This is a genomic window from Thalassococcus profundi (genome assembly GCF_003344785.1).
GTDB classification, from domain to species: Bacteria; Pseudomonadota; Alphaproteobacteria; order Rhodobacterales; family Rhodobacteraceae; genus Puniceibacterium; species Puniceibacterium profundi.
In genome coordinates this window covers 259,853-317,523 of record NZ_QPMK01000001.1, presented here as the reverse complement: position 1 = coordinate 317,523, position 57,671 = coordinate 259,853, and the positions used below count along the sequence as shown (strand labels likewise).

Here is a 57,671-nt window from a genome sequence, read left to right as displayed (position 1 = left end):
TTGGGGTAATAACGCCCGCCCGCGTTTTCCAGCGCATGGGCCCAGTTGTGGTCGAAGATGTACTCGCCCTGGCTGTGGCTCTTGCCGTAAAGCGGTGCGCAGGCGATGGTCTCGCCGCCGATTTCAGCGATCAGGTAGCGCGGATCCCAACCGCTGCGCCCGCCGACCGAGCCGGACTCTTCCAGCGCGCTCAGGAAACGGTGAGTGGTGAACGGATCGTGCGGACGCCCACCATCGGCGGTTTCGGGACAGGCGCAGGCATCCCAGGCCGCCGCAGGGATCTGCGACAGCGAGGTCAGAACGGTGATGGCTATGGTCTGGTCCGGGCTTTGGTCGGTCATCTGCGCCCCCTTACCCTGCCCTATCTGTGGCCCGCGCGGGTGGGTTCAAGCGTCGTAGCCTTCGAAGGTGACGTTCTGCGCGATCCGCCTTGCCTGCGCCTCTGCCGCGGCGCTGCGGATGGTCCAGCACAGGATCGCGGCACCGGCATTCTTCAGCTCCGTGACGCGGGGATTGTCCAGGTCGTCGGCGGCATGGCTGATGAAGCTGGCGCCGACGTGGTGGTAATCGGGAAAATCGCGCAGCCGGTCGCGGGTGGCCGCGGGGATGGTCGGCCAGTCTTCGGCGGTGAAGGCGTCGGTGGTCAGGCCGCGGGCGATCTGCGGCGCGGCCCCGGCAAAATGCGCGACGCTGTGCGGATTGAAGGACATGACCGCCACCGGCCCGGAATAGCTTTCGAGATCGGCGGCGACGGCGTCTTCCAGCGGGCCGACGCGCGGGCCCAGCGTGCCGTCCTGATCCTTGACCTCGATCAGCAGCGGCACGGCGCCCGCCACCTGCGCCAGGACCTCGCGCAGGGTCGGGATGGCTGCCTCGGTGCCCAGCAGGCGCAGGTCCGCCAGAGCGGCGGCACTACGTTGCTGGACGGCTCCCTTGGTGCCGGTAAGCCGTTGCAGGTCGTAGTCGTGAAAGACCATCGCGCGCCCATCGGACGAGAGCTGCACATCAATTTCGATGCCGTAACCCGCCGCGATGGCGCGGGCGATGGCCGGGCCGGAGTTTTCCGGCGCGCCAGGACCGTGCAGGGCGCGGTGCGCGATCGGGCGGCCCAGGAAAGCCTCGGGCAGGGCGGGCATGTCAGGAAATCTCGAAAATGCCTTCGATCTCGACCGCGACGCCCATCGGCAGGGATGCGGCGGAGACGGCGGACCGGGCATGCCGCCCGGCATCGCCCGCGACCTCGACGAGGAAGTCAGAGGCACCGTTGACGACCTTGGGCTGGTCGGTGAATTCGGCGGTGGAATTGACGAAGGCGGTCAGCTTGACGACGCGCGTCAGGCGGCTGAGATCACCGCCGCAGGCCGCCTTGACCTGCGCGAGCAGGCTGATGGCGCAGCTTTTCGCGGCTTCGGCGCCGGCTTCGACCGACATGTCGTCACCGAGCTTGCCCTTGATGAGCCCGTCCGGGCCGTTGGAGATCTGGCCGGAGACATAGACCGTGTTGCCGGTGATGACGTAGGGCACGTAGTTCGCCGCCGGCGCGGGGGCGTCCGGGAGCGTGATGCCAAGCTCTGTCAGGCGGGTTTCGATGTCATGGGTCATGGCGCAGCCTTTCTGGATGACGGGTTTGCCGCCACGCTAGGCGCAGCGAAGAGGCCCCGCAAGGGGCCGACGCGATGCTCCTCCGCCCTTTTCGGGCGTCCTCGCCTCAGCTTTCGCGAAACGCCTTGGAGAAATAATCCGACAGCGGCTTGACCAGATAGGCCAGCGGCGTGCGGTCGGCGGTGCGGATGAAGGCCTCCACCGGCATACCGGGGATCAGGGTGCTGCCCTCGGGCAGGCGGTTGACTTCGCCCTCCGACAACACGATCTCGGCACGGTAATAGCTCACTTGAGAGCTTTCGTCCTGGAAGGCATCCGCCGAGATCTGCACCACCTGTCCGAAAAGCTCGGGCGTCTGCCGCTGGTCCAGCGCCGGAAAGCGCAGCGACACGCTCTGGTCGAGGAACAGCTGGTCGATGTGGATCGGCAGCACCTGTGCCGCGATGATCAGCGGCCGGTCCTGCGGCACCAGGTACATCACCGGGTCCGCCGCGCGGATCACCGACCGCGGCGTGTAGACCGAGAGGCCGTAGACCACGCCCGACACCGGCGCGGTGATCTCCATCCGGCCCAGCCGTTCGGTCAGGGCGCGGCGCTGTTCCGCCAGCTCGCGCTCGCGGTACTGCAGGTCGCGCAGGGTGGTGATCGCTTCTTCGCGGCGCCGGGTTTCCAGCTTGAGGATCTCGATCTCGATCTCGGTGATCCGGCCCTCGGCCTGCGCCTTCTGCGCGGTGAGATCGCCGACGCTGCCCAGAAGCCGCGCCTGTTCGCGCTGCAACGCCGAGACTCGGCTCGCCTGCGCCAGCCCGCGGTCGAGCAGCGACTGCTGATCGGCCAGTTCATCCTCGATCAGCGCCAGCTGCTGGCGCAGCGCGGTCTGCTGCGCCTCGATGCCGGAAATCTGGTCGGCGATCTGGTCAGACCGTTTGCCCAGCTGGTCGATTTCTCGGCCCACGCTTTCCTTGCGTGCCTCGAAAAGATTGCGCTGACCCTCGACCAGCTCGTCCACCTCGGCATCGGTTTCGGCGCGTTCCAGCAGGTCGTCGTCGAAGCGGATCGTGTCGGTCCCGTCGCGTTCCGCTGCCAGCCGGGCGCGCCGGGCGCGCAGTTCGAAATACTGGCCCTCGACGATGGTCAGTTCGGACTGCACCAGATTCGGATCGAGCCGCAGCAGAGGCTGGCCCGCGCTGACCAGGTCGCCCTCGTCGATGAGGATCTCGGCGACCACGCCGCCGTCTGGATGCTGGACGACCTGGCGGTTCTGATCGACCTCGATCTGCCCCGAGGCGATGATCGCGCCCGAGATGTTCGTGGTCGCCGCCCAGGTCCCGAACCCGCCGACCAGCAGGCCCAGCGTCAGCAGCCCGAGCACCATCGGGCCGCGCAGGGGAAATTCGGGTTTGCCGCTCATCGCACACCTCCTTGGCCGACGGCCGTCTGGATCTGCTGGTGGTTCTGCGTCACCTGGCGCAGCACCTCGTCCTTGGGTCCGAACGCCGTGCGGCTGCCGCCGTCGAGCATCAGCAGCATGTCGCATTCCTTGATGGCCGCGGGGCGGTGGGCCATGATCAGCACCGACCGGCCTTCGGATTTCATCGTCCGGATCGCGGCATTGACCGCCTCGGAGCCCTCGTTGTCGAGGTTCGAATTGGGTTCGTCCAGCACCAGGATCATCGGATCGTCGTACATGGCGCGGGCCAGTCCGATGCGTTGCATCTGTCCACCCGACAGGCGACCGCCGGCGGCTGTGACGCGGGTGTCGTAGCCGTCGGGCAGTTTCAGGATCATCTCGTGCGCCGCGGCCTTTTTCGCCGCCGCCACGATCTTGGCATCGTCCGGCGCGGCGGACAGCCGCGCGATGTTCTCGGCAATCGTTCCGTCGAACAGGGTGACACGCTGCGGCAGATAGCCGATGTACTTGCCCAGGACGTCCGGCGCGTATTGGTCCAGCGACGCCCCGTCGAGCCGGATCTTGCCCCCCGCGGGTGCCCAGACACCGGTGAGCGCACGCGCCAAGGTCGACTTGCCGGCGCCCGACGGGCCGATCACGCCGATGGCCTGGCCGGGCTGCACGGCAAAGCTCACCAGACGCAGCGCCGCCTGCTGTTCGCCGGGCGGCACCACGGTCAGTTGCATGACATCGAGCTTGGCGCGCGGTTTCGGCAGGTCGGTGCGCGGCGACTCGGGCGGGGTTTCGGACAGGAGTTGTGCGAGGTTGCTCCAGCCCTTGCGCGCGCGCTGCACCAGTGCCCACTGGCCGATGGCCAGTTCGATCGGCGCCAGCGCCCGGCCCATCAAAATCGACCCGGCGATCATCGCCCCGGGCGTCAGTTCGCCCTGCAGGACCAGATAGGCCCCGAGGCCCAGCATCGCCGATTGCAGCAGCAGCCGCAGGGTTTTGGTCAGCGTGGTGAAACTGCCCAGCAGGTCCGAGCTGGAAATCTGACCGCGCAGCGCGTCGCGCCGGGCGCCTTCCCACCGGCGGAAGGCATCGCCGCGCATGCCCATGGCCGACACCATCTCGGCCTCGCCCCGGATCTGGTCCGAGATCTTCTCGGCCTTGAAGGTGGCGATGTTGGAGTTCAGCCCAGGATTGCGGGTCACGACCTGGTTGATCAGGGCGATCACGATCAGCACCGCGCCGCCCGTCACGGCAAGATACCCCAGCCAGGGGTGGAACAACGCGATTCCGACCAGGAACACCGGCGTCCACGGGATGTCGAAGAACGCCATCAGCACCGGCGAGGCCATCAGCCGCTGCACCGATTCGAGGTCGCGCAACCCGGTGGCCGACAGCTCGTCCGGGCGGGTGGTCGACCGGCGCACCACGGCGTCGAACACGCGGAGATCCAGCCGCGACTGGAACCGCGCGGCGACCCGGCCCATGACCCGGCCGCGGACATAGTCCAGTAGGCCCATCATCCCGTAGAGGAACACCACGATCGCCGAGAGCGCGATCAGCGTGGCGACGGACCGCGACCCCAGCACCCGGTCGTAGACCTGAAGCATGTAAAGCGGCCCTGTCAGCATCAGCAGGTTCACGAAAAAACTGAAGATGCCGACGAACCAGAAATAGGGGCGGCTTTCTCGGCGGGCGGCTTTCAGTTCTTCGAGGCCGGTCTTGGGGCGCTGCTGGGTCATGTGGCTCGGCTATCAGTTTGCGTGTGAAATACGGGGTTCAAATGAGAGGTCGGTGGAGTGATAGCGCACCGTGGGGCGTGGCGCCAAACCTTTTCCACGCCCTCTGGTCCGCCGCGTCGTGTCATGGCTCAATTGCCCCCGAGAAGGTCGCGCAGAAGCTGGTTCACCAGACCTTCGATCGGGTCTTCGCGGCGCTGCTGGCGTTGCTGTGGCTGCGGCGCCGGTTGCGGGGCCGGCTGCACGACCGGCTGCGGCGGCTGTGGCACCACCATCGGCAAGGGATTTGCCGGGAGGCCGTCGTGCACCCGCGCCATGACCTGCTGCCACATCTCGGCCGGAAGCCCGCCGCCGGCCACGCCCGACAGCGGCGTGTTGTCGTCGTAGCCCATCCAGATGCCGGTGACGTAATCGGCGGTGAAGCCGATGAACCAAGCGTCGCGCGCCTCCTGGCTGGTGCCGGTCTTGCCGGCGGCCTGACGGTCGGGCAGGCGGGCACGGGTGCCGGTGCCTTCGGAGACGACCTTTTCCAGCATGAAAACCAGTTGCCCGGCGGCGTCGGGCTGGATGACCAGTTCGCGCACGCCGGTGCCTTCGGTTCCGGTGATGCCGTAGGGTTCGATCCGGTGCCCCTGCGCCAGGAACCCGGCATAGGCGGCGGTCATTTCCAGAAGCGACGCCTCGGAGGCGCCCAGAGCCAGGGACGGCGTGTCGATCAGAGAACTTTCCACGCCGAATTGCGTCGCCACCTGTTGCACGACCGGGCGGCCGACACCTTCGGAGATCTTCACCGCCGGGATGTTCAGGCTGCGCTTGAGTGCGTCGATCAGGGTCACCCGGCCGCTGAAGTTCTTGGTGTAGTTCTCGGGGCACCACTGGCCCGAACCGGGAATGTTCATGCAGAACGGCTCGTCCACCACCGTGTCATAGGGCGAATAGCCGAAATCCATCGCCGCGGCGTAGATGAACGGCTTGAATGCCGATCCGGTCTGCCGCCGCGCCTGGGTGGCGCGGTTGAACCCGCCCGAGGCGGTGGCGTCGCGGCCGCCGACCATGCCGCGCACGGCGCCGTCGGCGGACATCACGACGATGGCCGCCTGCGCCTTGGACCCTTCCTTGAGACCGGCGATGGTCTCTTCCATCACGTCTTCGGCGATGGACTGGATGCGCGGGTCCAGCGTGGTCTGGATCACCTTGTCGCGTTCGGCCTGCTCCAGCGCGCGCATGATGTCGTCGGCCATGCTGGTGCGGCTGTCGTTGTCGGGGCTGTCGCCGTCCTGCGTCGGGTCGCCCGGCAGCAGGCTGCGGATCACCCAGTCTGCGAAATAGCCGCCCGACGGGCTTTCGGCATCGCGGCCCAGCGTTGCAGGGTTGTCCTGGTAGCGCTGCGTTTCCGCGTCCGACAGCATGCCCTGTTCGTTCATCAGCCGCAGGGCCGTCGCCGCGCGCGCTTGCGACCGACCCAGGTTCGACGTGGGTGCCAGCGACGACGGTGCGGTCAGCAGGCCCGCGATCATCGCGGATTCCGCCGGGTTCAGCTCGACCGCAGACTTGGAGAAATAGCGCTGCGCCGCCGCCTCGGCCCCGTAGGCGCCGCCGCCCATGTAGGCGCGGTTGAGATAGATCGAGAGGATCTCGTCCTTGGTGTACTTGACCTCCATCGCCAGCGCATAGATCGCCTCCTTGAGCTTGCGCGTCAGCGATCCGCGGCGACAGTCGGAGACGTAATCGCTTTCGCTCTCCCATTCGCCGGGATCGTATTCGACGCCGAGGCAAAGCAGTTTCGCGGTCTGCTGGGTGATCGTCGACCCGCCGTGACCCGAGAGCGGCCCGCGGCCCTCGCTCAGGTTGATGCGGATGGCCGAGGCGATGCCGCGCGGGCTCACGCCCAGGTGGTAGTAGAAGCGCTTGTCCTCGGTGGCGACAATGGCGTCGACCAGATGCGGCGACACGCTGTCGGCGGTCACCGCACCGCCGAACTGGTCGCCGCGCCGGGCAAAGACCGCTCCCGATTGGTCGAGCAGGGTCACGGACCCCCGGGCGCGCCCGTCGAGCAGCGCCGTCGCCTCGGGCAACTTGGTGTATTCGTACCCCACCGCCAGGGCCAGGAGCAGAAGCGCCACGGCGGTGATCCGCCAGGTCAGGCGCCAGATCAGGCGGAAAATCCAGGAGAACATCCCGAGGATGAAGCCGGTGATGCCGCCGCGCCGGGGCTTGCGTGCCTTGGCCTTGCGGCGGGTGGATTTCGCCGGCGTCCGTTTCGGTTTCGCGGTCTGCGCGGTGGATTTTTTGGGATAGCGTCGATCGGCGACGAGCCGACCTTTTCCACGACCTGAATCACTCATGTTCTCTGCCCGGCTTTCTGCCCATTGCGCCCAGAATAGACTGTCCGAACGGGGAAGTAGACCGCTTGCAGCAGTTTTTCCGTTTTTTTATTGCGCCTAATTTTTAGACACAAACATCAAATTGTGCAAAATTTGTGCATTTTGCCGCAATCAATGGACTGTACCTCTGGCCTTTGCCCTTTCCCGAACGCCGCGCGGCGGCTCTTTCTGCATTTGCAGAACGCAGGCCCCGACCTGCCAAACCGAAAGGGACCAAGGTGAAACTCATCATTGCGACGATCAAGCCGTTCAAGCTGGAGGAGGTCCGCGAGGCGCTGACCTCCATCGGCGTCCGCGGCATGATGGTGACAGAAATCAAGGGCTTCGGCTCGCAATCGGGTCACACGGAAATCTATCGCGGTGCCGAATACGCCGTGAATTTCGTGCCCAAGATCAAGCTTGAAATCGTGGTTGCCGCGTCGATGGCCGACCAGGTGGTCGAAACCATTTCGAAGACGGCCCAGACCGGCAAGATCGGCGACGGCAAGATTTTCGTTCTGGACGTGTTGCAGGCGGTGCGGGTGCGCACCGGCGAAACCGACGCAGACGCGCTTTGAACGCAGCAATAAGAGTTAGGGAAACGGAACCAATGAAACTTTTCAAGACACTCGCTCCGGCTGTTGCGCTCGTCGCGCTGCCCAGCCTTGGCTTCGCGCAGGACGCGACCGAGGCGGCGCCGGACATCAACCCGTACATCTTTACGACGCTGCTGTTCCTGATCGGCGGCTTCCTCGTGTTCTGGATGGCCGCGGGCTTTGCCATGCTCGAGGCCGGCCTGGTGCGCTCCAAGAACGTGACCATGCAGCTGACCAAGAACATCGCGCTCTTCTCGATCGCTGCGATCATGTACTGGTTCGTCGGCTTCAACCTGATGTACCCGGGCGACGGCTGGACCGTGGCGGGCTACGTCGGCATCCTGTTCTCGCCGACCGTGCTCGAGCCCGTGGGCCTCGATGCCTCTGCCGCGGCGCTTGATTACGCCTCGGTCGGATCGGACTTCTTCTTCCAGCTGATGTTCTGCGCCACCACAGCGTCGATCGTGTCGGGCACCCTGGCCGAGCGTATCAAGCTCTGGCCGTTCCTGATCTTCGTCGTCGTTCTGACCGGCTTCATCTACCCGATCGAAGCCTCCTGGCAGTGGGGTGGCGGCTGGCTCTCCGAGGCGGGCTTCTCCGACTTCGCCGGTTCGACCCTCGTGCATGCCGCAGGCGGTTTCGCAGCCCTCGCCGGTGCGCTCATTCTCGGTCCGCGGATCGGCAAGTACAAGGATGGCCGCACCGTGCCGATGCCGGGTTCCAACCTCGCCCTCGCCACCCTGGGCACGTTCATCCTGTGGCTCGGCTGGTTCGGCTTCAATGGCGGTTCGCAGCTCGCAGCCGGCACCGTGGGTGACGTGACCGACGTGTCCCGCATCTTTGCCAACACCAACATGGCCGCCGCGGCCGGTGCGGTTGCCGCGCTGATCCTCACGCAGGTGATGTACAAGAAGCCCGACCTCACGATGACGCTCAACGGTGCGCTGGCGGGCCTGGTGTCGATCACCGCAGGTCCGCTCGATCCCACGCTCTTCGGCGCGCTCTGGATCGGCGCCATCGGCGGCATCATCGTGGTCTTCACCGTGCCGATGCTGGACAAGATGAAGATCGACGACGTCGTCGGCGCCATCCCGGTCCACCTGATCGCCGGTATCTGGGGCACCATGGCCGTGCCGTTCTACACCGACGGCACCTCCTTCGCGGTGCAGGCGCTCGGTGTGATCTCGATCGGCATTTTCGTCTTCGTGGTCTCCGCCGTGGTGTGGTTCATCCTCAAGGCGGTCATGGGAATCCGCGTCAGCGAAGAGGCCGAGATCAACGGTCTCGACATGTCCGAGCTGGGCATGGAAGCCTATCCCGATTTCTCCAAGGGCTGATCTTCTCCTTCCTGTCAGTCCAAGGAAAACCTGCCCGGGCGTTCGCGCCCGGGCTTTTTCGTTCGTCGGCAATCCGCGCGGGGCGCGGATACGAGAGACGCTGTCTCTCGTGCTCTCTGGAGTTTATTGGCAAGATGAAGGGGCGCGCGGGTTCAGGGCGTGACGCGTTTGGGGGCGCCGCTGGCCATGTTGGTGCCGATGTAGGGCAGCCTGGCCTCCTTCCATTTCGCGAAGCCGCCGCCGAGATGCGCGAGGCGGTCGAAGCCCGCTTCGAAAGCCATGCGCGCCATCTTTTCCGAGCGCAGGCCGGAACCGCAGTGCAGAACGATGCGCTTGTCGCTTTGTCCCGGCAGGTTGGCCGGGTCGAAGAAGGCCATCGGCATCAGCAGCGCGCCGGGGATGTGTTCGAACATGTATTCCTGCGGGGTGCGCACGTCGATCAGGACGACCTCATGCGCGTCGAGCGCCTTGGCGACCTCTTCCGGGGTCCAGGTCTCGAGCGTGGCGGTGCCGATGGTTTCGGTCTGCATCAGGTGTCCTTTCCGAAGTGGTTTGCGGGGATCTTGAAGTAGCTGCGGCCGTCGGCCTCCGGATCCGGCAGGCGTCCGCCGCGCAAGTTGACCTGCAACGCATGCAGCATCCTGTCGGGCAGCGACAGGGTTGCGTCACGGTCGTCGCGCAGCTTGCAGTATGCGGCTTCGGACACGCCGCCGCCCACGTGCGGATTGTGCGCGCGGTGATCGGCGACCGAGGCTTCCCACGCCGGATCGGCGCGGTCGCCGACTGGCGGGTAGTCGTGGCCGACGAAGAGCCGCGTGTCGTCCGGCAGGCTCAGGAGCCGTTGCAGGGAGGCGTAGAGCTGTTTCGACGATCCGCCGGGGAAGTCGGCGCGGGTGGTGCCGGCGTCGACATGCATGAAGGTGTCATGAACGAAGGCCGCGTCGCCGATGACGTAGGTGACCGAGCCCAGCGTGTGGCCGGGGGACAGGATCACCTGCACCTCGAGCGATCCGAGCGCGAAGCGGTCGCCATCGGCAAAGAGCCGGTCGAAGTCGCGGTCGGGGTCGAAGGTGTCCGGCAGGTGGTAGATGTCTGCCCACAGCGCCGCGATCTCCCGGACCTTTTCTCCGATGCCGGTCGTGGCGCCGGTCCGCTCCTTGAGCCAGGCCTGCGCCATCAGGTGATCCGCGTGGGGGTGGGTGTCGAGGATCCACTGAACGCTCAGCCCCTCGTGGACGACGAAGTCCAGCGCCGTCTGCGCGCTGTGCGTGGAGGTCGTGGCGCTGCGCGGGTCGAAATCCAGCACCGTGTCGATCAGCGCCGCCTGGCCGGTAGCGGGATCGCTGGCGACGTACTGGACCGATCCGGTGGCCGGATCGTGGAACCCGTCGACCCGGGGCGAGCCGGGGCCGCGGGACGGGCTGGTGCGGGTGAACATGGCGGCCTCCGTTTCCGTTTCAGTCAAATTCAGATAATGGAATATAATGAGAGGTCAAGGGTCCGCCGCGGCGATGGCCTCGCGGCAGCGCGCGACCATGAAATCCGAGAAGACCTGGACCTTGGGATCGCGCAGCCGCCGCGACGGGGTCAGGCAGGCCAGTTGCGCAGGGTAGGGCGGGGTCGCCGCGGCCACCGGCACCAGCGCGCCGCTGCGCAGGTGCTCGGCCACTTCGAAACGGGGCTTGAGCACGATGCCGCAACCGGCCACCGCCCAGTCGGTCAGCACCTCGCTGTTGTCGGTCTCCAGCGATCCGGCGATTTCATAGCGTCGCGGGCCGCCGTCGGTCTGCAAGGTCCACTGGAATTCCCGCGCGCCGGGGAACCGCAGGTTGAGGCAGTCGTGCCCCTCTTCGACCAGCGCCGCGCCGCTTTCCGGATTGCCGCGCCGCGCGATGTAGGATGGCGCCGCCAGCAGCAGGCGGGGGCAATCCGAGATCATCCGGACCTTGAGATCCGAATCGACCAGCGGTCCGAGGTGGAAGGCCATGTCGAGCCCCTCGGCGGTCACGTCCACCACCCGGTCCGAGAGCCGCAGTCGAAGGTTGATCTCGGGGTATTCGGCGCGGAAGGCGGGCAGGGCCGGGGCGATGATCCGGCGTCCGATGAACAGCGGCGCCGAAACGAAGAGCGTGCCCTTGGGCGATTGCGTCGCCTCCATCACCGTGCCCTCGGCGGCCTCGATCGCGTCGAGAATGCCGCGCGCGCCGTCGTAGAACATCTGCCCGTGCTCGGTGGGGTGCAGCGCCCGCGTGGTGCGGTTGAAGAGCCGCACGCCAAGGTGCTTTTCCAGCTCCGCAACCCGGCTCGACGCGACTGCGGGCGAGGTCCGCTGGTCCCGGGCCGCGGCCGACATGCTGCCCAATTCGTAGACACGCAGGAACATGCGGATGTTGTTTACATAGGCCATTTCGACTTTCGCATGATTTTTGAAACTGCTTGGTGATTTCAATGATTAACAAACAAGTCCTCGCCCGTATAGCGTGACGGCATCACGGGACAGGAGCAGACAATGTACGATCTGGCAGCAATGGGCGCATGGTTGGAATTCGCCATAAGATGGCTGCATGTCATCACCGCGATCGCCTGGATCGGGTCGTCCTTCTACTTCATCGCGCTGGACCTGGGCCTGCACCGCGACCGTAATCTGCCGTCGGGCGCCGATGGCGAGGAATGGCAGGTGCATGGCGGCGGGTTCTACCACATCCAGAAATATCTGGTGGCGCCGGATCACATGCCGGGCGGGCTGATCTGGCACAAATGGCAAAGCTATTCGACCTGGCTGTCGGGCTTCGCGCTGCTGGCGCTGGTCTATTATCTCGGCGCGGAATTCTATCTGATCGACCCCGCCGTGATGGATCTGACGCGCTGGCAGGCGGTGGGCATCTCGCTCGCTTCGCTGGGGTTGGGCTGGGTCGCCTATGACCTGATCTGCAAGAGCCGCTTTGGCGAGGACAACACGCGGCTGATGATCCTGCTCTACGTCATCCTCGTCGGGATGGCCTATTTCTACACCAGCGTGTTCTCAGGCCGTGCGGCGCTGCTCCACCTAGGCGCCTTTACCGCCACGATCATGAGCGGCAACGTCTTCTTCACCATCATCCCGAACCAGAAGATCGTCGTCGACGACCTGATCGCGGGCCGCACGCCGGATGCGAAATACGGCAAGATCGCCAAGCAGCGCAGCACCCACAACAACTACCTCACCCTGCCGGTGATCTTCCTGATGCTGAGCAATCACTATCCGCTGGCTTTCGCATCCGAATACAACTGGCTGATCGCGTCGCTGGTGTTCCTGATGGGGGTGACGATCCGGCACTATTTCAACTCGATGCACGCACGTACGGGCCAACCAACCTGGACCTGGGCGGTCACGGCGATCCTGTTCATTCTCATCATGTGGCTGAGTACCGCGCCGATGTTCCGCGCCGATGCCGATATGGCCGGGTCGCCGGAACAACGGTTCGCGCAGGCCCAGGGATTCGATCACGTGCAGGATATCGTTCTTGGCCGCTGCTCCATGTGCCACGCGGCAGAGCCGTTCTGGGACGGGATCCTGTGGCCGCCAAAAGGTGTCCGTCTGGACGATGCCGCGCAGATCGCCGGAAATGCGCGGGCCATCTATCTGCAATCCGGTCTCAGCCACGCGATGCCGCCGGGCAACGTCAGCTACATGGAAGAGACCGAGCGCGCGGCGATCCGCGCGTGGTACGACGCCGCGACGGGCGGGTGAGCGTCAGCGCCCGGCGATCAGAGAGACCGGTGTAAACCAGGTGCGGGCGAAATCGTCGCCGTAGACGGCGGCGATGGTGTCGAAGGTGATACGCGGAACGAGCATGAGAGCCTCCTGCATGTCGATTGAACTGCGTCAATAACTATAGCAATAATCTTAAAGTTCCATTGCGACCAATGAACTATTGTTGCGTTAATAAATTTCCGTGATCTGGCGGCAATTCGGCCACGGGTCAAGAGCCGGGATCGGAACGCGACAAGGCAATTCCGTCGTTCCAGAATCGTCCCGAGCCTGCTAGGTCTTGTGGCATGAACACCCATGTCCCCAATATGCGCCCTGTCATACGACAGCTGGACGATGCGGCCGTCAACCGCATCGCCGCTGGAGAAGTGGTCGAGCGCCCGGCCTCGGCGGTCAAGGAGCTGATCGAGAACGCCATCGACGCCGGCGCGCGCCGCGTCACGGTCGAGATCGCCGATGGCGGAAAGACCCTGATCCGGGTCACGGACGACGGCTGCGGCATGACACCGGACGACTTGCCGCTGGCCCTGTCGCGGCACGCCACCTCCAAGATAGACGGCTCCGACCTGCTCGACATCCAGTCCTTCGGCTTCCGCGGCGAGGCGTTGCCGTCGCTGGCCGCGGTCGGGCGGCTCACCATCACCAGCCGCGCCGCCGGGTCCGAGGCCTGCGAGATCACGGTGAGCGGCGGCGAGGCGGGCAAGGTGCGGCCCTCGGCGCTGAACGGCGGCACGGTGGTCACCCTGCGCGATCTCTTCTACGCGACGCCGGCGCGGCTCAAGTTCCTGCGCAGCGACCGGGCCGAGACCCAGGCCGTGGGCGAGGTTCTGCGACGTCTGGCCATGGCCGAACCGGCGGTCGGGTTCACCCTGCGCGACGTGTCGGGCGGTGGCGACGGGCGCGTGACCTTCCGCGCCGACCCGCTGACCGGCGACCTTTTCGATGCGCTGCGCGGGCGCCTGGGGCAGGTCATGGGGCGCGAGTTCACCGAGAACGCGCTCGCCATCGACGCCGAGCGCGAAGGGTTGAGGCTGACCGGCTTTGCCGCCCTGCCGACCTATTCGCGGGGCTCTGCCGTGGCGCAGCATCTTTTCGTCAATGGCCGACCGGTCCGCGACAAGCTGCTGATCGGCGCCCTGCGCGGGGCCTATGCCGATTTCCTCAGCCGCGACCGGCACCCGGCGGTGGCGCTTTTCGTCGATTGCGACCCGCACAAGGTCGACGTGAACGTGCACCCGGCAAAGTCCGAGGTGCGGTTCCGCGATCCGGGCCTTGTGCGCGGCCTGATCATCTCGGCCCTGCGTCACGCGCTGGCCGAGGCCGGACATCGCGCCTCGTCGACCGTCGCGAACATGACCCTTGGCGCGATGCGGCCCGAACCGGCCGGGCCGCGAGTCTACCAGATGGACCGCCCCAGCCTTGGCGCGCGGCAGGCGGCCCACGTGGCCCAGGCCCCCGGCTTTGCCGAAATGGAGACGGCCTACAGCGGCCGCACCGTGGCCCCGGTCGAGGAAAGCCCGCAAGGGCTTGAGGAGACGGCGCAGCCGCTGGGCGCCGCCCGCGGGCAGGTGCACGAGAACTACATCATCGCCCAGACCCCTGACGGCATGGTCATCGTCGATCAACACGCCGCCCACGAACGGCTGGTCTACGAAAAACTCAAACGCCAGATGGCCGGAACCGGCGTCGCTGCGCAGGCGCTGCTGATCCCCGAAATCGTCGAGCTATCCTCCGACGACGCCGCCCGGTTGCTCGACATCTCGGACGATCTATACCGCATGGGTCTTGGCATCGAACCTTTCGGCGGCGGGGCCGTCGCCGTGCGCGAAACCCCCGCGATCCTGGGCGAGGTCAATGCCGAGGCGCTGTTGCGCGATGTGCTGGACGAACTGGCCGACACCGGATCGAGCGCGCTGGTGCAGGAAAAGATCGAAGCGATCCTGAGCCGCGTCGCCTGCCACGGCTCCATCCGCTCGGGCCGCGTCATGCGCGCCGAAGAGATGAACGCGCTCCTGCGCGAGATGGAGGCGACGCCGCATTCCGGCCAGTGCAATCACGGCCGGCCCACATACGTGGAACTCAAGCTGGCCGATATCGAGCGGCTGTTCGGGCGCACATGATCACCTTCGGCGACACCACCTTCGACCTGAACGATCCCTTTGTCCTGCTGGCGCTTGCGGGTTTTGCCGCGCTGTGCCTGATCGCCGTGCTGCTGATCCTCGCCCTGCGCGCGGCAGGACGTTCGGCGCGTCTGACCGAGCCGCTGGCGGCGCAGATCGGCCATATGGGCCAGACGGTGAAGGGCTTGGGCGACGGGCAGGAACGGCTGGCGGGCGGGCTTCACCACGTCAGCGAGGCGCAGGCCAAAAGCCAGACCGCGATGCTGCAACTGATGGAGCAGCGGCTCGCGCAGGTGCAAAGCCAGATGACCGAGAACCTGCATGGCTCGGCCCGCCGCACGGCGCAATCCTTGGGCGATCTGCAACAACGGCTGGAAAGCATCGACAAGGCGCAGGCCAACATCACCAAGCTGTCGGGCGACGTGCTGTCGTTGCAGGATATCCTCAGCAACAAGCAGACGCGCGGGGCGTTCGGGGAAATCCAGCTGACCGACATCGTCGGCAAGGCGCTGCCCAAAGACAGCTACACGCTGCAGGCGACGCTGTCGAACAGCCGCCGGGCCGATTGCCTCATTCACCTGCCGAATCCGCCGGGGCCGATCTGCATCGACAGCAAGTTCCCGCTGGAGGCTTACGAACAGCTGCGCCGGGCCGAGACGCAGGAACAGCTGACCCGCGCCGCGCAGGCGCTGCGGCTGGCGGTGCGCAAGCACATCAAGGACATTTCCGAACGCTACATCATCGAAGGCGAGACCGCCGACGGCGCGCTGATGTTCCTGCCCTCCGAAGCGGTCTATGCCGAGCTGCACGCCAACTTTCCCGAGATCGTGCGCGACGGTTTCGCCGCCCGGGTCTGGATCGTCTCGCCCACCACCTGCATGGCGACGCTCAACACCATGCGCGCGATCCTCAAGGATGCGCGGATGCAGGAACAGGCGGGCGCGATTCGCCGTGAACTGGGGCTGCTTTACGCCGATGTGGATCGTCTGGGCAGCCGGGTGGAGAACCTGGATCGACATTTCGGGCAGGCGTCCAAGGACATCGCCGAGATCAAGATCAGCGCCGATAAGGCCGGGCGGCGCGCGCGCAGGCTCGACAATTTCGACTTCGAAGAGCTTGAGGCCGAAGCGCAAAGCCGTGTCGTGCCGCTGGAAAAACCCTTCCGCTGACGCCGCGCTGCAGCGCGATTTCCCTGTCAAATTCGCCCTTTACTTGCATTTTGTGCGCGACACATGGTCTGCTGCCTGAAAAGGGAGGAATCTGTGCCGCCAATGCGCCCACAGACAAGATCGTTCAACGTTAAGCGTTTTTGCCATGCACCAGACGCATCAATGCTATGCATCTGCGGAACTGCCCTTGGGGAAAGACCTGTGCTAGGGACGACGCGACCGCGGAAAACCGTGAAAATCAATATTCTTCGGCGTATGCGGTGGAACGTTTAACGCTGAACGAATTCCTCGCCGCAACGGCGGCGCGACACGAAGGGAGAGGTCGATGAAAGACAGCCAGAACGATATCGATCCGATTGAATCCGGCGAATGGCGGGAAGCGATCGAAGACGTGATCATGCGCGACGGTCCCGACCGCGCGCATTTCCTGCTCGACAAGGCCGTGCAGCAGGCGCGCGCCGCCGGTGCGACCCTGCCGTTTTCAGCCACGACGCCGTATCAGAACACCATCTCGCCAGATGACGAAGTCGACATGCCCGGCGATTACGAAACCGAATGGCGCATCCGCACGATCAACCGCTGGAACGCCATGGCGACGGTCGTCCGCCGCAACAAGGAAAGCAGCGAATACGGCGGTCACATCGCCTCCTTCGCCTCCTCCGCGGCGCTGTACGACGTCGGTCTGAACCATTTCTGGCGCGCGAGATCCGCCATGCATGGCGGCGACCTGGTGTTCTTCCAGGGTCACGTCGTCCCCGGCATCTATGCCCGGTCCTTCATGGAGGGCCGGATCAGCCAGGATCAGCTGGAATCCTTCCGCTCCGAAGTGTCGGGCAGCGGGCTGTCCTCCTATCCACACCCTTGGCTGATGCCGGATTACTGGCAGTTCCCGACGGTCAGCATGGGCCTCGGCCCTCTGATGGCGATCTACCAGGCGCGGTTCATGAAATACATGCACAACCGCGGCCATATCGACATGGGCGACCGCAAGGTCTGGTGCTTCCTCGGCGACGGCGAGATGGACGAGCCCGAAAGCCTGGGCGCCATCAACCTCGCCGCGCGCGAGGGGCTCGACAACCTCATCTTCGTGGTGAACTGCAACCTGCAACGGCTCGACGGTCCGGTGCGCGGCAACTCCAAGATCGTGCAAGAACTCGAAGGCGCCTTCCGCGGCGCCGGCTGGGACGTGATCAAGCTGCTCTGGGGCCGCGGTTGGGACGAATTGCTGGAAAAGGACACCTCGGGCAAGCTGCGCCAGCTGATGGATGAAACCATCGACGGCGACTACCAGACGTTCAAATCCAAGGACGGCGCCTATATCCGCGAGCATTTCTTCGGCAAGTATCCCGAAACCGCCGAACTGGTGGCCGACTGGTCCGACGACCAGATCTGGGGCCTGCGCCGCGGCGGACACGACCCGAAAAAGGTCTACAACGCCTTCCTGCGCGCCACCAAGACCGAAGGCCAGCCGACCTGTCTGCTGGTCAAGACGGTCAAGGGCTACGGCATGGGCACCGCCGGTGAGGGGCAGAACACCACCCACCAGCAGAAGAAGATGCAGGACGAGCAGCTGCGCGCCATGCGCGACCGCTTCAAGATCCCGGTGGACGATGCCGACATCAAGAACGCGCCCTTCGTCAGCCTGAACAACGCGCAAAAGGCCTACATGACCGAACGTCGCCGCGAACTGGGCGGTGAGTTCCCGAAACGCGACTGGCGGGACGCGCCCAAGCTCGAGGTGCCGCAGCTGTCGGCCTTCAAGGGCCAGCTGGAATCCACCGGCGACCGCGAGATTTCCACCACAATGGCCTTTGTCCGCATCCTGACCACGCTTCTGCGCGACAAGAAGGTGGGCAAGAACGTCGTGCCGATCGTGCCGGACGAATCCCGCACCTTCGGCATGGAAGGGCTGTTCCGGTCCGTGGGCATCTACAATCCGCTGGGGCAGAACTACACGCCCCAGGATGCCGACCAGATGATGTTCTACAAGGAAAGCAAGGACGGCCAGGTCCTGCAGGAAGGCATCAACGAAGCCGGCGCCATGGCGGACTGGATCGCCGCGGCGACGTCCTACAGCACCCACGGCGTGCCGATGATCCCGTTCTACATCTACTACTCGATGTTCGGCTTCCAGCGCATCGGCGATCTGGCCTGGGCCGCCGGCGACAGCCGCGCGCGCGGCTTCATGCTGGGCGGCACGGCGGGCCGGACCACGCTGAACGGCGAGGGCCTGCAACACGAGGACGGGCACAGCCACATCCTCGCGGGCACCATCCCGAACTGCATCAGCTACGATCCGACCTTCAGCTACGAGGTCGCGGTGATCGTGCAGCACGGGTTGCAGCGCATGTTCGTCGATCAGGAGGACGTGTTCTTCTATCTCACCCTGATGAACGAGAACTACCACCATCCCGAGATGCCGATGGGCGCCGAGGAGGGCATCATCAAGGGCCTTTACCGGATGCAGAAGACCGCGAAGCCCGCGAAGAAGCATGTGAACCTCATGGGATCGGGCACGATCCTGGTGCAGGCGATCAAGGCGGCCGAGATGCTCAAGGAGGACTTCGGTGTCACCTCGGACATCTGGTCCGCGACCAGCTTCAACGAACTGGCGCGCGACGGCCAGGATTGCCTGCGCCACAACCGTCTGAACCCGCTGGCGGAAGAGCGCGTGCCCTACGTCACCCAGGTGATGGACGGCCTCAAGGGTCCGGTGATCTGCGCCACCGACTACATCAAGAACTACGGCGAACAGATCCGCGCTTTTGTCCCGAACCGGTTCACGGTGCTGGGCACCGACGGTTTCGGCCGATCCGACAGCCGGGTGAACCTGCGCAAGTTCTTCGAGGTGGACGCCAACCACATCGCCGCGGCGGCGATGGTGGACCTCTACCGCGACGGGGCCGTGTCCGAGAAGGACCTCGAGAAAGCCCTGAGCAAATATGACATCGACGGCGGCAAGCCGAACCCGCGCCTGGTCTGAGACGGCGGAACGAGGAGACAAGACTATGACGACAGACGTAAAAGTCCCCGATATCGGCGATTTCAGCGATGTGCCGGTGGTGAGCATCCTGGTTTCGGTCGGCGACACCGTGGCCAAGGAAGACGCGCTGATCGAGCTCGAGAGCGACAAGGCGACGATGGAAGTGCCGTCGCCCGCTGCCGGCAAGGTCAAGGAGATCAAGGTCTCCGAGGGTGACAAGGTGTCCGAAGGCACGGTCATCATGATCTTCGAAGAAACCTCGGGCGGCGACTCGCCGGCCAAGGAAGAGAAAAAGGAAGAGCCAAAGAAGGACGCGCCGAAGCAGGAAGCACCGGCAGCATCCTCCGCACCGGCGCCCGCTTCGGCTCCGGTCACCGACGCCGGCTTTTCCAAGGTCCACGCCTCGCCGTCGGTTCGCGCCTTTGCGCGCCGGGTCGAGATCGACCTCAACAAGGTCAACGGCAGCGGTCGCAAGGGTCGCATCCTGCGCGAAGATGTCGAAAAGGCGATGAAGAGCCAGGTCGCCCCCTCCGCCGGTGGCGGCGCTGTCGCGGGCGGCATGGGCATCCCGCCGATCCCGGCGGTGGATTTCTCCAAGTTCGGGCCCATCGAAGAGGTGGAAATGTCCCGGATCAAGAAGATCTCGGGCCCCGCGCTGCACCGCTCCTGGCTCAACATCCCGCATGTCACCCACAACGACGAGGCGGACATCACCGAACTCGACAAGTACCGCAAGGAGATGGACACCCAGGCCAAGGAAGACGGCTACCGCGTGACACTGCTGTCCTTCGTCATCAAGGCCAGCGTCTCGGCGCTCAAGCAGCACTGGGAGTTCAACAGCTCGATCCACCCCGACGGCGACAAGCTGATCAAGAAGGATTTCTACAACATCGGGTTTGCCGCCGATACGCCCAACGGCCTGATGGTTCCGGTCATCAAGGATGCCGACCGCAAGGGGCTGGTGGAGATTTCCAAGGAACTGATGACCCTGTCGAAAGCCGCCCGCGACGGCGAGCTCAAGTCCAAGGACATGCAGGGCGCCACCTTTACCATCTCGTCGCTGGGCGGGATCGGGGGCACGTCCTTCACGCCCATCGTCAACGCGCCCGAGGTGGCGATCCTGGGCCTCACCCGGTCCAAGATGGCGCCGGTCTGGAACGGGTCCGAGTTCGAGCCGCGCCTGATGCAGCCTCTGTCGCTCAGCTACGATCACCGCGCGGTGGACGGCGCGCTTGCCGCACGCTTCTGCGTGACGCTCAAGACGCTGCTCGGCGACATGCGCAAGTTGATGTGGTGAGGGGGTAGAGATGGATATCAAAGTACCCGATATCGGTGATTTCAAGGACGTGCCGGTGGTCTCGATCCTCGTCTCCGTCGGCGACACCGTCGCCAAGGAAGACGCTCTGATCGAGCTGGAGAGCGACAAGGCGACGATGGAAGTCCCGTCGCCCGCCGCCGGCACGGTCAAGGAAATCAAGGTCAGCGAAGGCGACAAGGTGTCCGAGGGATCGGTCATCATGGTCTTCGAAGGCGCCGACGCCGATGACGGCAAGGCCGAGGAGGCGCCGAAAGGGGCCGAGGAGGCCCCCAAGGAAGCACCGAAATCCGTCGCCGCCTCGGGCACCGCGTCCGGCAAGGGCGACATGCACGCCGAGGTGGTCGTCCTTGGCTCCGGCCCCGGCGGCTACTCCGCGGCCTTCCGTGCCGCGGACCTGGGCAAGAGCGTCATCCTGATCGAACGCTATCCGACCTTGGGCGGTGTCTGCCTCAACGTCGGCTGCATTCCGTCCAAGGCGCTGCTGCACGTGGCCAAGGTCATCACCGAGGCCGAGGAAATGGGCAGCCACGGCGTCAGCTTCGGCAAGCCCAAGATCAAGCTCGACGACCTGCGCGACTTCAAGGACGGCGTGGTCAAGCAGCTCACCGGCGGCCTTTCGGGTCTGTCCAAGGCGCGCAAGGTGCAGGTGGTGCAGGGCTACGGCAAGTTCACCGGACCCAACATGATCGAAGTCGAGGGCGACGACGGCACCAAGACCGTCAGTTTCGACCAGTGCATCATCGCTGCCGGGTCCGAGGCGGTGAGACTGCCCTTCATCCCGCATGACGACGAGCGGGTGATCGACAGCACCGGTGCGCTGGAGCTCAAGGACATCCCCAAGCGAATGCTGGTTCTGGGCGGCGGCATCATCGGTCTGGAGATGGCCTGTGTCTACGACGCGCTCGGCTCCAAGATCACGGTCGTGGAACTGATGGACCAGATCATCCCCGGCGCCGACAAGGACATCGTGAAGCCCCTGCACACCCGCATCAAGGGCCGCTACGAGAACATCCTGCTCAAGACCAAGGTCAAGAACGTCGAGGCGCAGAAGGGTGGCCTCAAGGTGACCTTCGAGGATGAGAAGGGCGAGGAATCCACCGATACCTTCGACAAGGTGCTGGTCGCCGTGGGCCGCAAACCCAACGGCAAGCTGATCGACGCCGAAGCGGCGGGCGTCGCGGTGGACGATCGCGGCTTCATCGCCGTCGACAACCAGCAGCGCACCGGCGTGCCGCACATCTTCGCCATCGGCGACGTTGTGGGCCAGCCGATGCTGGCGCACAAGGCGGTGCATGAAGGCAAGGTCGCGGCAGAGGTCTGTGCCGGCGAAAAGCGGTTCTTCGACGCGAAGCTCATCCCCTCGGTGGCCTATACCGACCCCGAGGTCGCCTGGTGCGGCCTCACGGAAACCGAGGCCAAGGCCAAGGGCGTGAAGTTCGAAAAAGGCGTCTTTCCTTGGGCCGCCTCGGGCCGGTCGCTGTCGAACGGCCGCAGCGAGGGCGTGACCAAGCTCCTGTTCGACCCCGAGGACCAGCGCGTCATCGGTTGCTGCATCGTCGGCACCAATGCCGGTGATCTGATTTCCGAAGCGGCGCTGGCCATCGAGATGGGGGCGGATGCGGTCGACCTCGGCCACACCATCCACCCGCACCCGACCCTGTCGGAAACGGTGAACTTCGCCGCCGAGATGTTCGAGGGCACGATCACCGACCTGATGCCGCCGAAGAAGAAAAAGCACTGAGCGGTATAGACGAACCAAACCGGAAAGCGGGCCAGCGATGGCCCGCTCTTTGCATTTCGTGGTGCAACTTGTGTTTAAGCTCCTTTCGGGCCTGACGCTATGTCCGGCAAAGCCTCCCCAAGACATCTTCGGAAGGCCTCCGCGCCGGAGGTCGGCTTGCCACATGTCAGCCAGATGGGGTTGGCCTTGCGCAGGGCGCTTCCGGTCGCTTCTCTGCCATGGATCGCCGAAAAAGCGTCACCCACGCGATATCGCCTGCGACACTGGCTCGCCCCGATGACCCTATGCACGCACAAGGTGCAAAGTGACGGCCCACGCCTCTGAACGCCGCAAAGAGGTCCTGCGCCCTCACCGATCGGCGCGCGCCAAAATCACCTCTTTCTAATCATCGAAATGGGAGCGCAGCCGTTCATGGGTCTGGCACCCCTCGGGCTGAGGCTTTTGATTGTACCTGCCCCCAAGATTGCAGCTCAGATTTATGACTTTCTGAAGGTCTCTGCTTTGAATGGACCCTTCATCAGCATACTGACGAATAAACTCGATATAATCGAGGTAGTTTCTGCCGTGGTGATCGGGTGTATTGATTATGCCAGCAAGGTCATCAACCCTGCCCGCCTCGATGTATTTGTCAGCAATCTTTTTGAGATAGAAACTTGAATTTGGGATGTAGTGGGAAATCAGCGGAATAAGGCGAATACTATCCCTATATGGATCGCCCTCCTTAAAATTGTTATTTCTGCACTCGACGTTGCGAAGGGCCGCATGAATGGCGTCCAGTTCTTTGTCCCCACAGTCAGTAAAGAAGTTCATGATATCATCATCAAAATTCTCAACATCATCCATTCTGCTGCAAAGGCTGTGAATGCTGGCAATCGGTCGGCAATAAGAATTGATATAATCAGTCACCCTCGTGACGGATTCAGACCCCATCAAAGCTGGTCCGCAATTGATGCAGTCATTTTCGGACCAGGCAGATCTTGGTGTGGTCATGACAATGGTCATGCACCCGATCATCAACGATACTCTCAGCGCTTTGATCATAATCAATCTTTTCCTTCCTGTCGGGCGTCGTGTCGGGCGGTTGGCGCTTGCCGGCGCTGTCCGGGGGGTCAGGCTATCGCGTCATGAGGTGCAGTCAATTGTCCTATCCCGGAGCGGTGGGGTGAGGGTTTTCCACTCGCCACTTTCAAGACTGCACCGTCGGGGCCTCGCGGCGCTGTCACTCCGGGTTCGGAGTGGATAGAGCGCTCCGAGCCCTTGGCCCAACTTGCACAACGACATGCAAAGGGCTGGCAGCGATGGCCTGTTTCCTTTTTCGACGGCCAAGTCGGGGACCCGCGGCGGACCCTTGCCACGCGCCGCGGCGCGCCCTATGCCTGAGGCAATCACCTGACAGGGGGAACGCATGGCGCAAGACGATCCCAAGACTCTGGTTTCGACCGACTGGCTGGCCCGGCATCTCAAGGATCCGGACCTGCGGATCCTCGACGGCAGCATGTACCTGCCCGGGTCGGATCGCGATGCGCGGGCCGAATACGATGCGGCCCATATCCCCGGCGCGCGGTTCTTCGACATCGACGACATCAGCGACCACCGGTCGGACCTGCCGCATATGGCGCCGCCGGTCGAAAAGTTCATGTCGCGCCTGCGTGCGCTCGGGGTCGGCGACGGGCATCAGGTCGTGGTCTACGACGGGTCGGGCCTGTTTTCCGCCGCCCGCGTCTGGTGGCTGTTCCGGCTGATGGGGCAGGACAACATCGCCGTGCTCGACGGCGGTTTCCCGAAATGGCAGGCCGAAGAGCGCGAGGTCGAGGATCTGCCGCCCGTCGTGCGTGACCGGCACATGACCGTGCGCCGCCAGAACGGGCTGGTGAAGGACGTGACGCAGGTCAGCGCAGCCGCCAAGCTCGGCGATACCGAGATCATCGACGCCCGGTCCGCCGCGCGCTTCCGTGGGGAAGCGCCGGAACCCCGTCCGGGCCTGCGCGCGGGTCATATCCCGGGGTCGAAGAACGTGCCCTATACCTCGCTGCTGAACGACGACGGCACGATGAAGGACATGGACGCCCTGCGCGCCGCCTTCGAGACCGGCGGCGTCGATCTGGCTAAACCCGCCATCACCACCTGCGGCTCTGGCGTGACGGCGGCCGTGCTGTCGCTGGCGCTGGAACGCCTCGGCAAAACCAACCATTCGCTTTACGACGGGTCCTGGTCCGAATGGGGCATGTCCCCGACCCTGCCCGTCGCCACCGGAGACACCTGATGTTCGAAACGCTGAAAGAGCAACCCGCCGACAAGATCCTGATGCTGATGCAGGCCTACAAGGAGGATCCGCGCGACACCAAGATCGACCTTGGCGTGGGCGTCTACAAGGACACCAGCGGCAACACCCCCATCATGCGCGCCATCAAGGCCGCCGAAGGCAAGCTGCTCGAGACCGAGACCACAAAGGCCTATACCGGCCTTGCCGGCGATCCCGGCTTTTCCGACGCCATGGTCAATCTGGTGCTGGGCGATGCCGTCCCCCGCGACACCGTCGCCGCGGCGGCCACTCCCGGCGGCACGGGTGCCGTGCGCCAGGGCTTCGACATGATCCGGTCCGCCAATCCGCAGGCGCGTGTCTTCGTCAGCGACCCGACCTGGCCCAACCACCTGTCGATCCTCAAGCACATGGGGATCGAGATGGTCCCTTACCGCTATTTCGACGACGAGACCCGCGGCGTCGCTTTCGACGCCATGCTCGAGGATATCGGCAAGGCGAAAAAGGGTGACGTGGTGCTGCTGCACGGCTGCTGCCACAATCCCACCGGCGCCAACCTCAACATGAGCCAGTGGAAAGAGGTCGTCGCCAGCCTGCAAAAGACCGGCGCCACCCCGATGATCGACATCGCCTACCAGGGCTTCGGCGACGGGCTGGATGCGGATGCGGCAGCGACCCGGCTGGTGGCCTCGTCGGTGCCGGAATGCCTGATCGCGGCCAGCTGTTCGAAGAATTTCGGCATCTACCGCGAACGCACCGGCCTGCTTATGGCGGTGTCGCAGGATGCCTCGGCCAGGAAACTGAACCAGGGCACGCTGAACTACCTCAACCGGCAGAACTTCAGCTTTCCTCCCGATCACGGCGCGCGGCTGGTGACTATGATCCTGAGCGACGACTCCCTGCGCGCCGACTGGATGGCCGAGCTCGAGGAGATGCGGACCCTCATGCTGTCGTTGCGCGAACAGCTGGCATCGGAATTGCAGCGGCTGTCGGGGTCGGACCGCTTCGGCTTCATCGCCCAGCACCGCGGCATGTTCTCGCGCCTCGGCACCACGCCCGAGATGGTGGAAAAACTGCGCGCCGATCACGGCATCTACATGGTCGGGGATTCACGGCTGAACATCGCGGGTCTGAACAAGAATACCGTGCCGATCCTCGCCAAGGCCATCGTCGACGTCGGCATCTGATCCGGGTCTGTCCCGATTCCCCAAAGCGAGGCCCCCGGTATCGACCGGGGGTCTTTTCGTGTCGTGCTCCGAGGGGGTCAGCCGTCGTGGGCGGCAAGGCTGTCCTTCGGTGCTTCGGCGCGGTCGAACATGCCGTAGTCGCGCAGCACGTGGCAGACCTTGAGCCGGTAGTCCGAGAACACGCCCTTGCGCCCGCGCGACTGCGCGCCGCGATGCGCGGCCAGTTGCCGCCAGCGCTGTACTGCGTCCTCGTCCTCGAAAAAGCTGATCGACAGCAGCTTGCCCGGGTTGGTCAGGCTCTGGAACCGCTCGACCGAGAGGAAGCCTTCGACCTCTTCGACCATCGGCCGCATGGTGGCGGCGATATCGAGGTATTCGTCCTTCTTGCCCTCGGCGGGGATGACTTCGAAGATGATGGCGATCATGGCGGTCCTCCTGTGGCGCGCATCCTGCACAGGCGGCGGATGGGTGCAATGGGGTGGGCTATGCCGCGGCACGGAAAAAGGGCCGCCTTGGTGGCCGCCGTGCCAGCGTCATGCCGAAGGTGAGGAGGCACGCGGATCTTATCAGCGCGGAATCAAGACGGCCAGAGGCCGCCGCCGCGCATCGCCGGGCCGCCCCTCGGCACGGCGATTTGGCGAAGCTGGGGACGAGGCTGAGCCGGAAGATGTTCTTGGCCGGCATAAAGTACGTGAGCGGTGGCTTCGGATCGCCGTACCGCGGCCCGACGATGCGCGGCACGTCGCGCTGACCCGGTCCTTGATCCCACGGCTGCTTGTGTCTTGTTTGCCCGGCCATGCCCCCTCACCGCCAGACGCTGCCCTCGGGCGTCAGGATATGCCGCAAGAGGGCGACCGGATGGCGGCGCAGCGTGAGGCGCATGGCGACGTAATCCTCGACCACCTCTTCGCCCTCGGTCATCTGGGGCAGCAGCGCCGCCGGTTCGTCGATATGTTCGCCGTCGATATCCCCGGCGAAAAGCGGCAGCGGGCGATCCGCGGTCAGCGCCTTCGCTTCCCAAAGTGCGGCGCGGCGCGAAAGCCCGATGTCGGCGAAGACATCCGCCTCGGCCAGCCGCGACAACACCGGCGGCGCCAGCCCCGCGCGCCGCCAGACGTCGCGCACCGTCAGATACCCGTTGCCGCGTGCCGCGCAAAGCCAGGCGGCATCCTCTTCGCGCAGCCCCTTGATCTGGCGGAATCCCAACCGCAAGGCCAGCCCGCCGCGGCCGTCGGGCTCCATCACGTTGTCCCAGTAGCTGGCGTTGATGCAGATGGGGCGCACCTCGACCCCGTGCTGGCGCGCGTCGCGGACGATCTGCGCGGGCGCGTAGAACCCCATCGGCTGCGCATTGAGCAACGCGCAGGCAAAGATGCCGGGATGGTGGCACTTGATCCAGGCCGAGGCATAGACCAGCAGCGCGAAGCTGGCGGCGTGGCTTTCGGGGAAACCGTAGGAGCCGAAGCCCTCGATCTGGCTGAAACAGCGTTCGGCGAATTCGGCGTCATAGCCGTTGGCCCGCATCCCGCGCAGGAACCGGCTGCGGAATTCGCTGACGTTGCCGTGTTTCTTGAAGGTGGCAAGCGCGCGGCGCAAACGGTCGGCCTCGGTCGGGGTAAAGCCCGCGCCGATGATGGCGATCTGCATCGCCTGTTCCTGGAACAGCGGCACGCCCAGCGTCTTGCCCAGCACCTGCCCCAGTTCGTCCGAGGGAAAGCTCACCTCTTCCTCGCCGTTGCGGCGGCGGATGTAGGGATGCACCATGTCGCCCTGGATCGGGCCGGGACGGATGATCGCCACCTCGATCACCAGGTCGTAGAAGTTGCGCGGCCGCATCCGCGGCAGGAAATTCATCTGCGCCCGGCTTTCGACCTGGAACACCCCGATGGAATCCGCCGCACAGAGCATATCGTAGACCTTGGGGTCCTCGGGCGGCAGGGTGGCCAGGCTCAGGTCCTTGCCGTGGTGCAGCGCCAGCAGGTCGAAGGCCTTGCGGATGCAGGTCAGCATCCCGAGGCTGAGGACGTCGACCTTGAGGATGCCCAGGGAGTCGATGTCGTCCTTGTCCCAGCAGATGACGGTGCGGTCCTCCATGCTGGCATTCTCGATCGGCACCAGCTCGTCCAGCCGGCCCTCGGTGATGACGAAACCGCCGACATGCTGGCTCAGGTGCCGGGGAAAGCCGATGATCTCGTGGATCAGCGCCATGGTCAGCTTCAGCCGCCGGTCGTCGGGGTCGAGCCCGATCTCGCGCATCCGTGCCTCTTCCAGCCCGTTGGTCGAGAAGAACCCCCAAAGCTGCGAAGACAGCGCGCCGATGGTGTCCCGGCTCAGGCCCATGGCGGCGCCCACTTCGCGGATGGCGCGCTTGCCGCGATAATGGATCACCGTGGCGCAAAGCCCGGCGCGGTGACGGCCGTAGGTGTCGTAGATGTGCTGGATCACCTCTTCGCGCCGCTCGTGTTCGAAATCGACGTCGATGTCAGGCGGTTCGTCCCGCGCCTCCGACACGAAGCGTTCAAAGACCATGGTGCCGATCTCGGGGGAGACGCTGGTCACGCCCAGGCAGTAGCAGACCACCGAATTCGCCGCCGACCCGCGTCCCTGGCAAAGGATGTCCCGGTCGCGGGCAAAGGCGACGATGTCGCGGACAGTCAGGAAATAGGGCTCGTACTTCAGCTTGCCGATCAGGTCGAGCTCGTGTTCGAGCATCGCGCGGACCTTCTCGGACGCGCCGTGGGGAAAGCGCCAGTTCAGCCCGGCACGCGCCAGCCGCGCCAGCCGTTGGCTTGGGGTTTCGTTCTCGGTCACCTCGCTGGGATATTCGTAACGCAGGCTGCCCAGGTCGAAGGTACAGCGCTTTGCCAGATCGGCCGCGCGGTCCACGGCCTCCGCATGGGGGCCAAGCAGGCGGCGCATCTCGGCCCCGCTGCGCAGGCGCTGTTCGCCGTTGGCCAGCGCCGCGCGCCCCAGCGCATCGACCCGGCAGCCCAGGCGCACGGCGCTCAGCACATCCGCCAGCTTGCGGCGGCGCCCGTGGTGCATCATCGGGCAGGCCGAGGCGACGGTGGGCAGGCCCAGTCCGGCGGCAAGTGCGGCCAGCCGGTCAAAGCGTTCCGCATCCTGCCCGTCATAGCGCGGCGACAGCACCAGGTGCATCTGCCCGCCCAGGCGGCGCGTCAACCGTTGCGCCTGTGGCCACCATCCGTCCGCGCCGCGCGTCCCCGGCAGCGCACCCGCCGGGCCATGCAATAGCAGCTCCAGCCCCTCGGCGCCCTGCTCGAGCAGATCGCCCAGTCGCAGGTCGCAGGATCCTTTCTCGGCCCGCAGCCGACCCTTCGAGATCAACCGGCAGAGCCGCGCCCAGCCCGCGCGCGTGGCGGCCAGCGCCGTCACCTCCAGCCCTTCGGCAAAGCGCAGCCGCGCCGCGGGAACGAGCCGCGGGACGTTGCACACCGGGGCCGAGGGCGGGGCCGGGATGTGCTCGGGCCGGGGCGGGCCGATGATCCCGTGGGCGGCCTCGAGCGCCTCTCGCTCGGCCACCTGCCGGGCGATCTGCTTGGCCGCCGTATAGGCGCGCACGATGCCGGCCACCGAATTGTCGTCGGCGATGGCGATGGCTTCGATCCCCAGCAGCGCCGCACGCTCCATGTACTCCTCGGGGTGGGACGCCCCGGTGAGGAAGGTGAAATTCGACGTGATGGACAGCTCTGCGAACATGGCGAGTCGCAGTATGTTCCATTTTTGTTCTCGTGTGGAGTCCTTGCGATGCGGTCTCTAGCCGCGCCGGTGCGGCCCGACCAGCGCCGCCACCGCAAGAATGACACCCGACACCGTGGCGATCATCCCCGCCGCCGACACCGCGTTCTGTGCGCCCAGCCACAGCGGGCCGTAGCCCGCGAGCACGTAGCCCAGCACCGCCGACAGCGCGGCGAAGGCGACGCTCCAGCCGATCTGTGCGCCCAGCCGGTTGGTCATCATCCGCGCCGCGGCGGGCGGGCAGATGAACATGGCGATGACGATGATCGACCCCACCGCGTCGAAGGCCGCCACCGCCGCCACTGCCGCGGAAATCACCAGCCCGAGGCCCAGGGCGGTTACCGGCAGGCCCAGGGTGCGGGCATAGTCCTCGTCGAAGGTGGTGAGCTTGAGGGGGCGGTAGAACAGCCAGAGCAGGACACCGATCACCGCAAGCGTCACCGCCATCCGCGTCAGCTCTGCCGGCAGGGTGGCCAGCGCCGCGGGGTCGAGCAGCGAGGACCAGCCGGTCGCCTCGAGCCAGATCAGGCTTTCGAGGTTGCCATAGAGCGCATGCTCCACGTCGAGATGCACCGACGAGGTGTCCGATTGCTCCAGAAGCAGCACGCCGCCCGCGAACATGGCGGTAAAGACCACGCCCATCGCGGCCCCTGCCTCGATCCGCCCCAGTCGCCGGATCGCCTCGATCAGCACCACGGCGACCAGCGCCGCCGCCGCGGCCCCCAGCATCATCGGCCAGGCCGCGACCCTCCCGGTGAGCAGGAAGGCCACGACGATGCCCGGCAGCACCACGTGGCTGATCGCGTCGCCGATCAGCGATTGCTTGCGCAGCACGAGAAAATTTCCCGGAAGCGCGCAGGCCACGGCGGCGAAGAGGCCGATCAGCAGCGGCGGCAGCGACAGGGCGACGAATTCCATGCCCATCACGCGCCGACCTCGCGCGGGCCGCGCAGCCGTGCGTCGAGCTGCGCGATCTGGTCGGCGGTCAGCACCTCGGCCACCGCCGTCAGCCCGTCGTCTCGCACCGCGAGATCCGACAACTCGGTCGAGGCCCGCAGCGCCTGCCAGCGCGCCTCGTCCCGCAGGGTCGCTGCGGCCTCGGCCCGGCCAGCCTCCGTCGCGACGCCATCGGCGCGCATCCAGCCGCGCCGGCGCAACATCTGGCAGGTCAGGCGCTCATAGACCGGCTGCCCCATGGCCATGGAGAGCAGCCCCTGCCGCAGGTGAACCCGCCGTTGCAGCGCCAAGTGGCGCAGGCCCGAGGCCAGCACGCCGCGTCCCGGCGCGCAGAACAGCGACAGCGCGAACAGCGCAAAGCTCACCAGCACAACGATCGGTCCGGTGGGCAGGTTCGGTGCGGTGGCCGACACGGCGGCGCCGACATAGCCCGAGAGCCCGCCGAAGGCCCCGGCCAGCAGCACCACGCGGTCGGCCTTGTCGGTCCAGAACCGCGCGGTGACGGCGGGGATGATCAGCAGTGCCACGATCAGGATCAGCCCGACGATCTTGAGCCCGACGACGGTGATCGCCATCACCAGCGCCATGATCGCAAGGTCGATCCGCGCCACCGCGATGCCCTGCGTTTCGGCATAGCCCGGATCGAAGGCCACCATCAGCATCGGCCGCCGCAGCGCCAGCGCGCAGGCCAGGACCGCAACGCCGCCCAGCGTGATGAGCATGGCATCGGCAAAGAGCATGCCCGCGGTCGAGCCCAGCAGGAAACTTTCCAGCCCCGCCTGCCGCCCCGCCGACATGGTCTGCACCACGGTCAGCAGCACGATGCCGAGGCCGAAGAACACCGACAGAACTGCGCCGATCGCCGCATCCTCGGCCAGACGCGTCGCGCGGGTCAGCCAGCTGACCGCCAGCAGCCCCACCAACGCCGATGCCGCTGCGCCCAGCATCAGCCCCGCCAGCGCGCGTCCGTCGCCGCCCAGCGACACCATGAGAATGAAAGCCAGGACCAGTCCGGGCAGGGTCGCATGGCTGATCGCATCCGACACCAGCGCGCGCTTGCGCAGGAACAGGAACGTACCGGTCGCTCCTGCTGCCAGCCCCAGCGCCGCGGCACCCAACGTCACCAGCGTGGCGTTGTAGCCGAGGTTCAGCAGCAACGCGTCGGTCAGCATGGCTCAGGCATCCAGCGCAAGCTGGGCGATCTGACCCTCTGCGAGCCGGCCTCCATAGGTGGCCTGCAACGCGGCGGCGGTGAACGCCTGGGCCACGGTGCCCTCGCCCATTCGGCGGCGGTTGATCAGGAACACCCGGTCGAAATAGGCCTGCACGGTCGACAGGTCGTGATGCACGGCGACCACGGTCTTGCCCTCGGATTTCAGGTCCTTCAGCACGTCGATGATCGCCTTTTCGGTGGCGGCATCGACCCCGGCAAAGGGTTCGTCCAGCAGGTAGAGATCCGCGCCCTGCGCCAGCGCGCGGGCAAGGAACACCCGCTGCTGCTGTCCGCCCGAGAGCTGCCCGATCTGGCGGTCCGCGAAATCCTGCATGCCGACGCGCGCCAGGCACTCCATCGCGCGGGCGACGTGGCGCGGCCGCACCCGGCGCAAGAGGCCAAGCTCGCGGTAAAGCCCCATCATCACCACGTCCAGCACCTCGGTCGGGAAATCCCAGTCGACGCTGGCACGCTGCGGCACGTAGGCGATGCGGTCCCGCGCCTGCGCCAGCGGCTGGCCGTAAACCGTCGCCCGCCCCGCCAGCGGCGTGACGATGCCAAGCGCGGCCTTGAGCAGTGTCGACTTGCCCGCACCGTTGGGGCCGATGATCGCGGTCATGGCGCCCTCCTGCACGGTCATGTCGACGGAAAACACCACCGGCTGGTCGCCGTAGGATACGGTCATCCCGCGCAGCGCCAGCGGGCTGGCCTCGGCACCGTCACGCGCCGTGCGTCCGTCTTGGGTGGCAAGCTCCAGTGTCCCGTGCATGCTCAAAGCCCCGCCGCCAGCTTGCCGGACATGCCGGTCGCCGGCACGTCGGCCCCCAGCGCGCGGGCGATCACCGTCACGTTGTGGTCGATCATGCCGATATATGTGCCCTCGTAGGTGCCGGGCGCGCCCATCGCGTCGGAGAAGAGCCCGCCGCCGATGCGGACATCGTGGCCCTGCGCCTGCGCGCCCTCGACCAGCGCGCGGACGTTGCGGTCCGACACCGAGCTTTCGACGAAGACCGCGCCGATGTCGCGGGCGACCAGCAGGTCGACCAGTTCGCCGATGCGCTGCAAGCCGGCCTCGCTTTCGGTTGAAATGCCCTGGATGCCCATGACCTCGAACCCGAAGGCGCGGCCGAAATAGCCGAAGGCGTCGTGGGCGGTGACCAGCACCCGCGCAGGTTCCGGCACCTTGGCAAGCGTGTCTTCCGCGTAGGTTTGCAGCGCGTCCAGCTCTGCGAGGTAGGCCTCTGTCCGGTCGCGAAAGGCCGTCTCGCGGTCCGGCTGCACGGCAATCAGCGCATCGCGCGTGGCGGTGACGGCGTGTTGCCAGAGCGCCGGCACCATCCAGATGTGCGGATCGGCGCGGCCGGCGTACTCGGCGTGGCGCAAGAGCGCGTCGTCGGGCACCGCGTCGCCCACGGCGACCACGGGCTTCTGCGCGCCGAGACGCAGCAGGAACTCCTCCATCTGCGCTTCGAGGTAGAGCCCGTTCCAGAGCACGAGGTCGGCACGCGACAGCGCCACGATATCCGTCCGGGTCTGCCGGTAGCTGTGCGGGTCGATCCCCGGACCCATCAGCGCCCGCAGGTCGATGGCATCGCCGCCAATGGCGCGGGCCGCATCGGCGATCATACCAGTGGTTGCGACGACGGCAGGCACGTCCTGTGCCCGCACGGGCAGAGGGGCGGAGAAGGCGAGGGCGGCGGCACTGACCAGAAAGGCACGTCTTTGCGGGGGCATGAAAAACTCCATCAGTATGCAGGTGAATATGCGAGTCATTCGCAAGTCGTCAAGTATTTTGCGAATAATTCGCAATTGCAGGTCTGCGCTTGCCCAAGATTCGGTCAGCGCCGTGCCGCCGGGTTGCGTGGCGTTCCGCTTGAACTTGACACGAACGCTTGCCACAGTCTGGAAGACACGAGGTTCCAGAACGGAGGATGACATGCCGGACCATGGGGCCAGCCTTTCCCAGACACATCTTTCCCGGACGCCTCTCTCCCAGACGCACCAGGTGCCGCAGACGGTCGAGCCGCGCAATCCCGGCACGGCTCTGGACATGGACTGGGTGCTGCGGGCGCGGGCGAACCGGTCGGCCATCGAACGCCGGGCCGCGACGCTGCCCGGGCGGCGGTCGGTCAAGAAGGATTTCCAGGCGGCCTGGCTGGCGCGGGCGGTGTCCTGCATAGACCTCACCACGCTCGCGGGCGACGACACGCGAGGCCGCGTCGCACGGCTTTGCGCCAAGGCGCGGCAGCCGGTGCGCGCCGACCTGCTCGATGCGCTGGGCCTGCCGCATCTGACCACCGGCGCGGTCTGCGTCTACCACGACATGATCGCCCCCGCCGTCGCGGCGCTGCATGGCTCGGGCATCCCCGTCGCCGCGGTCAGCACCGGGTTCCCGGCGGGCCTGTCGCCCTTCCACCTGCGCGTGGCCGAGATCGGAGACTCGGTGGCCGCCGGGGCCGCGGAGATCGACATCGTGATCTCGCGCCGCCACGTGCTGACCGGCGACTGGCAGGCCCTCTACGACGAGATGCGCGCCTTCCGCGAGGCTTGCGGGCCGGCGCATGTGAAGGCGATCCTCGCCACGGGCGAGTTGGGCACCTTGCAGAACGTCGCCCGCGCCTCGCTGGTCTGCATGATGGCGGGGGCGGATTTCATCAAGACCTCGACCGGCAAGGAGTCGGTCAACGCGACGTTGCCGGTGACGCTGGTGATGCTGCGGGCGATCCGAGAATACCACGACGCCACCGGATTTCGCGTCGGCTACAAGCCCGCGGGCGGGATTTCCAAGGCCAAGGATGCGCTGCTTTATCTCGCGCTGATCAAGGACGAACTTGGCGACCGCTGGCTGCGGCCCGACCTGTTCCGGTTCGGCGCGTCCAGCCTTCTGGGCGATATCGAACGACAGCTGGAACACCACGTGACCGGCGCCTATTCCGCCTCCTGGCGGCATGCGATGAGTTGACGGGCGCGGACTTCGTGAGAAGTCCGATCCGTTTTCCGGGAGGAAAACGCGCCCAAGAGGAGACGGCAGGACAATGACAGTCAGCGAGATTTTCGAGACCATGGACTACGGCCCCGCCCCCGAAAGCGCCGCCGAGGCGCTGGCCTGGATCACCGACCAGGGCGCGCGCTTCGGGCATTTCATCGACGGCGCCTTCACCGCCCCCGGTGACGGGTTCGAGAGCCGCAATCCGGCCACCGGCGAGGTGCTGGCAACGCTGACCCAGGCCACCGAGGCCGAAGTGGAGGCCGCCGTCGCCGCCGCCCGCCGCGCGCAGGGCAAGTGGGCTGCCTTGGGCGGGCCGGGGCGGGCGCGGTATCTTTACGCGCTGGCCCGGCTCTTGCAGAAGCACGCGCGGCTTTTCGCGGTGCTCGAAACGCTCGATAACGGCAAGCCGATCCGCGAAAGCCGCGACATCGACATTCCGCTTGCGCAACGGCATTTCTACTATCACGCGGGCATGGCGCAGCTGATGGAGAGCGAACTGCCCGACCGCGAGGCGCTGGGTGTCTGCGGGCAGATCGTGCCGTGGAACTTCCCCCTGCTGATGCTGGCGTGGAAGATCGCGCCGGCGCTGGCCATGGGCAACACCGTGGTGCTGAAGCCCGCCGAGTGGACCTCGCTCACCGCGCTGCTTTTTGCCGACATCTGCCGCGAGGCGGGGCTGCCCAGGGGCGTCGTCAACATCGTCACTGGCGATGGCGCCGTGGGCGAAAGGATCGTTGGCGCGAAGGTCGACAAGATCGCCTTCACCGGGTCGACCGAGGTGGGCCGCCGCATCCGTGCGGCCGCCGCCGGATCGGGCAAGGCGCTGACGCTCGAACTTGGCGGCAAGTCGCCTTACATCGTCTTCGAGGATACCGATATCGACAGCGCCGTCGAAGGGCTGGTCGACGCGATCTGGTTCAACCAGGGCCAGGTCTGCTGCGCCGGGTCGCGGCTGCTGGTGCAGGAAGGCATCGCCGAGGCATTCCACACCCGCCTGCGCCGCCGCATGGACGGGCTGCGCATCGGCAATCCGCTCGACAAGTGCATCGACGTCGGCGCCATCGTCGATCCGGTGCAGTTGGACCGCATCCGCACGCTGGTAGACGGCGCAAGCGAGGGCGAGACCTACCGCGCGGCCACGCCGCTGCCCGAAGGCTGCTACTACCCGCCGACGCTGATCACCGGCCTCAGCCCCGCCTCGCCGCTGATGCAGGAGGAGATCTTTGGCCCGGTGCTGACCGGCACCACCTTCCGCACGCCCGCCGAGGCCGTGGAGATCGCCAACAACACACGCTACGGCCTGGCGGCGACTCTGTGGTCCGAGAACATCAACGTGGCTCTGGATATCGCGCCGAAACTGGCCGCCGGCGTGGTCTGGATCAACGGCACCAACATGTTCGATGCCGCCGCGGGCTTCGGCGGTGTGCGCGAGTCGGGGTTTGGCCGCGAGGGCGGCTGGGAAGGGCTGATGGCCTATACACGCGCAAAAGGTACGGCCAAGGCGCTGAAGCCGGTCGCGGCCTTTGCCGGAGACGACGCCGAGCCGCAGCCGGTGGACCGCACCGCCAAGCTCTATATCGGCGGCAAGCAGGCGCGGCCCGACGGTGGCTATGCCCGGCGCGTCTACGACAAGGGCGGCAAGCTGATCGGGCAGGCGCCGCTGGCCAACCGCAAGGACATCCGCAACGCCGTCGAGGCGGCGCGCGGTGCCGTGGCATGGTCGTCCAGCAGCGCGCATCTGCGGGCGCAGATCCTCTACTACACCGCCGAGAACCTCGCCGCCCGCGCCGACGACTTCGCCGCGCTGGTCGACCGGCTGACCGGCAAACGCGGCGGAGCGAAAGAGGTCGAGGCCGCGGTGAACCGTCTCTTCACCTACGCCGCCTGGGCCGACAAGTTCGACGGACAGGTGCGGTCGGTGCCGATGCGCGGCGTGGCGTTGGCGATGCGCGAACCCTGCGGCGTGATCGGCGCACTCTGCCCCGACGAGGCGCCGCTGCTGGGGCTGGTGTCGGTCATGGCGCCGGCCATCGCGATGGGCAACCGCGTGGTGCTGGTGGCGTCAGAGCCGTTGCCGCTGGCGGCGACGGAGTTTTACCAGGTGCTCGACACCTCCGACATGCCGGGCGGCGTGGTCAACATCCTGACTGGCCGCCATGCGGAGCTTGCGCCGACGCTGGCCGGGCATCTGGACGTGGACTCGGTCTGGAGCTTTTCCTCGGCAGACCTCTCGGCAGAGATCGAGCGAGGGGCGGCGGGCAACCTCAAGCGCACTTGGGTCAACCACGGCACGGCCCGCGACTGGTTCGGGGCCGAGGGCGCCGGGCGCGCATTCCTCGACGCCGCCACCGAGGTCAAGACGGTCTGGGTGCCCTACGGCGCGTGAGGGCGCCGATTTTCTCGAGAAAATCGGTCCGTTTTCCTCGAGGAAAACGGCGTCCTGCCCTCCGCGCCGTTGGCCTCCACGGCAATTCGGTGCGCGATCGACGCGGGATGGCAGCCGTCGACGCGTGCACAGCCCTGCCGCCGGAAAAGGCAACAATGGCGATCAACCCACGCCTTGGTGTCCCACGACATTGAGATTTTACATTGGCGATGATATTTATGATCTACGCCCGGCGCCGGGGTGGATGGCGGCGCGTGACCCGAAGGAGGACAATGTCCTGTCAGCAACGGCAAATGCGGCCGCAGCCGCGCAAACGGGACTGCCCGTCATGGGTGTGACCGAACTGGATGTGACCAGCGAAAAGATCCTCGCGGCAATCCTCAAATCCCTCGACGACAACAAGGCCGAAGAACTCGTGCAGATCGACCTGCGCGGCAAGACCGCCATGGGCGACTACATGGTGATCTGTTCGGGCCGTTCCTCGCGCCAGGTGGCGGCGCTGGCGGAAAAGCTCGTCGACGATCTCAAGCAGGAGTACGGCGTGGCCTCGAAGATCGAGGGCAAGGACACCGGCGACTGGGTGCTCATCGACACCGGTGACGTCATTGTCCATGTCTTCCGCCCCGAGGTGCGCGAATTCTACCAGCTTGAAAAGATGTGGCTCCCGGCGGGCAGCGCGGTCAAAGCCAAACCGCAGTAATGCGGGTCCATCTCTGCGTCGTGGGCCGGCTGCGGGCCGGTCCCGAACGCGCGCTGATCGACGATTACCTGACCCGGTTCGACCGCACCGGGCGTGGTCTGGGCCTTGGTCCGGCGCAGGTCATCGAGGTCGAGGATCGAAAGGGCGGCGGCATGGCGGCCGAGGCGGTCCTTTTGCGCAAGGCGCTGCCTCAGAACGCGGTGCTCTGTGCGCTCGACGAACGCGGGCAAGTCCTGTCCTCTCCCGACTTTTCGCAGAAACTCGCAGGGTGGCGCGACGGCGGCACCTCGGATCTGGCCTTCGTCATCGGCGGCGCGGACGGCATCGACCCCGGCCTCCGCGACGATGCCGCGTTCCTGCTGTCCTTCGGCCAAATGGTCTGGCCGCATATGCTGGCGCGGGTGATGCTGAGCGAACAGCTCTACCGCGCCGCGTCGATCCTCGCCGGCAGCCCCTACCACCGCGTCTGAGCCGTCCGTTCCCGAATGTCGCTACGCGGGCTTGCGTCGCCCGACGCGCTCTGTCTTGAGTGGCCGCACCTGCGCGGAGGGCGGAACATGACCATCGGGCTTTGGGAAATGGCGGCCTATGCGGGCGCGCTCCTGATCCTTTTTCTCACGCCCGGACCGGTCTGGGTGGCACTGACCGCGCGGGCGCTGTCGGGCGGGTTCCACGCTGCCTGGCCGCTGGCGCTGGGGGTGGTGGTTGGCGACGTGCTCTGGCCCTTCCTCGCGATCCTCGGCGTGACCTGGATCGTCAGCGTCTTCGCCGGGTTCATGACCTTTCTGCGCTGGGTCGCCTGCGCCACCTTCGTCATCATGGGTGTGCTGATCATCCGCAACGCGGACGCCAGCATCGCAAAGGATTCCCGCCTCACACGTCCCGGCATGTGGGCCGGGTTCGCTGCCGGTCTGGCGGTTATCCTCGGCAACCCCAAGGCGATCCTGTTCTACATGGGCGTGCTGCCCGGGTTCTTCGATCTCACACAGTTGCGCTGGCCCGACATGCTGGCCATCGCCGCCCTGTCGGCCATCGTGCCGTTGTTCGGCAACCTGTGTCTCGCGCTTTTCATAGACCGGGCCAAGCGGCTCCTGTCCTCGCCCAAAGCGCTGCGACGGACCAATGTCACCGCCGGGATCCTGCTGATCCTCGTGGGGCTGGTGATCCCCTTCACCTGACCGCCCGCTCGGCCCGGCAAAAAGCCTGCAAAATATGGGCCAATCGCGTGACAATGCCCCCCGGGGGTCGTATAAACGGCCAACTAAAAACAAGGACGTTCCGCATGGCCGATACCGAGCAGGCACCCGAAGAATACGGCGCCAATTCCATCAAGGTTCTCAAGGGGTTGGAGGCTGTGCGCAAGCGGCCCGGAATGTATATCGGTGACACCGACGACGGGTCGGGCCTGCATCACATGGTCTACGAGGTCGTCGACAACGGCATCGACGAGGCGCTGGCCGGTCACGCCGACGCCGTGACGGTGAAGATCCACGCCGATTCCAGCGTGTCCGTCAGCGACAACGGCCGCGGCATTCCCGTGGACATGCACGAGGGCGAAGGCGTCTCGGCCGCCGAGGTCATCATGACCCAGTTGCACGCGGGCGGGAAGTTCGACCAGAACAGCTACAAGGTCTCGGGCGGTCTGCACGGGGTCGGCGTGTCGGTCGTCAATGCGCTGTCCGACTGGCTGGAACTGCGCATCTGGCGCAACGGCAAGGAGCACGTGGCGCGGTTCGAAGGCGGCTTTACCACCAAATCGCTCGAGATCGTGGGCGATGCCAATGGCCGCAAGGGCACCGAGGTCCGGTTCCTCGCCTCGACCGACACCTTCTCGAACCTCGATTACGATTTCCACACGCTGGAAAAGCGCCTGCGCGAACTGGCCTTCCTGAATTCCGGCGTGCGCATCATTCTCGAAGACGAACGCCCTGCGGAACCGTTGAAGTCGGAGCTGTTCTACGAGGGCGGCGTGCGCGAATTCGTCAAGTACCTCGATCGGTCCAAGACCGGCGTGATGTCGGAACCGATCTACATGGTCGGCGAAAAGGACGACATCGGCGTCGAGGTGGCGATGTGGTGGAACGACAGTTACCACGAGACAGTCCTGCCCTTTACCAACAACATCCCGCAGCGCGACGGCGGCACCCACATGGCCGGGTTCCGCGGGGCTCTGACCCGGACCATCAACAACTATGCCCAGACCAGCGGCATCGCCAAGCGTGAGAAGGTCAACTTCACCGGTGACGATGCCCGCGAGGGCCTGACTTGCGTGCTGTCGGTCAAGGTGCCGGACCCGAAATTTTCCAGCCAGACCAAGGACAAGCTGGTGAGCTCCGAAGTGCGCCCCGCGGTCGAGAGCCTGATGAACGAGAAACTGGCCGAGTGGTTCGAGGAGAACCCCAACGAGGCCAAGGTCATCGTCGGCAAGATCGTCGAGGCGGCGCTGGCCCGCGAGGCGGCGCGCAAGGCGCGCGAACTCACCCGCCGCAAGAACCCGATGGATGTGAATTTCCTGGCTGGAAAGCTCAAGGACTGCTCGGAAAAGGATCCCAGCAAGACCGAGCTGTTCCTGGTCGAGGGCGACAGCGCCGGCGGATCGGCGCAGACGGGTCGTGACCGGGGCACGCAGGCGATCCTGCCGCTCAAGGGAAAAATTCTCAACGTCGAGCGGGCGCGCTTCGACCGGATGCTGGGCAGCCAGGAAATCGGCAACCTCGTCATGGCGCTGGGCACCGGCATCGGGCGCGACGAGTTCAACCTGTCCAAGCTGCGCTACCACAAGATCGTCATCATGACCGACGCCGACGTGGACGGCGCGCATATCCGCACGCTGCTGCTGACCTTCTTCTATCGCCAGATGCCCGAGCTGATCGAGAACGGCCATCTCTACATCGCCCAGCCGCCGCTTTACAAGGTGAGCCGGGGCAAGTCCGAGGTCTACCTCAAGGACCAGGCGGCGATGGACGATTACCTGATCCAGCAGGGATCGGACAACACGCTGCTTCGGCAGGGCAACGGCGAGGAAATCAGCGGCCAGGATCTCAAGCGCGTGGTCGACGAGGCGCGGCAACTGAAGCGCGTGCTCGACGCCTTCCCGACCCATTACCCGCATCACATCCTCGAACAGGCGGCCATCGCCGGGGCCTTCGTACCGGGCGCGGTGGATGCGGACCTGCAGGGCGTGGCCGACAAGGTCGCGCAGCGGCTCGACCTGATCGCGCTGGAATACGAACGTGGCTGGCGCGGCCGCATCACCCAGGATCACGGCATCCGGCTCGCGCGTATCCTGCGCGGCGTCGAAGAGGTGCGCACGCTCGACGGTCCGATGCTGCGCTCGGGCGAGGCGCGCAAGACCGGCAGCTTCACCGAAAGCCTGCAGGCGGTCTACGACCAGCCCGCCGTGCTGGAGCGCAAGGACCGCAAGCAGATGATTCACGGTCCGCTGGGGCTGCTGGCGGCGATCCTCGAGGAAGGCGAAAAGGGCAACGCCCTGCAGCGCTACAAGGGCCTTGGCGAGATGAACCCCGACCAGCTTTGGGAAACCACGCTGGACCCCGACGCGCGCACCCTCTTGCAGGTCAAGGTCGACGACATGGCCGAGGCGGACGATCTGTTCACCAAGCTGATGGGCGACGTGGTGGAGCCGCGCCGCGAATTCATCCAGCAGAACGCGCTGAGCGTCGAAAACCTCGACTTCTGATCCGGTTGTAGGGAAGCAGACATTTTTTCGTGGCGCGCATATTTTTTCGCGTCACGGGCGCCCGCAAATGAGAAAAGTTTCATTTTTCTCAAAGGCTTAGCGGAGAAGCCGTAATGGCGGAGGGATTGGGCGATATTCGATTCGCACTTCCGTTGGACCACCACGTCGGTCCCCCTCTCAATCGTTGTCCAGCGTCGCAATGCCCATTGCCCATCAATGATCCGCTGGCGGGCCGGACCGCGCGCACTTTCTGGATGTCACGCGATCTGCCTTAGCTTGGCTTTGCCATCACAGTCACTTCCGCAGCGGCGTCCTCGCTCGATCGCCCTGCAGCAATCGCGATCCAGAACACCGCCAAATCCTCGCGGGTCGCAACCGGCGGTCTTCCGGGTGATGATAACTTCTTCCGTCCCGCCCGATCCGAGCGCCGTTTCTTCGTCGTCATTGCAACCTCCTGTTTCAGAGCGTTGCGACGACCGGTTGAGACCGCCCAATACTGCTCTCACGATTACCAGAAGATCCTGCGCCAGCACGGCTTCAAGGTGTCGATGAGCGGGACGGGAAATTGCTACGACAATGCGGCCGTTTTACGTCGGGGCCGACAGTCCACCGGACTGTCGTCTTTTTCCCTCCTCACCTTCTTCAAGACGATCAAGGCCGAGTTGCTGTGGCAGCGATCCTGGCCATCGCGGCGGACGGCAGAGCTGGCCATCTTCGAATACATCAACGGCTTCTACAATCCACGCCGCAGACACTCAGCCCTGGGCTGGAAAAGCCCCTTGGCCTTCGAGGCGCAGGCAGCATAAATGAAAACCTGGAGCGGCACCAAAGCGTGACAGGTCCAGTCCATCACCGGGGACCGCGGTGCGCGGTTATCCGACAAGTCCCGTGGCGCCACTATGCTCTTTGGTTCTCGAAGGCGCCTGTTAGTTACCGTACACCACTTTGATCGCCAGCATGCCAAGGCCGCTTGCAAGGCAAGGGATACCACCACCAGAGCGCCTTGCAAGGATTTTTAGCCTCGTTCCAACACTCCTAACCAATTGACTCATATAAATTTATTGCAGTGAGTGCGGGCGCGCAGAAACAAATACGGCACGGCGGAAACGTTCTTTAACTGGAGGCTGTCCAGCTCCGGCTGCTTGACGGTTACGAACCTAATTCGACTTCACACTGATCATACCTGTTGACAAGGTGCCATCTCCATCGCAGCCTTCCAGCGCAAGCACGGCACGAGAAGCCATTCGCTTGAAAGGGAGGATAGTATGACGCAGACCCGCCGCACCGTATTCGGTGCTTTTGCAACCGGCATCGCACTCTTCGCTACCGGGTTTTCGGCCATGGCGCAGGATAATGGCCTGATGGCGATCATTACGCCAAGCCATGACAACCCGTTCTTCAAAGCCGAAGCCGACGGGGCCGAGAAGCGCGCACAAGAATTGGGTTACGAAACGCTCGTGCTCGTCCACGACGATGACCCGAACAAGCAGTCCCAGATGTTCGATACCGCCATCGCGCGAAATGCCAAGGCGATCATACTCGACAACGCAGGAGCCGACGCAACGGTCGAACCCGTACGTCGCGCGAAAGAGGCGGGCATTCCATCGTTTCTGATTGATCGTGAGATCAAGGAGACAGGTATCGCCGTGAGCCAGATCGTCTCCAACAACTATCAGGGCGCACAGCTGGGCGCCGAGGAGTTTGTGCGTCTGATGGATGAAGAAGGTCCCTACGTGGAGCTTCTGGGGCGTGAGGCAGACACCAACGCCGGGATCCGGAGCGCCGGCTACCACGACGTGATCGACCAGTATCCGGACATGGAAATGGTGGCGCAGCAGTCGGCCAACTGGTCGCAAACCGAAGCCTTCGAAAAAATGGAGACCATTCTTCAGGCGAATCCGGACATCAAGGGTGTGATCTCCGGCAACGACACCATGGCGATGGGCGCTTGGGCCGCGCTCGAGGCTGCAGGCCGAGAGGACGTGATCGTCGTTGGGCTCGATGGCTCGAATGACGTGCGCGACTCCATTCTCGCCGGTGGAATCAAGGCTACGGTCATGCAACCGGCCTACAGGCAGGCTCAAATCGCTGTGGAGCAAGCGCACAAGTATCTGACCGAGGGTGAGACCGGTCAGGAGGAGAAGCAGCTCATGGACATGGTGCTGATCACTCCGGAGAACGCCGACCGGCTCGAGACGTTCTCGCTCGCTGAAGAGTGAAGCAGCCGTCCCGGGGGTATCCCCGGGACCACTCCCCTTTTTCCACGCGAGGTACCGATGATCGGATCCAGATCGGCCGCGGCGGTGCTGGCGACGTTATGCGCGCTTGCGGCATGCAAGATCGAGGACACGACCACTCCCACGGCTGAAGACGGCGGCAGCAGTGCACCCGCGACCGACGCCGACCGAATGGCCGCGCTTGTCGAGGAGTCATGGCAGGCTCAAGTCCTTCCCGCTGTCGAAGAACACGCGGTAGATGTCGCGACCCTGCGGCAAATTTTGGCCGACGGCCTCGGCGCTGCCGGAGATGCGCACGGGCTGCGTCCCGACGGAGAAGCAAATTCCTGGAACTTCGTGATATCCGGAACTGGCACGGCGATCGAGGCGGATTTCGAGAGCCGCGCCGCAACGATGAGCCTCGACACTGACGGCGACGGCGCAGGCGATGTCGAACTGATGCTTGGGCCGGTGATTCGCGGCACGGCAATCCGCGATGCGATGCCGTTCTACGCGTTTTCGGATTTCCGCGACCAGATCGAATTCGCAAAACTTGGCCGCGCACTGAACGACCGCGCGGCGCAAGATATCGCACGGCCCGAAAACGACCCTATAGGAAAAAGCTACACATTCACCGCGGTGATGACGCTGAAAGCTGCAGACGACGACTGGACGGCGGTTCCGATCACGCTGGAGCCCGCACCATGAGCCAGCGCGAGCTTGCAGAACGAGCGCCGGTCGGCCTGAAGATCCGGAACGGAACCAAGGTCTACCCGGGCACAGTGGCGCTCGATGCTGTGGATTTCGACCTTCGCATGGGTGCGGTCAATGTGCTTGTAGGCGAGAACGGGGCCGGCAAGTCGACAATGATGAAGGTCATCGCCGGGGTCGAACGGCTGACCTCGGGCGAGATCCTCATGAAGGACGAGCCGGTCGATTTCCATTCCACCGACGACGCCACGAAGCGCGGCATCGGCATCGTGCACCAGGAACTCAACCTCTTTCCAGACCTGTCGGTGTCCGACAATATCTTCATGGGGCGTGAGTGCCGCCGCTTCGGCATCGACATCGATCGCGCGGAACAGCGTGAACAGACGCGCGTGCTGATGCAGCGCCTGGAACACGACATCGATCCCGACACGATGGTCTCTGAATTGCGTGTCGGTCAGCAGCAGATCGTGGAGATCGCCAAGAGCCTGGCGCAGGACGCGCGCATTCTGATCCTCGACGAGCCGACCTCGGCTCTTTCGGCGGCGGAGGTGGAGATCCTCTTTCGGGTGATAGACGAACTCCGCCGCGACGGCGTGGGCATCGTCTATATCTCGCACCGGTTAGAGGAACTGATCCGCATCGGCGACTATATTACCGTATTGCGCGACGGGAAGATCACCGGTGCGCAATCGATGCAGGGTGTCGACGTGTCGTGGATCGTGAGGAACATGATCGGCGACGCAAGCAAAAGCTATGCCAAGGCAGAGCCGCACGCGCTCGGTTCGCCCGTCCTGCACTTGGAAGACGTCGTCTTGCTGCGCGCGGGCGGCGGGTTTGCTGTCGACAACGTGTCGCTTACCGTGCGCGCTGGCGAGATCCTCGGGATCTATGGCCTTATGGGGGCAGGGCGCTCCGAGCTTCTGGAGTGCATTATCGGACGCCACTCGCATGCGCGTGGCCGCATCGAGATCGATGGAAACCGGATCGACGGGCGCTCGATATCGGCGCGGATCAGGCGCGGCATCGCTCTCATTCCCGAGGATCGCAAGACCGACGGGCTTATCCAGATCGCGTCGATCCGAGAGAATATGACGCTTTCTTCGCTGCGTGACTTCACGCGCGGCTTCCACATGGATCTCAAGGCGGAACGTGGGCGCGTGGCCGACTTCGTTAGACGCATGACGATCAAGATCGCGAGCCCGGAGAATCCGGTCGCGAGCCTTTCGGGTGGCAATCAGCAGAAGGTCGTGATCGCGAAGGCGCTGATGACCGAACCCAAAGTGCTCCTGATGGATGAACCCAGCCGCGGCATCGACATCGGCGCCAAGGCCGAGGTTTTTCGCGTCATGCGAGAGCTGGCGAAGGAGGGGCTGGCCATCGTTTTCGTCACCTCCGACCTCGAAGAAGTTCTGTCGCTGTCCGATCGCATCCTCGTCATGGCCGATGGCCGCGTGACCGGCGAATTCGACCGCGGTGATGCGAACGAGACCGCAGTGATCCGTGCCTCCGCGCCGGCCTCCGCCGAGCGTCATCTGACCCATTCCGAGGAGAAAACCGCATGAGCAGTCAGGCCACCGACGCACCCAAGCGCGAGGCCGTTTCTGGCAGCACGCTGCTGTTGATACTGAAAGCTCGCACATTCATCGCGTTGATCGTTGTGTTCGTCTTCTTTGCAGTGATGGCGCCGAATTTCTTGTCGGCGGCGAACATGGTGATCATGTCGAAGCACGTCGCGTTGAATGCCATCCTCGCGATTGGAATGACCTTCGTCATTATTTCAGGCGGGATTGACCTGTCTGTCGGCTCTGTCGTCGGGCTGACTGGGATGGTCGCAGGGTACCTCGTGCTGAACGGAATCGACCTGGGAATGGGATGGGCGATCCGGTTCAACACATTCGAGATCTGTCTGATTGTCTGCCTTGTCGGTATCATCGCAGGAGCGATCAACGGATTCCTGATCACCAAACTCAACGTGGCGCCATTCATCGCCACCCTTGGGACCCTCTACGTCGCGCGTGGTCTTGCTCTTCTGAGTTCGGACGGCCGCACCTTCCCTAATCTTGGCGGTAGCGAAGAATGGGGCACGGATACGTTTCGTGCCATCGGGTCTGGTGATTTCATCGGTATCCCTATCTCGATCTGGATGCTGATCGGGACCGGCCTTGTCGCGGCCTACATCGCGCGGCGCACGCCGCTGGGCCGATACATCTACGCAGTCGGAGGCAACGAACGCGGCGCGGCCCTTTCTGGCGTGAAAGTCGACCGTATCAAGTTCTTCGTCTACATGTTCTCCGGGTTGTGCGCTGCGCTCGTCGGCCTGATCATCACGTCGCAACTGGTCGCGGCGCACCCCGCTACGGGCGAAACTTTCGAGCTGAACGCCATCGCCGCTGCAGTTCTCGGCGGCACTTCCATGTCGGGTGGCCGTGGGCGGATCGGCGGAACGATTATCGGCGCCTTCGTGATCGGCGTGCTTTCGGATGGATTGGTGATGATGGGCGTCTCGGCCTTCTGGCAGACCGTGATCAAAGGTCTCGTGATCATCGCGGCGGTCGTGGTCGATCAGGCGCAACAGCGGCTTCAGGCGCGCGTGGCGCTTCAGGCCCAGGGCGCGCTCGGGAAGTGATCCTGGGAGGATGCGTATTCTGGGTCGAGACCAGGACGACTGCGGCGCTCGCAGATCATGGTCTCGGCCTGGATGGCCGCCGAAGATAGCCGGGATAGCCGTCAACCGGTGGCGAAAATAGGTCGTTACCGGCCCTCGCCCTCGGTGATATCATGACGACTGACTGGCGGACGTAAAGCGGCGGCGGCTTGGACGAGCAGGCGCACAGCCCGAGCGCAGGAGGGATCATTCCCTACCTGCGCTCGGGCTCTCCCGCAGCCAGTATTCTGCATCTGATGATCTCATCAGAGGGCGTTTAGTAGGCGCTCACTCGGAAGCGATTGTCGTCGCCTACTTCCGTTTGAATGCGGTCAGCGCCGACAACAACTCCGGCCTTTCCGTGGCATGCGACTCGACGGTGCGACCCAGCCGGTAGGCTTCAGCAGCTTGCCGCAAGGAGCGGATGCCGGCAGCGGGGCCGTCCGGATGGCTCATGATCCCCCCGCCCGCACAAAACAGGAAGTCCTCGTTCCCGAGGGCTTCGGCGGAGGGTGCGACTTGCCAAGCCGTCTGGCCGGAGGAAAAGACAGGGAGCGCGGTGAATGCAGGCCCCTCGTCAGAGACCCGCGTCTGGACCGCGCGTGCCGCCTCAGCCACGATTTCGTCGCTTTCGGTGAACTTGTTGCCGATACCGTTGACGTGAAGATGGTCCGCTCCTGCGAGCCTCCAGAGCTTTTGCATCGCCGGGAAGGAAATCCCGATATGAGGGGACCGCGACAGAAGACCCCAACCGTTGCGATGACCGTGCACCGGCAACGGGCTGCGTTCACGCAGCGCACGCAGGCCCACGAGTCCGAGAGACTGAAGAGAGACCATTGCGCAGGTCGCGCCAAGCTCTTCGAGCAGATCGAGTCTGCGGGACATCTCGTCGATCTCGCCCGTAATGTTGAAGGCGTACATCACCTTCTTCCCCGTTCGGTCCGCATGCGCGTTAAGGACGGCCATTACCTCATTTGCCCGGTCCTCCAGAGGGCAGGCTGGGCCGTTCGACTGAAGTTCGTCGTCCTTGATGAAATCGATACCTGCCTCGGCGAGATCGCGTACGAGGCTCGCGGTTTCAGCGGCGGAGAGACCAACGCTCGGCTTTATGATCGTGCCAATCATGGGGCCTTCGGGTACGCCCATCAGGTCCCGCGTGCCGGCTATTCCGAAGCGGGGTCCCGGATTGGCCTCGATGACCTCTCGTGGCAGGTGAAGGTCGAGCAACCGGATGGCCGAAAGTTCCGCCAACTCGAACAGGTTGCCGGCAACCGTCGCCAGGATATTCGGAAGCGATGGCCCCATTGTTGCGATCGGCCAGGAGATGGTGACCTGGCCACGCTCGTACCGGTCAGCCGTTATCCTGCAGGGCAGCGAAGGTGTCGGGCTCTCTCCGGTCACCACGCAGTGCTCGATCCGGGCGGCCGAACGATCGCGCAACTCATCCGTTTCGGCAGCGAGGCGGACAAACGTACCTGTCGATTGCTCTCCCGCCAGCACTTCTGCGGCTTGCTGCACGCCGACAGGGGACTCGATCTCGTATGTGGCCCTAATCCGATTTGTCATGTTGCTCTCACGCCTCCGCCGTCTCGAACCCAGTTGAAGTAATCGGTGCTGCCCATCTGCCCCCCCTTCAGTGCCAACTGGAGGCCATCCATCGGTCCTTCGGCATGAGCGCGGCAGATTGATGCGCCCGGGATCGTTGGTGCCAGGGCGGAGAGTGCATAAATGCCCAGTTCGGTACAGACATGCCCGGACGTGTCGCCCCCGGATACAACAACCCGCCGCAGGTTTCGCGCCTCGACCAGGTGACGCAGGATGCGACCGAGCGCCTGACCGATCTTGGCATTCACGTCGGCTGCATTCCGTTCCGCGAGCGCAGCCTCAAGCTGCTTCACCCCTGGATCATCCGGGCCGGCGGCGCTGTAAATGAGGGGTACGGATCCCTTGTCGAGTACGTTTAAAGCGGCGTCGAGCGCCGCGTTCTCGGCTGCGCCGAGATCGTCCGGCGAACCGCAGGCTGCCATGGCGTCGAACCTTACCGACGTAAACCCGTCTTTGATGGACCATGCGATCTGATCTGCCGCAACCGGAGAAACGGAGCCCGACACGACGGCCATCTCCTCCACGCGACCGATGCCACGGATTGGCTGCGGCGGTTCGACAAGGCCTTCGTGGCGCCAATGCCTTACGAGGGCGTACTCGACGCCCTGAGAGCCTATGACGAAGCGGTTTTCCGCCCTGCCTTGCCAGAGCAATGCGCCCGCGGCGGCCTCCTCGGCTGGGCCTATCTGATCGAGGGTATAGGCTGCGGGACCGTCTGCCGCGGAGAGCCTCGCTGCCGCGCCTTTCCTGTCTGCCAGTGCTTCGATGTCCAGGCAGTCGACTGACAGATCAGTCTGGGTGCCGATATGGCGGGCGACATCCGCTTCTGTCATCGGTGTCACCGGATGGCGGGACATCACGGGGTGTCGGTCGAGACGAAAGACGCCCTGCAAGGTTCCGGCGAAGAGATTGCCAAAAGCCTGGTAGCGTCGCATTTCGGGTGCCGCCACGATGATCGGTACCGAGCGCGGCGCGAAAGCCTCGACGCCGATGTTCAGCGCCCGGCCGATGGACCCGGTCGAAACAGACGAATCCAGTGTAGAGCAGACCTTGTAGTGCACGAGTTCCGCACCACTAGCAGCCAGCGCGCGAAACATGCGCGGCAGGTGCTCGTCCATCCATTCGGGCGCTCGGGTTCGGGCCATTGTCGCAATGCCCAGTCCCGAGACGTCCTTGAACTGCGCCAACTGAGAGGCCGTGGGCTCGGCCAGAAAGAGCACCGACTTTAGTCCGGCAAAGGCCAAGACCTCCATCGTCGCCGCCGCACCGGTGAAATCGTCGCCGATCCAGGCGACGAGGGGCCGTCCCTCAGGCAAAGAGGAAGGTGCGTTTGCGTTGACCTCATGCTGCATATATTATCTCGTTATACCAGTCGCGGGCGATGTTGGCCGCAAGCATTTCGGTGGATGCTACCTTCAAACTCAACGGAGATACCGACTCGTGATGGACACGCCCCAAGTCGCCCGTGACCGAATTGTCAGGCGTAAACTTTCCGATGAGGTCTTCGACCGGCTCCGCAACATGATCCTGAACGGCGAGCTCAAGCCAGGTGACCCGGTACCGGCCGAGCGCGATCTCATGACGCGCTTCGGCGTCGGACGACCCGCAGTCCGGGAAGCCCTGCAGACGATGCATACAATTGGCTTGATCACCGTATCTCATGGAGAGCGCAGCCGAGTGAATGAGATCAGCCCGACCACGGCGTTCACCCAAGTCGATGCTATCGCCCAATTCCTGATTACGGCCGCACCGGAAAATCTCAATCACCTCAAGGAGGCTCGAAAACTGTTCGAGATAGGGCTCATCAAGATCGCGGCCAACAAGCGCAATGAGCAAGATCTCGATGACCTGCGCAGGCTCCTCGCGGAGCAACGCAAGGAACTCGGCAATGCGCACGATTTCATTCGCGGCGACATCGCCTTCCACAGCAAGCTTGCATCGATCGCCGGCAACCCGATCATCACAGCCATGGCCGAGGCGATGCTGAAGTGGATCTTCCACTATCACACCTCGCTCTTGCACTGGTCGGGCCGCGAGGAAGTCACGCTCGACGAGCACGAACGGATCATCGAGGCGATTGCGGCAGGGGATTCCTCTGCTGCCGCAGGCATGATGGAAGTTCACCTGGATCGCTCTGCAGCCAACTACCGTCATCATTCCTGAGGACCGGAAAGCGGGTGTTCGGCGATAGCATAGGGCCCAAGCCGCACCTCGCCTCCATTCTCGATGACCATCCTGATCGGGCCATCAGTAAAGTTGGCCAACAGCAGGGTTTTCTCGGTCGCGAGCGCCGCCGCCTTTTCAGGCTCGGAAACTGAGACATTGCGGACCGGCTGCCCGGCCAAGCGCGACAGACGCGACAAGAGATCGCCAAGCGGCGTCAGATTTCCGTCCTTGCAAACGCCTCGCGGCCCCGATCCCGCCGCAGGGGTCCAGACCTCGATCCCGAACGGCGCAATTTGCGCAAGATACCCAAGCGTGAATGCCGCGCCGAATTGCGCAAAGTGCCGAGGATCGGAGTTTCCCATGCAGACTCGTTGATTCTCGGGGTTGTCGATTGTCCGGGAACCGTAGGGGTTCTGCCTCATGGGAATCGAGGACAGCCCCAACCGATAGGGCTTGCCATCGGCGATCGCTTGGCCGGATCTGAGGATCCATGGCAACGCGGTCAGGGTCTGCATGACGCTTCTGTCATCGGCAGCGTGCACAATCGGATTGGTTCCATGCGCCACGAAGTCGAGCATCCCGACCGGCGGCCGCTTCCGATTGAACTCGGTAAAATACGACAGCATCCCGCCGCCACGAGGAATGTTGGGGAAAGCTCGTGCAGCCGCAGCATGAACATCCTCAAGCGGCGGGCAATCCGGCCAGGAACTGCCGGGCGGCGTCGATTGCCGGTCAACCGAAGGACAGACGAATAGGGAGGAGATCGGAAGGTTCGCCGCCTGGATCTGTTCGGCCAGCCCCGTAAATTCTGAGTCGAGGTCTCCGTCGCATCGCGCAGCGTATTCCAGGTCGACAGCGAGCGGTAACCGGGCTCGCAACTGCGCGAATGGCGCGAGGTCGGTATCATCCGTCTCCGGGTCGACATGGGCAGTGATCCGCTGCGGACCGATGCGTTCGAGGGGCGCTACATCGCTCAGCAACTCCCGGGCCTCGGCAGGTGTCACCACCAGTGCGAGTTCCGGGATCCGGCATCCATTCAGGGCACCGACCGAAAGCGTGACATTGTCCTGGGCGTAAGCCCGCTGGCCTTCTCCGGTGAAACTAAGCGACACGCTCTGCTGCAATGTCTCGCCATCACGGAGGCGATAGGGCCAAGGCCACGCCAGCGGCCGGTTATAGGTCTTGAACGAGGCATCGGACCATTGCCGCTGGTCCTCCATTTCGAAGACATCGCCCCTCAACTGGCACCTGGTGACGACGCCGGACTGCGTGTGGGTCAGTGTGCGGATATCCATGAACGGCTGCCATGGTTCGATCCGATCGGGCAGATGGCTGTCCTCGGCCGTCCCGTCGGAATGCTCGACCGTCAGCGGGCAGGCCGACGCAGCGATCGGATGCAGAACGGTGAAACCGGCCCGGTTGGTTTCGAAATCGCCATCGGATCGGGCTGTCGCGTGTACCTCAAGGTGATTGCCCGAGGCCGTGACCACCAGACTCGTCCGCAGCCGGGCACCGCCGTTCACGAACTCGGCGTTCCAGGCAAGGGTCAGGCCGGTAGCGGTTTCTTCGATCTTTGCCGCATCCAGCCGAGGTCCGATGGTGCCCCAGTCCCGATCGCGAACCGGGAAGGTCACGGCGCGGATTACCTCGATGTTGTCGAAACGAATGTCATGCAGTCCGCCATCGAGCAGTTCGAAACTCAACCGACCCGTGTTGAAACGCTGTGCCGACGGCCGAGCCGCGTCGGTGCCGAAAAGCGTGATCGGGTCGCCCATCGCTCAAAGCTCCTCGGGTTTGATGGTCCGTGCCTCGGCTGCGGAGAAATAGGCTCCTTCGACAAGCGCGAGTGTCCGCAGATTGTCGTCCCCCGAAGTTTCCGGAGACCGGCCCTGGCGAAGGCATTCCGCGAAATGCCGCTGGATCGTCGCAACGCTCTCTTGGATGTTGTGCCACGGCTTTTCTGCCCAGGGATAAAGACGCGGGGAGACGTCAATGACGTCTTCGCCTCCGGCGGTCTGGATCGTCAGACGGTAGCCCGCGTCAAGGCGCAGCGTGCCCGTCTCGCCGTCGATCTCGAGCAGCGTCTCTGGGAAGGTCTCAGGCTGCTGACGCGTGGCATAGGAGCAGTCGACCACGCTTGTGGCACCGCTGTCATGCTTCAGAAGGATGGTAGCCACATCCTCACCTCGGATCTTCGGGTTCACGCGCTGGATCGACGCCGAAAGGGTACTTACTTCACCCATGATGGCCCGTGTCACGTCGAGCACGTGGATTCCGAGGTCTTGAATGATGAAACGTTCATCCGTTGCCAGGTAGGGCTGGCCCGAATAGACATCGTAGCCGGAACGAAAGCTCGCCCGGCAGAAAAACGGCTCACCGATCTTGCCCGCCCGCACGGCATCGATTGCGGCGCGAAGCCCGGATTGCCAGCGAAAGTTCTCGTGCACCATGAAGACGCGACCCGCGTCCGCGACAGCGGCGTTCATTGCGCGGGCATCTTCCATCGTTTCGGCAAGAGGCTTCTGGCAGATGACGTGAAGCCCGTGCCGGGCCGCGAGTTCCACGAGCGCGCGATGGGATTCCACCGTCGTGGCGATGTCCACAAAGTCCAGCTTCTCCGCGGCAAGCATCTCGGCTGCATCGGAATAGCGTGCGTCAACGTCGAACTTGTCGCCTATCTCGGTCAAGCGAGCCCGGTCGCGATCGCAGATGGCGACAATCTCCACGCCTTCGATCTCTTGCCAGCCGTGCATCTGGTTTACGGCGAAAAAGCCGCAACCGATCAGTCCGCCTTTCAGCACTTCACTCGTCAAGGTATCTCTCCCGTCTCATGCAAAACGTACGTCCTTTTGCTGTTCATCGCGCGCCGCGCGAACGACCCATTCGGATCCGAGCAACGCCGTGGGACCGCGGTTGCTGTTCGAAACGCGATCCGCACATCAGGGGACCTCAGATTTGGTCGGCCCGAGACGGCCGCCGCACGTGGTTCGGGTCTGGTACCGGCGTCGATGGTCCGAGCGCAGGCTGCAAGCTGGCGGTTTGGCTCAGCGGTTGGGCGCGTGTCAGGTGATCCGCTGGATGCTTGCCGCGATTTCCTCGGGCTCGAACACCCGCTTCCAGTCCTCTTTCATCAGGGCGGGCTTTCCGAACTCGATCGCCTTGTTGCAAGCGTCCGAAAAAACACCGTCGATCTCGTCGAAGATGACCGCGCCCAGAATGTTCAGGTGGCCAAGCAGAAAGTCGCGCGCGGCCTCTTTCGGGACGCCACGGGCGACGACTTCGTCCATTGCTTCCCGCATAACATCGAGAAGCGATGCGCAGACCGTTTCCGAAAGACCAGGTTCGAGCATCGCCATTTGCTCGACTGTGACCCGATGAGACCGGAAGACCGGGGCATAAATGGCTCGACCGACCTTGTCGCCCAGATCGTAATGCTCTTCGGGGCCTTGCATCAGTGCGTTCACGATGGCCTGTTTCGCCGCAACCCCGCCGAAATGGTCACGCCTGCCCTCCGCGGTGCCTTCGTCGTTGAAAATCGGAGGATGGCAGGGATGGGACACGAAATAGGTCACGTCCTCGCGGTTCGGCAAGTGTCCGGCGAAGGGGCCCGCGGCGTCGAGGCAGACGACTATCGCACCGCTTTCCACCTTGTCTATAATCTCGCGAGACACCGCCTTTATGGCGGTGTCCGGCACCGCAAGGACCACGACCTCAGCTCCGACGAGGGCATCTTCGGTAGATACGCAGTCTGCCCCGACGGCGTCTCTCAGCCGTTGCTGCCCCTCCTGCGAGATCTCGACATGCGCCACATCGAAATCGGTCTTCGCAAGGTTGCGAGACAGCCGGACACCCATTTTCCCGCCTGCTCCGAACAAAGCCAGCTTAGTCACCTCGCGTCCTCCATCACTCTCTCATTAACTGGTATGACCTCATAACGTTATAAGCACTATGTCAAGCGGCGATCGCGGCGAACGCCGTTTGACACGGGCTCCGGGAAGTCTGGACGGTCGTGGCAGCGGGACGTGAAACCCCTTGGCGCCCGAGATGACACGCTGTGTTGCGGCTCGCCAAACCAGATGGGGGTGGATGGCTTCCACTTCCGGCGTCGCGCTGCGCCATACTGCAGGTGTCACAGTCTGAGACTAAGACGAGCCACACAGCGCAGGTTGCCCTGCATCGCGTACTCAAGCCGGCCGAGCTCTCAAGCCGGTCCGTTCTGGCCCAATTCGACAATTCGAATGTTGTTTGTCTGGCCGGACGATCCGAAAGGGATCCCCGCAATCACAACCACGCGCTCGTTGCGATCCTGGACAAGCAGTTGCTCGCATTTTCCGCGAGCGAAGCGGACCATGCTTTCGTACTCGACGACATCCTCGTCGAGTACGGCTCGCGTGCCCTAGGTCAAGGCCATGCGCCTTGCTACTGCGAGGTCGGGAGTAATTACGATGATCGGCTGGGCAGGGCGAGCTGCGGCAACACGCCATGCGGTGCTGCCGCTCAAGGAGTAGGCGACAATCGCCGGGGACGACAATTCGTCGGCGACCCTCGCTGCCATCCTTGCAATCGTGTTTTCGGGGCTCGCACCATTCGCGGTCTTCTCGTCCAGATTGGCGCAGCCGCCCGCAGGCCTTTCGGTGCGGACGGCGATCCTGTCCATGACGGTCACCGCCTCCACAGGGTAGTTCCCCGTCGCGCTTTCGGCCGAGAGCATGACCGCATCCGCGCCGTCGTAGATGGCCGTCGCCACGTCGGACGCTTCTGCCCGTGTCGGTCCGGGTGCGTCGACCATGGATTCGAGCATCTGCGTGGCGACGATGACGGGCCGACAGGCTCGGCGGCAGGTCTGGATGATCTTTTTCTGATGGCCGGGCACGTCTTCTGGCGGAATCTCTACCCCAAGATCGCCGCGTGCGATCATCACACCGTCCGACGTGTCTACGATGCGATCGATGTCGGTCAATGCGGACGGTTTTTCGATCTTCGCGATGAGGCCGCAGCGATCGCCGACGAGCGTACGAAGTTTTTCGATGTCCTCTGCCTGTTGCACGAAGGAAAGAGCCACCCAGTCCACACCGGCCTCGAGACCCAACAGCAGGTCGGCATGGTCCTTTTCGGTCAGCCCGGGCAAGTCGATCCGCGTATCCGGAAGATTGACGCCCTTTTTGTCCTTGACCGACCCGCCATGGGTGACCTTTGCGGTGATGCGCTCCGATCCTGCTTCGACAACGCGCAACCGAATACGGCCGTCATCGATCAGAAGGCGGTCGCCCGCGCCGATCGCCTCGAATACCTCGGGGTGCGGCAGCGGCCACGCATTGCCCGTTTCGTTCGTGTCCCGGCAGACGATCGGAACCAGGTCTCCGCCCCGAAGCCGTTTTTCGCCCCTGTTCAAGCGGCCCAGGCGGATCTTGGGCCCCTGCAGGTCCTGCAAAACCCCGATCGGAGTGCCCTTCTTTTGTTCGAGGGCGCGGATCGCCCGGATCACGGCCAGGTGGTCCTGGTGCGTTCCGTGGCTGAAGTTCAATCGAAAGGTATCCGCGCCAGCCTCGAAAAGCGTCTCCAGCATCTCGGGCGTGTTGCTGGCAGGTCCGACCGTGGCCACAATCTTGGCACGTCTGTTTCTGATCATTGGCGTACATCCCTTTGATGGCAGGTCAGATCAAACGATGAGCACCGCACGGATATCGTTCACGTTGGTCAACGTCGGTCCGGTCCGGATCAAATCGCCGATCGCGTCGAACAGAGCATAACTGTCGTGCCCTGAGAGATCGGCATGGGGATCGCGGCCCGCCGCGAGCGCCCGGCCAAGGGTGGTGGGATCGACGACTGCGCCCGCCGCGTCCTCGGTTCCATCGATGCCGTCGGTATCGATCGCTGCGGCAAATATGCCCGGCTCCCTCTCCAGCGCGACTGCAAGGCCCAAGAGGAACTCGGTATTCCGGCCTCCGCGACCGGGTTTCCGATCACCGATTGTCACGGTCGTCTCGCCGCCGGACAGCAGGACGGCCGGCCGTGGCGCGGGTTTGCCGTGCTTTGCGACCGAGCGCGCCATCCCAGCCATGACGGTGCCCACGTCGCGCGCTTCGCCTTCCAGCGCGTCACCCAGCAGAACCGGCGTAATCCCGGCTGTCTCGGCCACCTTGGACGCGGCCAGCAGCGAAGCCCATGGCGTGGCGATCAATCGATAGTCCGTTTCCAGCGTAGGGTCCGTCTGCGAAGCACTGCGCAAGGCCTGCGCGATGTGCTCGGGCAGATCCGCTCCAAGGCGTTCGACAAGGTGCGAGATGTCGCGGTCTGCCGGGGCCGTCTCCGTCGGGCCGGACGCGATGGCAAGCGGGTCGTCGCCCGGCACGTCCGATATCGCCAACGTCACCACGCGCGCGGGCGCCGCTGCGCGGGTCAGCCTACCGCCCTTGACCAGGGAAAGCCGCCGGCGAATGCGGTTCATGTCCGCGATCGCAAGACCCGATCCAAGCAGCCGCCGGTTGACCTCGATCTTGTCCGCGAGAGTCAGCGGGGGAACCGGCGCCGTCAGCAACGCCGACCCGCCCCCGGACACGAGGAACAGGACCAGGTCGTCGGGGCCGGCCGCATGCGCGATGTCCAGGATCTCCTGCGTCGCGGCAAGCCCCGCTTCGTCCGGAACCGGGTGCGCGGCCTCCCGAACCGTTATCCGGTCCGTCGGGGCCGAATGACCGTAGCGGGTCACGACCAGGCCCGACAGCTCAACATCCGGCCACGCTTTTTCGACCGCGCGGGCCATTGCTGCAGCCGATTTCCCGGCCCCGAGGGCAATGCAGCGGCCGGTCGGCTTCTCCGGCAAATGACGGGCCAACACAGTCGCAGGATCGGCCGCGGAAACCGCGGCGTCCATCATCTGCCGAAGCAGAGTTGCCGCCTCTGTCGACATGATCCGCCTTAGATGTTTTCGGCTCGGATCGCTTCGCAAACGGCGTCGGTGACCTCTTGCGTCGTGGCGGTGCCGCCGACATCCGGCGTCATGATGCCGTCTGCGCAGACCTTCTCGACCGCTCGCATCAGCCTCGCCGAGGCGTTGGTT

At 64.7% G+C, this 57,671-nt stretch carries 45 protein-coding genes and 2 pseudogenes (2 of these 47 running past the window's edge); 22 read left to right on the top strand and 25 right to left on the bottom strand.

The features are described 5' to 3' along the window. The 6 genes from DU478_RS01405 to DU478_RS01380 form a co-directional block, all read right to left on the bottom strand. A protein-coding gene (locus DU478_RS01405; protein ID WP_114509132.1) for a GNAT family N-acetyltransferase crosses the window boundary here: on the bottom strand, nucleotides 1–341 show its start. Its footprint begins 859 nt before the window's first position; the window shows 341 of its 1,200 coding nt (coding positions 1–341); its start codon is at nucleotides 339–341; its stop codon lies off the left edge, out of view. A gap of 45 nt (nucleotides 342–386) precedes the next feature. Next, nucleotides 387–1,136, bottom strand: coding sequence for a glycerophosphodiester phosphodiesterase family protein (locus DU478_RS01400; RefSeq protein ID WP_114509131.1), 750 nt, complete (start codon nucleotides 1,134–1,136; stop codon nucleotides 387–389). Nucleotide 1,137: 1 nt separating this feature from the next. Further along, complete coding sequence (locus DU478_RS01395) at nucleotides 1,138–1,602, bottom strand: RidA family protein (protein WP_114509130.1); 465 nt, start codon at nucleotides 1,600–1,602, stop codon at nucleotides 1,138–1,140. Nucleotides 1,603–1,708: 106 nt separating this feature from the next. After that, nucleotides 1,709–3,013: an HlyD family type I secretion periplasmic adaptor subunit gene (locus DU478_RS01390; protein ID WP_114509129.1), complete on the bottom strand. Its 1,305-nt coding sequence runs from the start codon at nucleotides 3,011–3,013 to the stop codon at nucleotides 1,709–1,711. Beyond that, nucleotides 3,010–4,743 carry a type I secretion system permease/ATPase gene (locus tag DU478_RS01385; protein ID WP_114509128.1) on the bottom strand — a complete coding sequence of 578 codons (1,734 nt, stop codon included), beginning with the start codon at nucleotides 4,741–4,743 and terminating at the stop codon, nucleotides 3,010–3,012. The genes DU478_RS01390 and DU478_RS01385 overlap by 4 nt, the downstream gene beginning before the upstream one ends. Before the next feature lie 128 nt (nucleotides 4,744–4,871). Beyond that, nucleotides 4,872–7,085, bottom strand: a complete 2,214-nt coding sequence (locus tag DU478_RS01380; protein WP_114509127.1) for a transglycosylase domain-containing protein — start codon at nucleotides 7,083–7,085, stop codon at nucleotides 4,872–4,874. Between the two features lie 257 nt (nucleotides 7,086–7,342). Between DU478_RS01380 and DU478_RS01375 the strand changes: the two genes are divergently transcribed. Further along, complete coding sequence (locus DU478_RS01375; protein WP_114509126.1) at nucleotides 7,343–7,681, top strand: P-II family nitrogen regulator; 339 nt, start codon at nucleotides 7,343–7,345, stop codon at nucleotides 7,679–7,681. A gap of 32 nt (nucleotides 7,682–7,713) precedes the next feature. Beyond that, the gene (locus DU478_RS01370) at nucleotides 7,714–9,036 is read left to right on the top strand and encodes an ammonium transporter (RefSeq protein ID WP_114509125.1); all 1,323 of its coding nucleotides are present in this window, start codon (nucleotides 7,714–7,716) and stop codon (nucleotides 9,034–9,036) included. A 152-nt stretch (nucleotides 9,037–9,188) separates the two neighbouring features. Here DU478_RS01370 and DU478_RS01365 read toward each other — a convergent pair whose 3' ends face one another. Genes DU478_RS01365 through DU478_RS01355 form a run of 3 tightly spaced genes read right to left on the bottom strand, consistent with a single transcriptional unit; the run spans nucleotide 9,189 to nucleotide 11,443 of the window. Further along, the gene (locus DU478_RS01365) at nucleotides 9,189–9,566 is read right to left on the bottom strand and encodes a rhodanese-like domain-containing protein (protein WP_114509124.1); all 378 of its coding nucleotides are present in this window, start codon (nucleotides 9,564–9,566) and stop codon (nucleotides 9,189–9,191) included. Beyond that, on the bottom strand, nucleotides 9,566–10,474 hold the full coding sequence (locus tag DU478_RS01360; RefSeq protein ID WP_114509123.1) for an MBL fold metallo-hydrolase: 909 nt from the start codon (nucleotides 10,472–10,474) through the stop codon (nucleotides 9,566–9,568). The genes DU478_RS01365 and DU478_RS01360 overlap by 1 nt, the downstream gene beginning before the upstream one ends. Before the next feature lie 54 nt (nucleotides 10,475–10,528). After that, nucleotides 10,529–11,443, bottom strand: coding sequence for a LysR family transcriptional regulator (locus tag DU478_RS01355; RefSeq protein ID WP_114509122.1), 915 nt, complete (start codon nucleotides 11,441–11,443; stop codon nucleotides 10,529–10,531). A 102-nt stretch (nucleotides 11,444–11,545) separates the two neighbouring features. On the opposite strand from DU478_RS01355, the gene DU478_RS01350 reads away from it, so the two are divergent. The 6 genes from DU478_RS01350 (at nucleotide 11,546) to lpdA (ending at nucleotide 22,118) form a co-directional block, all read left to right on the top strand. Then, complete coding sequence (locus tag DU478_RS01350) at nucleotides 11,546–12,766, top strand: urate hydroxylase PuuD (RefSeq protein WP_114509121.1); 1,221 nt, start codon at nucleotides 11,546–11,548, stop codon at nucleotides 12,764–12,766. Between the two features lie 308 nt (nucleotides 12,767–13,074). After that, on the top strand, nucleotides 13,075–14,907 hold the full coding sequence (gene mutL / locus DU478_RS01345) for a DNA mismatch repair endonuclease MutL (protein ID WP_114509120.1): 1,833 nt from the start codon (nucleotides 13,075–13,077) through the stop codon (nucleotides 14,905–14,907). Continuing rightward, nucleotides 14,904–16,076: a DNA recombination protein RmuC gene (locus DU478_RS01340; RefSeq protein WP_114509119.1), complete on the top strand. Its 1,173-nt coding sequence runs from the start codon at nucleotides 14,904–14,906 to the stop codon at nucleotides 16,074–16,076. Before mutL ends, DU478_RS01340 begins: the two co-directional genes overlap by 4 nt. A 325-nt stretch (nucleotides 16,077–16,401) precedes the next feature. Beyond that, nucleotides 16,402–19,059, top strand: a complete 2,658-nt coding sequence (aceE, locus tag DU478_RS01335) for a pyruvate dehydrogenase (acetyl-transferring), homodimeric type (protein ID WP_114509118.1) — start codon at nucleotides 16,402–16,404, stop codon at nucleotides 19,057–19,059. Nucleotides 19,060–19,084: 25 nt separating this feature from the next. Beyond that, nucleotides 19,085–20,356: a dihydrolipoyllysine-residue acetyltransferase gene (gene aceF / locus DU478_RS01330; RefSeq protein ID WP_233501079.1), complete on the top strand. Its 1,272-nt coding sequence runs from the start codon at nucleotides 19,085–19,087 to the stop codon at nucleotides 20,354–20,356. Nucleotides 20,357–20,366: 10 nt separating this feature from the next. Further along, entirely contained in the window at nucleotides 20,367–22,118 is a 1,752-nt protein-coding gene (gene lpdA / locus DU478_RS01325) for a dihydrolipoyl dehydrogenase (RefSeq protein WP_114509116.1), read from the top strand. Nucleotides 22,119–22,499: 381 nt separating this feature from the next. On the opposite strand, the gene DU478_RS01320 is transcribed toward lpdA, so the two are convergent. Further along, complete coding sequence (locus DU478_RS01320; protein WP_114509115.1) at nucleotides 22,500–23,159, bottom strand: hypothetical protein; 660 nt, start codon at nucleotides 23,157–23,159, stop codon at nucleotides 22,500–22,502. Between the two features lie 364 nt (nucleotides 23,160–23,523). On the opposite strand from DU478_RS01320, the gene sseA reads away from it, so the two are divergent. Both sseA and DU478_RS01310 read left to right on the top strand, forming a co-directional pair. Beyond that, a complete protein-coding gene (gene sseA / locus DU478_RS01315; protein WP_114509114.1) occupies nucleotides 23,524–24,381 on the top strand; it encodes a 3-mercaptopyruvate sulfurtransferase in 858 nt (285 codons plus the stop codon). After that, nucleotides 24,381–25,565, top strand: coding sequence for an amino acid aminotransferase (locus tag DU478_RS01310; RefSeq protein WP_114509113.1), 1,185 nt, complete (start codon nucleotides 24,381–24,383; stop codon nucleotides 25,563–25,565). The genes sseA and DU478_RS01310 overlap by 1 nt, the downstream gene beginning before the upstream one ends. A gap of 77 nt (nucleotides 25,566–25,642) precedes the next feature. On the opposite strand, the gene DU478_RS01305 is transcribed toward DU478_RS01310, so the two are convergent. From DU478_RS01305 to DU478_RS01275, 6 genes are all read right to left on the bottom strand, one after another. Then, nucleotides 25,643–25,990, bottom strand: a complete 348-nt coding sequence (locus DU478_RS01305; protein WP_114509112.1) for an antibiotic biosynthesis monooxygenase family protein — start codon at nucleotides 25,988–25,990, stop codon at nucleotides 25,643–25,645. Nucleotides 25,991–26,369: 379 nt separating this feature from the next. Beyond that, entirely contained in the window at nucleotides 26,370–29,285 is a 2,916-nt protein-coding gene (locus DU478_RS01295; RefSeq protein ID WP_114509110.1) for an error-prone DNA polymerase, read from the bottom strand. Between the two features lie 57 nt (nucleotides 29,286–29,342). Continuing rightward, nucleotides 29,343–30,248: a metal ABC transporter permease gene (locus DU478_RS01290; RefSeq protein WP_199488271.1), complete on the bottom strand. Its 906-nt coding sequence runs from the start codon at nucleotides 30,246–30,248 to the stop codon at nucleotides 29,343–29,345. After that, entirely contained in the window at nucleotides 30,248–31,453 is a 1,206-nt protein-coding gene (locus DU478_RS01285) for a metal ABC transporter permease (protein ID WP_114509108.1), read from the bottom strand. The genes DU478_RS01290 and DU478_RS01285 overlap by 1 nt, the downstream gene beginning before the upstream one ends. 3 nt (nucleotides 31,454–31,456) lie before the next feature. Further along, the gene (locus DU478_RS01280) at nucleotides 31,457–32,263 is read right to left on the bottom strand and encodes a metal ABC transporter ATP-binding protein (protein WP_114509107.1); all 807 of its coding nucleotides are present in this window, start codon (nucleotides 32,261–32,263) and stop codon (nucleotides 31,457–31,459) included. 2 nt (nucleotides 32,264–32,265) lie between these two features. Continuing rightward, nucleotides 32,266–33,228: a metal ABC transporter solute-binding protein, Zn/Mn family gene (locus DU478_RS01275; RefSeq protein ID WP_114509318.1), complete on the bottom strand. Its 963-nt coding sequence runs from the start codon at nucleotides 33,226–33,228 to the stop codon at nucleotides 32,266–32,268. Nucleotides 33,229–33,430: 202 nt separating this feature from the next. Here DU478_RS01275 and deoC point away from each other — a divergent pair, with 202 nt between their 5' ends. The 6 genes from deoC (at nucleotide 33,431) to gyrB (ending at nucleotide 41,269) form a co-directional block, all read left to right on the top strand. Beyond that, entirely contained in the window at nucleotides 33,431–34,456 is a 1,026-nt protein-coding gene (gene deoC / locus DU478_RS01270) for a deoxyribose-phosphate aldolase (RefSeq protein ID WP_114509106.1), read from the top strand. A gap of 73 nt (nucleotides 34,457–34,529) precedes the next feature. After that, a complete protein-coding gene (locus DU478_RS01265) occupies nucleotides 34,530–36,869 on the top strand; it encodes an aldehyde dehydrogenase family protein (protein WP_114509105.1) in 2,340 nt (779 codons plus the stop codon). Nucleotides 36,870–37,197: 328 nt separating this feature from the next. After that, nucleotides 37,198–37,569: a ribosome silencing factor gene (gene rsfS / locus DU478_RS01260; protein ID WP_114509104.1), complete on the top strand. Its 372-nt coding sequence runs from the start codon at nucleotides 37,198–37,200 to the stop codon at nucleotides 37,567–37,569. Next, complete coding sequence (gene rlmH / locus DU478_RS01255) at nucleotides 37,569–38,039, top strand: 23S rRNA (pseudouridine(1915)-N(3))-methyltransferase RlmH (protein WP_114509103.1); 471 nt, start codon at nucleotides 37,569–37,571, stop codon at nucleotides 38,037–38,039. The genes rsfS and rlmH overlap by 1 nt, the downstream gene beginning before the upstream one ends. Before the next feature lie 87 nt (nucleotides 38,040–38,126). Next, complete coding sequence (locus DU478_RS01250; RefSeq protein WP_114509102.1) at nucleotides 38,127–38,747, top strand: LysE family translocator; 621 nt, start codon at nucleotides 38,127–38,129, stop codon at nucleotides 38,745–38,747. A 104-nt stretch (nucleotides 38,748–38,851) separates the two neighbouring features. Continuing rightward, a complete protein-coding gene (gyrB, locus tag DU478_RS01245; RefSeq protein ID WP_114509101.1) occupies nucleotides 38,852–41,269 on the top strand; it encodes a DNA topoisomerase (ATP-hydrolyzing) subunit B in 2,418 nt (805 codons plus the stop codon). 289 nt (nucleotides 41,270–41,558) lie between these two features. Here gyrB and DU478_RS22825 read toward each other — a convergent pair. Then, nucleotides 41,559–41,714 (bottom strand): annotated as a pseudogene (locus DU478_RS22825) (IS30 family transposase); the annotation flags it as partial. Nucleotides 41,715–41,757: 43 nt separating this feature from the next. On the opposite strand from DU478_RS22825, the pseudogene DU478_RS01240 reads away from it, so the two are divergent. The 5 genes and pseudogenes from DU478_RS01240 to DU478_RS01220 form a co-directional block, all read left to right on the top strand. Beyond that, nucleotides 41,758–42,075: pseudogene (locus DU478_RS01240) on the top strand (IS3 family transposase); the annotation flags it as partial. 459 nt (nucleotides 42,076–42,534) lie between these two features. Then, complete coding sequence (locus tag DU478_RS01235) at nucleotides 42,535–43,488, top strand: D-ribose ABC transporter substrate-binding protein (RefSeq protein ID WP_114509100.1); 954 nt, start codon at nucleotides 42,535–42,537, stop codon at nucleotides 43,486–43,488. Between the two features lie 57 nt (nucleotides 43,489–43,545). Continuing rightward, nucleotides 43,546–44,193 (top strand): DUF2291 family protein, encoded by a 648-nt coding sequence (locus DU478_RS01230; RefSeq protein WP_114509099.1) that lies wholly within the window; start codon nucleotides 43,546–43,548, stop codon nucleotides 44,191–44,193. Next, nucleotides 44,190–45,758: a sugar ABC transporter ATP-binding protein gene (locus DU478_RS01225; RefSeq protein ID WP_114509098.1), complete on the top strand. Its 1,569-nt coding sequence runs from the start codon at nucleotides 44,190–44,192 to the stop codon at nucleotides 45,756–45,758. The genes DU478_RS01230 and DU478_RS01225 overlap by 4 nt, the downstream gene beginning before the upstream one ends. Then, a complete protein-coding gene (locus DU478_RS01220; protein ID WP_114509097.1) occupies nucleotides 45,755–46,822 on the top strand; it encodes an ABC transporter permease in 1,068 nt (355 codons plus the stop codon). Before DU478_RS01225 ends, DU478_RS01220 begins: the two co-directional genes overlap by 4 nt. Nucleotides 46,823–47,152: 330 nt before the next feature. Here DU478_RS01220 and DU478_RS01215 read toward each other — a convergent pair whose 3' ends face one another. Further along, nucleotides 47,153–48,406: a ribulose-bisphosphate carboxylase large subunit family protein gene (locus tag DU478_RS01215; RefSeq protein ID WP_114509096.1), complete on the bottom strand. Its 1,254-nt coding sequence runs from the start codon at nucleotides 48,404–48,406 to the stop codon at nucleotides 47,153–47,155. Beyond that, the gene (locus tag DU478_RS01210) at nucleotides 48,403–49,797 is read right to left on the bottom strand and encodes a four-carbon acid sugar kinase family protein (protein ID WP_114509095.1); all 1,395 of its coding nucleotides are present in this window, start codon (nucleotides 49,795–49,797) and stop codon (nucleotides 48,403–48,405) included. Before DU478_RS01210 ends, DU478_RS01215 begins: the two co-directional genes overlap by 4 nt. 91 nt (nucleotides 49,798–49,888) lie before the next feature. Between DU478_RS01210 and nanR the strand changes: the two genes are divergently transcribed. Further along, entirely contained in the window at nucleotides 49,889–50,608 is a 720-nt protein-coding gene (nanR, locus tag DU478_RS01205; RefSeq protein ID WP_114509094.1) for a transcriptional regulator NanR, read from the top strand. On the opposite strand, the gene DU478_RS01200 is transcribed toward nanR, so the two are convergent. From DU478_RS01200 to DU478_RS01175, 6 genes are all read right to left on the bottom strand, one after another. Then, entirely contained in the window at nucleotides 50,599–52,386 is a 1,788-nt protein-coding gene (locus DU478_RS01200; RefSeq protein WP_114509093.1) for a hypothetical protein, read from the bottom strand. The genes nanR and DU478_RS01200 overlap by 10 nt on opposite strands. A 3-nt stretch (nucleotides 52,387–52,389) precedes the next feature. Further along, on the bottom strand, nucleotides 52,390–53,424 hold the full coding sequence (locus DU478_RS01195) for a Gfo/Idh/MocA family protein (RefSeq protein WP_233501078.1): 1,035 nt from the start codon (nucleotides 53,422–53,424) through the stop codon (nucleotides 52,390–52,392). A gap of 249 nt (nucleotides 53,425–53,673) precedes the next feature. Then, nucleotides 53,674–54,501, bottom strand: coding sequence for a phosphogluconate dehydrogenase C-terminal domain-containing protein (locus tag DU478_RS01190; protein WP_114509092.1), 828 nt, complete (start codon nucleotides 54,499–54,501; stop codon nucleotides 53,674–53,676). 506 nt (nucleotides 54,502–55,007) lie between these two features. Then, complete coding sequence (gene pyk, locus DU478_RS01185) at nucleotides 55,008–56,240, bottom strand: pyruvate kinase (protein WP_199488269.1); 1,233 nt, start codon at nucleotides 56,238–56,240, stop codon at nucleotides 55,008–55,010. 30 nt (nucleotides 56,241–56,270) lie between these two features. Then, nucleotides 56,271–57,521, bottom strand: a complete 1,251-nt coding sequence (locus DU478_RS01180) for a glycerate kinase type-2 family protein (protein WP_114509091.1) — start codon at nucleotides 57,519–57,521, stop codon at nucleotides 56,271–56,273. A gap of 8 nt (nucleotides 57,522–57,529) precedes the next feature. Further along, nucleotides 57,530–57,671 carry the 3' end of a tartrate dehydrogenase gene (locus DU478_RS01175; RefSeq protein WP_114509090.1) on the bottom strand. It continues 1,001 nt past the right edge of the window, so 142 of the gene's 1,143 nt are visible here — the last part of the coding sequence; its start codon lies off the right edge, out of view; the stop codon is at nucleotides 57,530–57,532.

Bases quoted from the DNA above. Each gene is read 5' to 3' on its own strand.
- rsfS (WP_114509104.1), top strand. From the start codon at position 37,198: ATGGGTGTGACCGAACTGGATGTGACCAGCGAAAAGATCCTCGCGGCA.
- DU478_RS01380 (WP_114509127.1), bottom strand. From the start codon at position 7,085: ATGAGTGATTCAGGTCGTGGAAAAGGTCGGCTCGTCGCCGATCGACGC.
- DU478_RS01365 (WP_114509124.1), bottom strand. From the start codon at position 9,566: ATGCAGACCGAAACCATCGGCACCGCCACGCTCGAGACCTGGACCCCG.
- DU478_RS01250 (WP_114509102.1), top strand. From the start codon at position 38,127: ATGACCATCGGGCTTTGGGAAATGGCGGCCTATGCGGGCGCGCTCCTG.
- aceE (WP_114509118.1), top strand. From the start codon at position 16,402: ATGAAAGACAGCCAGAACGATATCGATCCGATTGAATCCGGCGAATGG.
- sseA (WP_114509114.1), top strand. From the start codon at position 23,524: ATGGCGCAAGACGATCCCAAGACTCTGGTTTCGACCGACTGGCTGGCC.
- DU478_RS01265 (WP_114509105.1), top strand. From the start codon at position 34,530: ATGACAGTCAGCGAGATTTTCGAGACCATGGACTACGGCCCCGCCCCC.
- DU478_RS01355 (WP_114509122.1), bottom strand. From the start codon at position 11,443: ATGGCCTATGTAAACAACATCCGCATGTTCCTGCGTGTCTACGAATTG.
- rlmH (WP_114509103.1), top strand. From the start codon at position 37,569: ATGCGGGTCCATCTCTGCGTCGTGGGCCGGCTGCGGGCCGGTCCCGAA.
- DU478_RS01390 (WP_114509129.1), bottom strand. From the start codon at position 3,013: ATGAGCGGCAAACCCGAATTTCCCCTGCGCGGCCCGATGGTGCTCGGG.
- pyk (WP_199488269.1), bottom strand. From the start codon at position 56,240: ATGATCAGAAACAGACGTGCCAAGATTGTGGCCACGGTCGGACCTGCC.
- DU478_RS01370 (WP_114509125.1), top strand. From the start codon at position 7,714: ATGAAACTTTTCAAGACACTCGCTCCGGCTGTTGCGCTCGTCGCGCTG.
- DU478_RS01360 (WP_114509123.1), bottom strand. From the start codon at position 10,474: ATGTTCACCCGCACCAGCCCGTCCCGCGGCCCCGGCTCGCCCCGGGTC.
- DU478_RS01200 (WP_114509093.1), bottom strand. From the start codon at position 52,386: ATGGGCGACCCGATCACGCTTTTCGGCACCGACGCGGCTCGGCCGTCG.
- DU478_RS01395 (WP_114509130.1), bottom strand. From the start codon at position 1,602: ATGACCCATGACATCGAAACCCGCCTGACAGAGCTTGGCATCACGCTC.
- DU478_RS01215 (WP_114509096.1), bottom strand. From the start codon at position 48,406: ATGACAAATCGGATTAGGGCCACATACGAGATCGAGTCCCCTGTCGGC.
- DU478_RS01295 (WP_114509110.1), bottom strand. From the start codon at position 29,285: ATGTTCGCAGAGCTGTCCATCACGTCGAATTTCACCTTCCTCACCGGG.
- DU478_RS01180 (WP_114509091.1), bottom strand. From the start codon at position 57,521: ATGTCGACAGAGGCGGCAACTCTGCTTCGGCAGATGATGGACGCCGCG.
- DU478_RS01320 (WP_114509115.1), bottom strand. From the start codon at position 23,159: ATGATCAAAGCGCTGAGAGTATCGTTGATGATCGGGTGCATGACCATT.
- DU478_RS01235 (WP_114509100.1), top strand. From the start codon at position 42,535: ATGACGCAGACCCGCCGCACCGTATTCGGTGCTTTTGCAACCGGCATC.
- aceF (WP_233501079.1), top strand. From the start codon at position 19,085: ATGACGACAGACGTAAAAGTCCCCGATATCGGCGATTTCAGCGATGTG.
- DU478_RS01280 (WP_114509107.1), bottom strand. From the start codon at position 32,263: ATGCACGGGACACTGGAGCTTGCCACCCAAGACGGACGCACGGCGCGT.
- DU478_RS01225 (WP_114509098.1), top strand. From the start codon at position 44,190: ATGAGCCAGCGCGAGCTTGCAGAACGAGCGCCGGTCGGCCTGAAGATC.
- DU478_RS01275 (WP_114509318.1), bottom strand. From the start codon at position 33,228: ATGCCCCCGCAAAGACGTGCCTTTCTGGTCAGTGCCGCCGCCCTCGCC.
- DU478_RS01290 (WP_199488271.1), bottom strand. From the start codon at position 30,248: ATGGGCATGGAATTCGTCGCCCTGTCGCTGCCGCCGCTGCTGATCGGC.
- gyrB (WP_114509101.1), top strand. From the start codon at position 38,852: ATGGCCGATACCGAGCAGGCACCCGAAGAATACGGCGCCAATTCCATC.
- DU478_RS01305 (WP_114509112.1), bottom strand. From the start codon at position 25,990: ATGATCGCCATCATCTTCGAAGTCATCCCCGCCGAGGGCAAGAAGGAC.
- deoC (WP_114509106.1), top strand. From the start codon at position 33,431: ATGCCGGACCATGGGGCCAGCCTTTCCCAGACACATCTTTCCCGGACG.
- mutL (WP_114509120.1), top strand. From the start codon at position 13,075: ATGAACACCCATGTCCCCAATATGCGCCCTGTCATACGACAGCTGGAC.
- DU478_RS01310 (WP_114509113.1), top strand. From the start codon at position 24,381: ATGTTCGAAACGCTGAAAGAGCAACCCGCCGACAAGATCCTGATGCTG.
- DU478_RS01230 (WP_114509099.1), top strand. From the start codon at position 43,546: ATGATCGGATCCAGATCGGCCGCGGCGGTGCTGGCGACGTTATGCGCG.
- lpdA (WP_114509116.1), top strand. From the start codon at position 20,367: ATGGATATCAAAGTACCCGATATCGGTGATTTCAAGGACGTGCCGGTG.
- DU478_RS01285 (WP_114509108.1), bottom strand. From the start codon at position 31,453: ATGCTGACCGACGCGTTGCTGCTGAACCTCGGCTACAACGCCACGCTG.
- DU478_RS01210 (WP_114509095.1), bottom strand. From the start codon at position 49,797: ATGCAGCATGAGGTCAACGCAAACGCACCTTCCTCTTTGCCTGAGGGA.
- DU478_RS01350 (WP_114509121.1), top strand. From the start codon at position 11,546: ATGTACGATCTGGCAGCAATGGGCGCATGGTTGGAATTCGCCATAAGA.
- DU478_RS01340 (WP_114509119.1), top strand. From the start codon at position 14,904: ATGATCACCTTCGGCGACACCACCTTCGACCTGAACGATCCCTTTGTC.
- DU478_RS01400 (WP_114509131.1), bottom strand. From the start codon at position 1,136: ATGCCCGCCCTGCCCGAGGCTTTCCTGGGCCGCCCGATCGCGCACCGC.
- nanR (WP_114509094.1), top strand. From the start codon at position 49,889: ATGGACACGCCCCAAGTCGCCCGTGACCGAATTGTCAGGCGTAAACTT.
- DU478_RS01220 (WP_114509097.1), top strand. From the start codon at position 45,755: ATGAGCAGTCAGGCCACCGACGCACCCAAGCGCGAGGCCGTTTCTGGC.
- DU478_RS01385 (WP_114509128.1), bottom strand. From the start codon at position 4,743: ATGACCCAGCAGCGCCCCAAGACCGGCCTCGAAGAACTGAAAGCCGCC.